This is a genomic window from Rhodococcus sp. P4_C10 (genome assembly GCF_056402135.1).
In genome coordinates this window covers 56159-113066 of the sequence record NZ_JBFUHZ010000011.1, presented here as the reverse complement: position 1 = coordinate 113066, position 56908 = coordinate 56159, and the positions used below count along the sequence as shown (strand labels likewise).

The 56908-nt window shown below is 69.8% G+C and carries 52 protein-coding genes and 7 tRNA genes (2 of these 59 cut by a window edge); 28 read left to right on the top strand and 31 right to left on the bottom strand.

What is annotated here, in order from left to right:
* The 14 genes from AC1DWC_RS10495 to AC1DWC_RS10430 form a co-directional block, all read right to left on the bottom strand.
* A protein-coding gene (locus AC1DWC_RS10495; RefSeq protein WP_477907777.1) for a hypothetical protein crosses the window boundary here: on the bottom strand, positions 1–54 show its 5' portion. 357 nt of this gene lie to the left of the window's left edge; only the first 54 of its 411 coding nucleotides appear in the window; it begins with the start codon at positions 52–54; the stop codon falls past the left edge of the window.
* A 260-nt stretch (positions 55–314) separates the two neighbouring features.
* Entirely contained in the window at positions 315–899 is a 585-nt protein-coding gene (locus AC1DWC_RS10490; RefSeq protein WP_477907775.1) for a hypothetical protein, read from the bottom strand.
* 380 nt (positions 900–1279) lie between these two features.
* Positions 1280–1666 (bottom strand): hypothetical protein, encoded by a 387-nt coding sequence (locus AC1DWC_RS10485; protein WP_477907773.1) that lies wholly within the window; start codon positions 1664–1666, stop codon positions 1280–1282.
* Between the two features lie 75 nt (positions 1667–1741).
* A complete protein-coding gene (locus tag AC1DWC_RS10480; RefSeq protein ID WP_477907771.1) occupies positions 1742–2353 on the bottom strand; it encodes a hypothetical protein in 612 nt (203 codons plus the stop codon).
* A 177-nt stretch (positions 2354–2530) separates the two neighbouring features.
* Positions 2531–2731, bottom strand: a complete 201-nt coding sequence (locus AC1DWC_RS10475; protein ID WP_477907769.1) for an antitoxin VbhA family protein — start codon at positions 2729–2731, stop codon at positions 2531–2533.
* Between the two features lie 126 nt (positions 2732–2857).
* Positions 2858–3388, bottom strand: coding sequence for a Fic family protein (locus tag AC1DWC_RS10470; RefSeq protein ID WP_477907767.1), 531 nt, complete (start codon positions 3386–3388; stop codon positions 2858–2860).
* Positions 3389–3669: 281 nt separating this feature from the next.
* Positions 3670–3876, bottom strand: a complete 207-nt coding sequence (locus AC1DWC_RS10465; protein ID WP_477907765.1) for an antitoxin Phd — start codon at positions 3874–3876, stop codon at positions 3670–3672.
* Positions 3877–3989: 113 nt separating this feature from the next.
* Positions 3990–4388: a hypothetical protein gene (locus tag AC1DWC_RS10460; protein ID WP_477907763.1), complete on the bottom strand. Its 399-nt coding sequence runs from the start codon at positions 4386–4388 to the stop codon at positions 3990–3992.
* A gap of 567 nt (positions 4389–4955) precedes the next feature.
* Positions 4956–6149: a TRAFAC clade GTPase domain-containing protein gene (locus AC1DWC_RS10455; RefSeq protein WP_477907761.1), complete on the bottom strand. Its 1194-nt coding sequence runs from the start codon at positions 6147–6149 to the stop codon at positions 4956–4958.
* 109 nt (positions 6150–6258) lie between these two features.
* Positions 6259–6765 (bottom strand): ISAs1 family transposase, encoded by a 507-nt coding sequence (locus AC1DWC_RS10450; protein ID WP_477907759.1) that lies wholly within the window; start codon positions 6763–6765, stop codon positions 6259–6261.
* Positions 6677–7180, bottom strand: a complete 504-nt coding sequence (locus AC1DWC_RS10445; protein WP_477907757.1) for an ISAs1 family transposase — start codon at positions 7178–7180, stop codon at positions 6677–6679. The genes AC1DWC_RS10450 and AC1DWC_RS10445 overlap by 89 nt, the downstream gene beginning before the upstream one ends.
* Entirely contained in the window at positions 7173–9323 is a 2151-nt protein-coding gene (locus AC1DWC_RS10440) for a hypothetical protein (RefSeq protein ID WP_477907755.1), read from the bottom strand. Before AC1DWC_RS10440 ends, AC1DWC_RS10445 begins: the two co-directional genes overlap by 8 nt.
* Positions 9323–9502, bottom strand: a complete 180-nt coding sequence (locus AC1DWC_RS10435; RefSeq protein ID WP_477907753.1) for a helix-turn-helix domain-containing protein — start codon at positions 9500–9502, stop codon at positions 9323–9325. The genes AC1DWC_RS10440 and AC1DWC_RS10435 overlap by 1 nt, the downstream gene beginning before the upstream one ends.
* Before the next feature lie 328 nt (positions 9503–9830).
* A tRNA-Val gene (locus AC1DWC_RS10430) sits at positions 9831–9902 on the bottom strand.
* 676 nt (positions 9903–10578) lie between these two features.
* Here AC1DWC_RS10430 and AC1DWC_RS10425 point away from each other — a divergent pair.
* The 3 genes from AC1DWC_RS10425 to AC1DWC_RS10415 all read left to right on the top strand — a co-directional run bounded on the left by AC1DWC_RS10425 (position 10579) and on the right by AC1DWC_RS10415 (position 10821).
* Positions 10579–10651, top strand: a tRNA-Gly gene (locus AC1DWC_RS10425).
* A gap of 23 nt (positions 10652–10674) precedes the next feature.
* Positions 10675–10745, top strand: a tRNA-Cys gene (locus AC1DWC_RS10420).
* A 1-nt stretch (position 10746) separates the two neighbouring features.
* Positions 10747–10821: transfer RNA gene (locus AC1DWC_RS10415), tRNA-Val, on the top strand.
* 58 nt (positions 10822–10879) lie between these two features.
* On the opposite strand, the gene AC1DWC_RS10410 is transcribed toward AC1DWC_RS10415, so the two are convergent.
* Together AC1DWC_RS10410 and AC1DWC_RS10405 are read right to left on the bottom strand one after the other, a co-directional pair.
* Positions 10880–11590 (bottom strand): cation diffusion facilitator family transporter, encoded by a 711-nt coding sequence (locus AC1DWC_RS10410; RefSeq protein ID WP_477907751.1) that lies wholly within the window; start codon positions 11588–11590, stop codon positions 10880–10882.
* The gene (locus AC1DWC_RS10405; protein WP_477907749.1) at positions 11590–11919 is read right to left on the bottom strand and encodes an ArsR/SmtB family transcription factor; all 330 of its coding nucleotides are present in this window, start codon (positions 11917–11919) and stop codon (positions 11590–11592) included. Before AC1DWC_RS10405 ends, AC1DWC_RS10410 begins: the two co-directional genes overlap by 1 nt.
* 205 nt (positions 11920–12124) lie before the next feature.
* Between AC1DWC_RS10405 and AC1DWC_RS10400 the strand changes: the two genes are divergently transcribed.
* The 5 genes from AC1DWC_RS10400 (at position 12125) to AC1DWC_RS10380 (ending at position 13762) form a co-directional block, all read left to right on the top strand.
* Positions 12125–12197, top strand: a tRNA-Gly gene (locus AC1DWC_RS10400).
* 22 nt (positions 12198–12219) lie between these two features.
* Positions 12220–12290 (top strand) — tRNA-Cys (locus AC1DWC_RS10395).
* 16 nt (positions 12291–12306) lie between these two features.
* Positions 12307–12381: transfer RNA gene (locus AC1DWC_RS10390), tRNA-Val, on the top strand.
* A 164-nt stretch (positions 12382–12545) separates the two neighbouring features.
* Entirely contained in the window at positions 12546–13271 is a 726-nt protein-coding gene (locus AC1DWC_RS10385; RefSeq protein ID WP_477907747.1) for a hypothetical protein, read from the top strand.
* Positions 13268–13762, top strand: coding sequence for an RDD family protein (locus tag AC1DWC_RS10380; protein ID WP_477907745.1), 495 nt, complete (start codon positions 13268–13270; stop codon positions 13760–13762). Before AC1DWC_RS10385 ends, AC1DWC_RS10380 begins: the two co-directional genes overlap by 4 nt.
* On the opposite strand, the gene AC1DWC_RS10375 is transcribed toward AC1DWC_RS10380, so the two are convergent.
* The 3 genes from AC1DWC_RS10375 to AC1DWC_RS10365 form a co-directional block, all read right to left on the bottom strand.
* Complete coding sequence (locus AC1DWC_RS10375) at positions 13752–14213, bottom strand: SbtR family transcriptional regulator (protein WP_477907743.1); 462 nt, start codon at positions 14211–14213, stop codon at positions 13752–13754. The two genes, AC1DWC_RS10380 and AC1DWC_RS10375, sit on opposite strands and share 11 nt — an antisense overlap.
* A 188-nt stretch (positions 14214–14401) precedes the next feature.
* Positions 14402–15460: an alpha/beta hydrolase gene (locus AC1DWC_RS10370; protein ID WP_477907741.1), complete on the bottom strand. Its 1059-nt coding sequence runs from the start codon at positions 15458–15460 to the stop codon at positions 14402–14404.
* A gap of 32 nt (positions 15461–15492) precedes the next feature.
* Positions 15493–16872: a GH1 family beta-glucosidase gene (locus tag AC1DWC_RS10365; RefSeq protein WP_477841271.1), complete on the bottom strand. Its 1380-nt coding sequence runs from the start codon at positions 16870–16872 to the stop codon at positions 15493–15495.
* Positions 16873–16970: 98 nt separating this feature from the next.
* Between AC1DWC_RS10365 and AC1DWC_RS10360 the strand changes: the two genes are divergently transcribed.
* The 3 genes from AC1DWC_RS10360 to AC1DWC_RS10350 are packed head-to-tail and all read left to right on the top strand — an operon-like array spanning position 16971 to position 19215.
* On the top strand, positions 16971–18197 hold the full coding sequence (locus tag AC1DWC_RS10360) for an MFS transporter (protein ID WP_477907739.1): 1227 nt from the start codon (positions 16971–16973) through the stop codon (positions 18195–18197).
* Between the two features lie 29 nt (positions 18198–18226).
* Complete coding sequence (locus AC1DWC_RS10355; RefSeq protein WP_477907737.1) at positions 18227–18682, top strand: hypothetical protein; 456 nt, start codon at positions 18227–18229, stop codon at positions 18680–18682.
* Complete coding sequence (locus AC1DWC_RS10350) at positions 18679–19215, top strand: N-acetyltransferase family protein (protein WP_477907735.1); 537 nt, start codon at positions 18679–18681, stop codon at positions 19213–19215. The genes AC1DWC_RS10355 and AC1DWC_RS10350 overlap by 4 nt, the downstream gene beginning before the upstream one ends.
* 94 nt (positions 19216–19309) lie before the next feature.
* Here the strand turns inward: AC1DWC_RS10350 and zapE are convergent, their stop codons facing one another.
* The gene (gene zapE / locus AC1DWC_RS10345; protein WP_477907733.1) at positions 19310–20323 is read right to left on the bottom strand and encodes a cell division protein ZapE; all 1014 of its coding nucleotides are present in this window, start codon (positions 20321–20323) and stop codon (positions 19310–19312) included.
* Between the two features lie 34 nt (positions 20324–20357).
* On the opposite strand from zapE, the gene AC1DWC_RS10340 reads away from it, so the two are divergent.
* Genes AC1DWC_RS10340 through msrB form a run of 4 tightly spaced genes read left to right on the top strand, consistent with a single transcriptional unit; the run spans position 20358 to position 24457 of the window.
* On the top strand, positions 20358–21113 hold the full coding sequence (locus AC1DWC_RS10340) for a pyrimidine reductase family protein (RefSeq protein WP_477907731.1): 756 nt from the start codon (positions 20358–20360) through the stop codon (positions 21111–21113).
* Positions 21114–21135: 22 nt separating this feature from the next.
* A complete protein-coding gene (locus AC1DWC_RS10335) occupies positions 21136–22689 on the top strand; it encodes an alpha/beta hydrolase (protein ID WP_477907728.1) in 1554 nt (517 codons plus the stop codon).
* Between the two features lie 35 nt (positions 22690–22724).
* Complete coding sequence (locus AC1DWC_RS10330) at positions 22725–23978, top strand: glycosyltransferase family 87 protein (protein ID WP_477907726.1); 1254 nt, start codon at positions 22725–22727, stop codon at positions 23976–23978.
* 38 nt (positions 23979–24016) lie between these two features.
* Positions 24017–24457, top strand: coding sequence for a peptide-methionine (R)-S-oxide reductase MsrB (gene msrB / locus AC1DWC_RS10325; protein ID WP_477907724.1), 441 nt, complete (start codon positions 24017–24019; stop codon positions 24455–24457).
* 12 nt (positions 24458–24469) lie between these two features.
* Here the strand turns inward: msrB and AC1DWC_RS10320 are convergent, their stop codons facing one another.
* From AC1DWC_RS10320 to AC1DWC_RS10310, 3 genes are all read right to left on the bottom strand, one after another.
* Complete coding sequence (locus AC1DWC_RS10320) at positions 24470–25816, bottom strand: serine hydrolase domain-containing protein (RefSeq protein WP_477907722.1); 1347 nt, start codon at positions 25814–25816, stop codon at positions 24470–24472.
* A gap of 52 nt (positions 25817–25868) precedes the next feature.
* Positions 25869–28145 carry a molybdopterin-dependent oxidoreductase gene (locus AC1DWC_RS10315; RefSeq protein ID WP_477907894.1) on the bottom strand — a complete coding sequence of 759 codons (2277 nt, stop codon included), beginning with the start codon at positions 28143–28145 and terminating at the stop codon, positions 25869–25871.
* 114 nt (positions 28146–28259) lie between these two features.
* Positions 28260–29165: a universal stress protein gene (locus AC1DWC_RS10310; protein ID WP_477907720.1), complete on the bottom strand. Its 906-nt coding sequence runs from the start codon at positions 29163–29165 to the stop codon at positions 28260–28262.
* Between the two features lie 223 nt (positions 29166–29388).
* Between AC1DWC_RS10310 and AC1DWC_RS10305 the strand changes: the two genes are divergently transcribed.
* The 3 genes from AC1DWC_RS10305 to AC1DWC_RS10295 are packed head-to-tail and all read left to right on the top strand — an operon-like array spanning position 29389 to position 32736.
* Entirely contained in the window at positions 29389–30366 is a 978-nt protein-coding gene (locus AC1DWC_RS10305) for an Acg family FMN-binding oxidoreductase (protein ID WP_477907718.1), read from the top strand.
* A gap of 48 nt (positions 30367–30414) precedes the next feature.
* Entirely contained in the window at positions 30415–31056 is a 642-nt protein-coding gene (locus AC1DWC_RS10300; protein WP_477907716.1) for a response regulator, read from the top strand.
* Positions 31057–31107: 51 nt separating this feature from the next.
* Positions 31108–32736, top strand: coding sequence for a GAF domain-containing sensor histidine kinase (locus AC1DWC_RS10295; protein ID WP_477907714.1), 1629 nt, complete (start codon positions 31108–31110; stop codon positions 32734–32736).
* Here AC1DWC_RS10295 and AC1DWC_RS10290 read toward each other — a convergent pair.
* The 4 genes from AC1DWC_RS10290 to hemE form a co-directional block, all read right to left on the bottom strand.
* On the bottom strand, positions 32625–33623 hold the full coding sequence (locus AC1DWC_RS10290) for a universal stress protein (protein WP_477907712.1): 999 nt from the start codon (positions 33621–33623) through the stop codon (positions 32625–32627). The genes AC1DWC_RS10295 and AC1DWC_RS10290 overlap by 112 nt on opposite strands.
* A 179-nt stretch (positions 33624–33802) precedes the next feature.
* A complete protein-coding gene (gene hemQ, locus AC1DWC_RS10285) occupies positions 33803–34498 on the bottom strand; it encodes a hydrogen peroxide-dependent heme synthase (RefSeq protein WP_477907710.1) in 696 nt (231 codons plus the stop codon).
* Positions 34499–34502: 4 nt separating this feature from the next.
* On the bottom strand, positions 34503–35849 hold the full coding sequence (locus AC1DWC_RS10280) for a protoporphyrinogen oxidase (RefSeq protein ID WP_477907708.1): 1347 nt from the start codon (positions 35847–35849) through the stop codon (positions 34503–34505).
* The gene (gene hemE / locus AC1DWC_RS10275) at positions 35846–36943 is read right to left on the bottom strand and encodes a uroporphyrinogen decarboxylase (protein WP_477907706.1); all 1098 of its coding nucleotides are present in this window, start codon (positions 36941–36943) and stop codon (positions 35846–35848) included. Before hemE ends, AC1DWC_RS10280 begins: the two co-directional genes overlap by 4 nt.
* Before the next feature lie 126 nt (positions 36944–37069).
* Here hemE and AC1DWC_RS10270 point away from each other — a divergent pair, with 126 nt between their 5' ends.
* A complete protein-coding gene (locus AC1DWC_RS10270; protein ID WP_477907704.1) occupies positions 37070–37654 on the top strand; it encodes a DUF3000 domain-containing protein in 585 nt (194 codons plus the stop codon).
* On the opposite strand, the gene AC1DWC_RS10265 is transcribed toward AC1DWC_RS10270, so the two are convergent.
* The gene (locus tag AC1DWC_RS10265) at positions 37603–38913 is read right to left on the bottom strand and encodes an alpha/beta hydrolase fold domain-containing protein (protein ID WP_477907702.1); all 1311 of its coding nucleotides are present in this window, start codon (positions 38911–38913) and stop codon (positions 37603–37605) included. The genes AC1DWC_RS10270 and AC1DWC_RS10265 overlap by 52 nt on opposite strands.
* Before the next feature lie 82 nt (positions 38914–38995).
* Between AC1DWC_RS10265 and AC1DWC_RS10260 the strand changes: the two genes are divergently transcribed.
* A complete protein-coding gene (locus tag AC1DWC_RS10260) occupies positions 38996–40420 on the top strand; it encodes a WS/DGAT/MGAT family O-acyltransferase (protein WP_477907700.1) in 1425 nt (474 codons plus the stop codon).
* On the opposite strand, the gene AC1DWC_RS10255 is transcribed toward AC1DWC_RS10260, so the two are convergent.
* Positions 40365–41252, bottom strand: coding sequence for an alpha/beta fold hydrolase (locus tag AC1DWC_RS10255; protein ID WP_477907698.1), 888 nt, complete (start codon positions 41250–41252; stop codon positions 40365–40367). The genes AC1DWC_RS10260 and AC1DWC_RS10255 overlap by 56 nt on opposite strands.
* 154 nt (positions 41253–41406) lie before the next feature.
* Here AC1DWC_RS10255 and AC1DWC_RS10250 point away from each other — a divergent pair, with 154 nt between their 5' ends.
* From AC1DWC_RS10250 to AC1DWC_RS10225, 6 genes are all read left to right on the top strand, one after another.
* A complete protein-coding gene (locus AC1DWC_RS10250; protein WP_477907696.1) occupies positions 41407–42660 on the top strand; it encodes an HRDC domain-containing protein in 1254 nt (417 codons plus the stop codon).
* Positions 42661–42790: 130 nt separating this feature from the next.
* Positions 42791–44008, top strand: coding sequence for a thiolase family protein (locus AC1DWC_RS10245; RefSeq protein WP_072843949.1), 1218 nt, complete (start codon positions 42791–42793; stop codon positions 44006–44008).
* Positions 44008–46113 (top strand): 3-hydroxyacyl-CoA dehydrogenase NAD-binding domain-containing protein, encoded by a 2106-nt coding sequence (locus tag AC1DWC_RS10240; RefSeq protein ID WP_477907694.1) that lies wholly within the window; start codon positions 44008–44010, stop codon positions 46111–46113. Before AC1DWC_RS10245 ends, AC1DWC_RS10240 begins: the two co-directional genes overlap by 1 nt.
* A gap of 282 nt (positions 46114–46395) precedes the next feature.
* Positions 46396–47469, top strand: a complete 1074-nt coding sequence (locus AC1DWC_RS10235) for an alpha/beta hydrolase (RefSeq protein ID WP_477844029.1) — start codon at positions 46396–46398, stop codon at positions 47467–47469.
* Between the two features lie 100 nt (positions 47470–47569).
* Positions 47570–48577 (top strand): iron-siderophore ABC transporter substrate-binding protein, encoded by a 1008-nt coding sequence (locus AC1DWC_RS10230; protein WP_477907692.1) that lies wholly within the window; start codon positions 47570–47572, stop codon positions 48575–48577.
* Between the two features lie 132 nt (positions 48578–48709).
* A complete protein-coding gene (locus AC1DWC_RS10225; protein ID WP_477907892.1) occupies positions 48710–50155 on the top strand; it encodes a sugar porter family MFS transporter in 1446 nt (481 codons plus the stop codon).
* Positions 50156–50167: 12 nt separating this feature from the next.
* Here AC1DWC_RS10225 and AC1DWC_RS10220 read toward each other — a convergent pair whose 3' ends face one another.
* Positions 50168–51832: an amidase gene (locus AC1DWC_RS10220; RefSeq protein ID WP_477907690.1), complete on the bottom strand. Its 1665-nt coding sequence runs from the start codon at positions 51830–51832 to the stop codon at positions 50168–50170.
* Positions 51833–51978: 146 nt separating this feature from the next.
* Positions 51979–53913, bottom strand: coding sequence for a 1-deoxy-D-xylulose-5-phosphate synthase (gene dxs, locus AC1DWC_RS10215; RefSeq protein ID WP_477907688.1), 1935 nt, complete (start codon positions 53911–53913; stop codon positions 51979–51981).
* Positions 53914–54095: 182 nt separating this feature from the next.
* Here dxs and glsA point away from each other — a divergent pair, with 182 nt between their 5' ends.
* Both glsA and AC1DWC_RS10205 read left to right on the top strand, forming a co-directional pair.
* Positions 54096–55946 (top strand): glutaminase A, encoded by a 1851-nt coding sequence (glsA, locus tag AC1DWC_RS10210; protein WP_477907686.1) that lies wholly within the window; start codon positions 54096–54098, stop codon positions 55944–55946.
* Between the two features lie 54 nt (positions 55947–56000).
* A protein-coding gene (locus AC1DWC_RS10205; protein ID WP_477907684.1) for an ATP-binding cassette domain-containing protein crosses the window boundary here: on the top strand, positions 56001–56908 show its 5' portion. The gene runs 106 nt beyond the window's last position; the window shows 908 of its 1014 coding nt (coding positions 1–908); the start codon lies at positions 56001–56003; its stop codon lies beyond the right edge, outside the window.

The following is a 56908-nucleotide window of genomic DNA, read 5'->3' as shown; positions in this document are numbered from 1 at the left end:
TCCCGCCATGCAAACAGCCACTGCCAGCACGGCAGTGGTCACAACTTTTCTCACTCAATCCTCCTCGTTGCAGTAGAGGTTAACGCTAAGCGTGGTCGTCACTCACTCCCGACCTACAACGTGGGCCATGCCGGCGCGCCTGGGTTCCGTGAGCTGGTCCGCGATCAGTTCGTGCACGGAAAGGAGGAACCTGCACCCGGCTGGGGAGGCAGACTGCGGGTTCAGTGGTGGTCAATGGTGATGCGGGCTCTTCGATCAGCTCGTCGACAGCGAGACGATCCGCACCGACCGCGGCGGGCCGACCACCGGTCCGGTCAGGCGGGGCGGAAGATCTGAACGGAGTCAAGGTACGCAGTGCCTGCGTAGCCAGTGTCCGCTCGTGACGAGAAAGTGAAGTAGAGCCCTTCGCCTGCGGAGCCGGTCCAGACTGCAGTGGCGGCGGCGGACTGGCTGGTAGTGGCGGTGTAGGCGGTATTCGTGCCCCATGGGCCATTGAGGCGCATGGTCTGTTGGTGCCCCGAGAAGTTCACCACGACGATGTACGTCCCTGCGGTAGGTGCAGTGAACCGCCCGTAGGCGGCGGTGCCATCCCACTCTCCGATCGAGGCGCCGACCTGGTGGATGGACGACATGTAGACCAGATCGGCCTCGCAGTCCCAGCGCCCGGGTTGATAGAAGTCGAGATAGCCTTCCGCCGCCCAGGGGTGGCGGGCCGTGAGTTCGAGGACGAGTGCTCCGACACGCTGTTGGTGGTGCTCCAACAGGATCCCGCCGATCCGTTCCAGGTCGAGTCGGAGTAGATCGATTGGGCGGTGGACGACGCGTCCACGGAGGTCGCTCAGGCTCAAGACCTCTGGGCCGACCTCCGCCGCCGGGTTGTGCTCAATGGGATCCGACATGAGGACCTCCTCGCGCATTCGGAAGGTCGTCCAGCTGCGGCCGTGCCACCGGCCTCTGCTGAGACGTCAGCCGAAGAAGGGGACTGGTTCGTTCTATGACCGATCGTTCTCTTCTGACTCGGGGAAGTCACTGCTGATTCGCGTTACTAACCACCTCGCAATGTGTGTGGCCGTACGCGACCAACCGGCGGTGCGGCGTTGCGATCGTCAATCTCGACGGGGCTTGTGCGCCGCCGGGGAGTACGCGCTCTGGCTCGACACCTGGTTTCCCCAGAGGCCCGACACCGAGGTCGCCATGCGGAAGGCTATGCAGCGGTGAGGTCGCAGCCGGGGACCCCTGCGAGCGACCGGGCCGGAGCCTGGAGAGCAACAGAGTCCGCTCACGCAGCCCACCGGGCTGCGTCGGCACGAGCCAGCTCCAGGGCCGTGTCGAGGGGGTGGCCGTCGATGACCCAGTCGGCTGCGCTGCGGTCGGCGAGTTCAGACTGCGGGCTGCACAGCCACAACGCGCAGGTCCACGGGTCGGCGGCGTTGCGCAGGGCCGACCACAGGGTGATCAGCTGCGGGCGCACCGTCCCTTCGGCGGTGAACTGCCAGGTCGGGTACACCCACTGGCTGTCGCCGAGGCGACAGGCGATCACGGTGCCCGCGGCGACGGCCTTGTTGACGGCCTGCCGGCTGATGCCCCACCACCGGGTGAGGCCGCCGGTGTCGTAGAACGGGCCGACCAGCTGATGCACCTTTTTCTGCTCGACCAATGCGTCCATGCGATCCTCCTAGCCAGACGCGTCAGGTGATGGCGTCGCCGAGCTGATGGGCGGTGGCGACAGCATCGACCGTATCTACCCGGATTCCCCGGCGGCGGCGGTGATCACGTCGGCGACATGCTCAATGTCCGAGGCGATTCCCGCGCTACCGGTCAGCCACGCCACAATCGAGACCGGGCGCCCTTCAACGGTCAGGGACTGCTGTGGCTGCGTGAGCAGCGCCTGCACAGTCAGTGGGTGCAGATCCTTCGCCACCAGCGGCATCAACTTCTCGAGGTGAGGAACCTCGCCGGTGGCAGTGAACTGGGCTGGCGGTAGCAGGCTGTTGCGTCCCGAGGTGAACGCCCACAGGGTTCGCTCAGCCAGTCGCTGGCGGATCCGGGCGGTGGTGACGCCGAGGCGGGCGGCGGCTTCAGTCACTGAAAGGGAACCCTGGACCAGGTTCTGCATGCGGATATCCCGGTCCACGCGTGCTGCTGTCGCGGCGGCTGGTTCGGTGACGAAGCCGGACTCGGTGAGCAGCGCGTCGTCGTGTTCGGACAGCGCCAGCACTGCCGGGTCTTTCGCAGAGAGTCGGTGCACGATCCGCGCGAAGAACTCACGGTCGATGTCGGCACCGGTCACTTCGCGCACCGCCGTCTCAAAGTCCAGGTCGCCATGCCGGTAGCGGTCTTCTGCGCTCCTCATCACCACTCCCTTTCGGCCAATCACCCCGATGCTGACTTACCGCGAGCCACCTAGTCAAGGGTTGCCGAACAAGCTCAAGAAGGAGGCTCTCACGGGGGATCAAATATCCATATCTATCGCCACATATCTATAGATATCTAATCTTCTAGATACATCGGACAGAAAAAGCAGAACGACCTAGCTCAGGAGCTCCCGACGTAACGCTGCCAGCTCTTCTTCTACCGTGCTGGTGCCGTTCGCCACTCGTCGCGCGGCGGCCTTGTCGGCTTCGGTGACGGTGCCACCAGCGAGACGAACGCCTGCGGTGGCGAACTGGATAGCTTCTTCAACAGTGCGGACAGGTGCCTGCTTCGGCGCCTCGTGTGCGGGGGGGGGCATCGGCAACACCTTTCCCTGTGCGGTTCGGTCGATCAGATCCCGAATTTTGCTTGGTCGCGGGGCTCAACGCGGGAGCGCGGTGAGTCCGTGTTTGCGCATCAGAGCCTTCACCCCGTCGTGCTCGTCCTACAGGTATGCCCTGGCCAGCCGGTCGTTGAAGGTATCAGCCAGTTGAGGGTCACGTTCGTCGACGGGAACGACCATCAGGCGGCCGCGGCCGATGAGCAGGCTGTTCGCGACGAACAACGCGGTGCGCTTGTTCCCGTCCTCGAACGGTTGAGCCTTGGCAAGCACCACGAACAGATCCAGGGCGTTCTCTGTGACATCCTCACAGTTCACCGAGTCGATCAGCCGCTGGAGACCCTTCTCGGTCAGTGCAGGTGGAGTGTGCCGGCCGTAGCGGGTCTGGACGCCGATCTGCTGGCCCTCGGTGCGAAGCTTCTCGGGGTGCAGCGCGCCACTGCGGGTGATCTGCGCATTGATAGTGCGGACGTAAGCGGCGTCGATCGACTGACCGCGATGGTCGATGGTGAACTGCGCGACGTCCCGAAGGTCTTCGAGGAGAGCAAGGTCGGAGCTGGAGAAGACTCCGGACAGGCTTCCTGAACGTAGAAAATTCTCGGTGTCGCGTCGATCGGCAGCGAGGCCGTCGAACACCCTTCCCGCGGAGTAGACGGCACCGGCCAGGTCCGTGATGTTGATCGCGGACAACCCCGCTCCTTGCATGTAGTGGGAGTCGTGAGCGGCTTGGGTCGGTCGGACTTCGTCGTTGAGCATGATCGAGGTGGTGTCGAGAAGGTCGTCGGTGACGCTGGGCGTTTCTCAGATGCTCGGATCAGCGCTGATGTCGTGGCGGCACCACTTGAGCTCACGAGTGATTTCGTCGACTTCGATCATGCCCATGGCGATCTGTCGTCGCGGTCGAGGTAGTAGATTTTCTACGCCAGTCTGCGATTGAGTTCCGCCGACACCGTGGCGACCCTCTTGGATGCCTCCGCGACCTGCCGCTTCTTCGAACTCGCAGCGAGGGTGACGGCATCCTGCGCAAACGTCGTCAGTGACACGTTGTCGCGTTCGGCAGCTTCCCGCAGCTCCTGCTGCTCTTCGTCGGTGAAGGTGGTGGTGAGCGACGGCACGGTAGACATCCTTTCTCACAATGACGCCTAAGCAGGTACCAATTACGGTACGTACCATGTCGCCTGATGGATGTGCTGCGTCGATCGCCAAAGTGCCGAGCTAACGGTGTCCGGCCCCTGCTTCAGCTGTCCGACAGTGGCCGGCCGGGCGACAACGGCCCGTCGACTCCGTCGAAGGCCTCTCCCCCGTTGTGCAGGTCGGCCCGGCGTTGGGTCTCCCCCGCGACGGCCTTCTCCACGAACTGGGACCAGTTGAGGTCACTCTCAGCTGTGCGTGTGGCGTTGAAGGTGATCCGGGCCTGGGTGTACACCTCCTGCGAGATGTAGACCGTCACCGGCTTTTTGCTCTGCTTCTTCTCTTCTGGTGGCGCCGGCTCGTTCTGCTGTTGCGGGGGTGGCGTAACAGTTCTGTGTTTCACCTCGGCGGGGACGCCGGCGGCGCAAGCATCGGCCAACGTCTTGTGGACGGAGCTGGTGAGCAGGGCCAGAAGCTTGCACTCCTGCTCAGTGAGGGTGGTCATGAAAATTCTCCTAGTGGGTCAACCGTGTCAACGAGTGAGGAAGGCGCCTGATCCAATCCCGCCCGATATTGGCTCCGGCACGCGCTCCCAACCGGCCGGCCGCTGTCAGCTCGACACCTCGGGGTAGCTCCCCCGGCGGCGCCTCACCATGCCCTCGTGACAAACTTTCCTACATATCAGCTGAGGCGGCTCATTCGAAGCGCAGGTCGGCGACGGACGGCGTCGTATCGGCGTCCCACACATGTCCGAAGGATTGTTCGACCAGTGGCCACAGGTGCTGTTCCCCGTCGTACACGGAGTTCACGACGTCAGCCCCGTCACCAAAGACCACGAACTCGTGGGGGATGACTCGTCCCGCTGCGTCTCGTCGCCCCTTCGGGTCCAGGAATCGCACTGCGACCACGTGTCCGTTTCGGCGCCACGCCGCGGGTTCGTCCGCGAGTTCGGCGAATGCACGCTCGTACTCTGGAAGCGGATCGCCCAGGCCTGCATCGAGCAAGAATCGAAAACCCCAGTTCCGGCCCCGAGTCGCCCAGATGAGGTGTGATCGGGACACCTCGTCCGCAGTCACTTCTGCTTCCTGAGCACGTTGTCGGTCACCGCCTGGTCGAGATCGATCTTGAACTGCGTGAGCATGGCCCGCAGGTACTGGTGCTTCGCACGCGCGTCCGCGTTCATGTCCTTGAGTTTCGGGCCGACCATCTTGATCGCATCACCGAGCATCGGGAGAGCCTTGACCAAGATCGCGGCCTTCGGGTTCTTCTTGGCGAACGCCCACACGAGCTTCTCGATCACTGCGAAGTTTTCACCTATCAAGGCCGCTGCGATCACGTCCGCCCCGTCAGCGAGCGTGTCAGCCACCTTCCGTGGAAGCTCCATCTTCTTCTCCCACAGGACCCGACGCTCCAGTGGCAGAAGTGAGGCGATGGGGAGTACCAGGTCGAGGCCGATGCGCTGCTTCAGGTCGATCTTGACCGGCTCCGCGCTTTCTGCCTTGAGTTCGAACTTGGCGGACGAGAGGAGCATGAAGTCCTCGCCGATGGAGAGCGCGTCCGGCGTGTCGATCATGTCCGCGATTGTCGAGTGCAGCTGCTCGATTTCGCCAGCAGCCTTGAGGATGACCAGATCGCGAAACGTGTTCACGTCCCAGTCGGGAAGCAGATCGGCCTTGGACAGCGACAGGATCCAGATCCGGGGGAACTCGATCAGCCGCCCGTTATCGCCGAGGAGAGGGTCCTTGAGCTGAGCCAAGCTCTGGTTGATGTTGTGGAAGAGGGACTTGAGGTACCTCTCTTCCTCCCCGCGATGGTCGAGAAGCTGCTGTCCGTCCACGAGGAGAAGAGCGACATCAGAACTGAGCAGGGTCCTGAAGGTGTCGATCCGGCGCTGGGCCTCTTCCTCGCTACTGGGATCGTCTTCGAACCACTCGCCCGGGTAGTCATGCCATGCCAGATGCAACTCGTCGAATGGACGCTTCTCCTCCTCATCGCCGTCGCTGGCTTTGAGCTTGACCGAGAAGTCGTATGTGGTGTTGGCAAAGCGGGTTTGCATGGGCGTCTGTGCGCTGTTTTTCATGCCGAGGTAGTTCTGGTACAGGCGAACTCCCTGCCCGATCTTGTCGGCAACCAGATCCCAGAGGTCGTTCTTGTAGGAGCCCTCCTGGGTGCGGCCGTAGAACGATGAGACCAGCACGGTCTTGCCCGATCCCGACTCGCCGAAGACTGCGATGTTCTGTTGCCGAACCTTGGGAAACTTTGCCATGGCCGGAAACGTATCCCACCGGTCCGACGCTATCGGTAGGGACGGGTGTACTTCGGCCTGACGCCCAGGCCCAGGGCCCAGGGCCCAGACAAAGTCGCACAGCCGCACGTCAAGCCGCATGAAGCAGGTCTACCGGCCGGTGCGGGTTTCGGCTGTGATGCCGTGGCGCGGCAGCGATGTCGTCGTAGCCGGCCAAGCGCAGGACGCTGACGATGGTGTTGCGGATCGTGGCCATCACCTGCGAACCGGTGCCAGTGCGGACGGCGGAGCGGTCCTCGTCGAACGTGACATCCCGAACCCAGTGCAGTCGGTTCTCGATTGCCCAATGACCCCGAACCCAGGCCGCGACCTGCAGCGGAGCGGCCGACACCATCCGCATCGAAGTGACCGGGTAGACCACCTCCACGCTTCGCCGGCCGCCGCGGGTGACGGTGCGACGGACGTGCAACACCTGCACCGCATGCGGAAAGCCGAGGCCGCCGGCGACTTCGGTGGCCTTGACCGTGCGCCGTTCCCGTCGCCCGTGATCACGCCCACCGATCGACGACGAGACGGGAATCTCGTTCCAGGGCAACACTTTCAACAGATTCCGGAGAGCTCGTTGATCGTTCTTCACGGTGAATACGTAGGGGCCCACCACGTCCGACGATGTACTCGGCGGTGGCCCGATGACAATGCAAGGCATCCGCGGTCACGGCTACGTCGGTGAGGTCGAACGCGGCGAGCAGGTCGGTGATCGGCGGGATTTCGTTGGTCTTCGCACCGACCTCGACCTGTCCGAGCACCGCCCCACTGGCCTGGTCGAGGGCGGCGAGCAGATGGGTGAGGTGCCCGGCCGCGTCCTTCGCTCCGCGCAGGGTCTTGCCGTCGACGGCGATCACCCGCCGGCCGTCGACCACCCGAGTGTGTAGCCACGCCCACACCCCGATGACCTGGTCCAATACGGCCGCATCGACGCGGGCGAGGGTGCGGCGGATCGTCGACTCCGACGGTGGCCGGCCCGCGATATCGAGCCAGCGGGCATTACTCACGACTTTTCCGGGGCCCTGGAGAAGGTGTCTCCACAACGCACGTATCGGCTTCCAACGTCGTGGCGTGCTGGCAACCTCCGGTTACAGAGGCCCTCGCCCCTGAGGGCGTCATCGAGGTGACGTCCGCGAGATCGTCCCTCAACGGGAGGTAACCGCTTCTCTCGCCGGTCCAGCCTAGTTCCGACGACTGGGTTAGTTCTGCCGCGCCGTTGCTCCGCACAGGGACGATCACGGCACCGAGTTGGTCACTGAGCATGTTGAGCGCATCGAGTTGCGGGTCCGCCACAGGTGGGCCTGCAGCAATCGTCGCAGCCCACATCAGCTCGCTGTCGAAGGCGTCAAGCACAGGTGCGTTCACGATCTCGGCCGCCAAGGTGGCGGAGCGCTGACCTGCATCGTTGCGATCAGACGGCGGCGGACCGAACCGGTTCTCGAGCCACGCATGCCACACCACACGCTCGGCGCGGTGCCGGACGACACGTTCGGCCGCCACCGTGGCGAGCCCGGCATCGTCAGCGACCTGGTCCAGAGTCCGTTCCCCGAGCGCCAGGGCACCCCTGTCCATGGTGATCAGCCCGGCCACCTGCAGATCGGCCAAGGCCGCGTAGCCGGCCGAGATACCCAACTGCGCTGCAGCGAACGCGTCCTTCACGGTGGCCACCTGGCCGCTGTGGATCAGCTCGTAGAGCCGCCGTGAACGAAGCCCGATCACACTCCATGCCTGGTGAACAGGCTCGACATGAGCTCGGACCATCGCAACCTCGGTGGGCTCACCACCCGTTGCAGGCGTGGTCAAGGCGTACCGGTCGGGGAGCTGACCAGCACCCCGGGCCACACGTAGCACCGGTGACCCGGGGGTATCCCGAAGTACTTGCAGTGCAGCCCACACGATGGCCTCGGACATCAGCCCCGCAGCGATTGAGAGGCTGCGCCCACCGATGGCCACCACTGGCACGCCCTCGACCAGGTCACCAGCGAGAGCGGAGGTGTAGGCGAGGGCCTGGACGACTGCATGCAGAGCAGGACGCTGACGGGATCCCCGGAACTCGTGATCGATCCACATGTGAGCGTCGGCGAGCCAGCAGCGGCGGATCGGATCGTCGTGGAAAGAACCATCCCCCCCGTACCCCCCTGTGTGCTTGTTCTTGTGCCCGAGAACGCGGAATTGGTGAGCCATGCTCGCAGTCCAGATCAATGCGTTCGCTACGTCCCTGCGCAGGGCGACGGCGATCTCCTCCGGGGATCCGTACCGGGCGTAGGCCTTACGCAAGCCCACATAGTCGTCAGACCTGAGGAGACCTTCGATGTCGATGACGCTCGCGCCCCGGAACACAAGAGCGATGAGCACGGAATACCGAGCCTCGGACAGAGACTCCCAGCGCGAGGCGTCGTACTTGCCAGTCCGTGCGAAAGCCGCGACCTTGGCCGGGATCACGCCGGTGAGGCACCAGTAGCTCTGCAAGCGACGGGCGTCGCCGGTACCAACAAGACGTTCCTCGCAGGTCAGCGCCATCTGTGCGACAGCAACTGGGGTACGGGGGCGTGGTGCACGGGCACCACCGAGCCGTTCGACCATGCGGGCGACGAGACCGTGTTCGGATCGACGCTCAAACGCATCAGCTGCGTCGGCGAGGGTGCCGTCGAGCTGTCGGTACCCACCTTCGCGGCACAGTGTCCCGGGGACGCTGATGCAGCCCTGCTTGGCGTTGAGCATCGGGTTCTTGTCGAAGGTGGGAAGGTGCGCCTCGAGCAGTGTCAGAAGGACACGCAGATCGTCGACGCGGAACGATGTGCCGATGGCGAGGGGAACGAGGATGTGCCGGCCGCCACTGGTGGACCTGTCGGTGACTGTGCGGCCGCCGCACTCGCGCAGCCAACCGAGGGCACGCTCGACGTCTGCGTCAACCTGAGCGGCACCGTGGAGCTTCGCATCGAAATCGAGTGCGAGCAGCGCCGTGCGACCGGGCTTGTTGTAGAGGGGGACCGCGGCCGGCGCATCGGGCAGGACGTCCGGTTTCAGGGTGCTGACTGTGGCGAACTTCCCACCGTTACCAGTCTTGACCAGGCGCATTGAGCGCCGTGCGGCCATCAGCGGAGCGAGAGTTTGCCATACCTTTTCGGGTGTGGACTCGCCGTGCGACATCAGGCATCGCTACCAATGCCGTCACGGTGACCGTTGGCCAGCAGTGCGCGCAGGCTTTCTGCCGGAATGCGTACCGGAACGCCCGGCTTGCGGGCGAAGAGGGTTTTGAGGTGGCCGTCGGCAAGCAAGCGCCAGATGGCACGCTGGCTGAGCTGTAGCCGTTCGGCCACCTCAGGCACGCTGAACGCCCGTAGGTCGGAGTACGGATCGGCGGGTGTCGATGCAAAGGTTCGAGTAGACAAAGAGACTCCAGGACAGCAAAAACTGTCCGGCTCCCGCGCACTGTGGCGTCTTACCCGGCTAGGTATCGGGGGTATCTCAGACGACCCCGAGGCATCTCTTGTCTGGCTCCCAGCCTACATGCCACGCCATGCAGTCCCCTGCCACGACACGGTGGACCACAGGGCCTACCGCCGCAAACGGCTAGGGCCCACGTAGGGCCCACGGCCCCACGCTTAGCCCTCCGTAAAACGAAGAAAACCCCCTGTTGCCAGGGGGTTCTTCGGGTGGTCCCGGCTGGGATCGAACCAGCGACCTTCCCGGTGTGAACGGGACGCTCTTCCACTGAGCCACGGGACCGAACCGCGCTGTAAAAACTCTCGCGGCCGAACGAGGAGAAACATTAACACGACCTCGACGCCGGGGGAAATCCCCAGGCCAGAGGGTATATCTGCTCCCGCCAAGACGGAAGGCGGGCGCCCCGGGACGCCCTACTGCGGGGAGGGAGCCCCGCCCTGGGGCGGCCGATGCCGACGAAGATCCCCCGGCCACCGCCGACGGCGGTGCGCCCAGTCACCCAACCACGGGGACACCGTCGACTCGGCCGGTAGTCGGAGACAGTGCCCACTCCCCCCGAGTCACCGTCGAGGGACCAGCCGCGACGACGGCTCCCCACGAATGCAGGTCCCAACGGACACAGGCCTCATTTCGCCCTACCTCCTTCCCGCTCCACCGCTCCCTTGCCGCCAGCCCTCATTCGCGTTCGCCCTCCTTGCCACCCGCGCGCACCAACCTCGGACGCCGTCACCGCCAGACCGCGCCGGCACTGTCCCCTCTTGGCAGCAGCCGGTCCCCCGCCGGCAGGCCCAGGGGCTCGTGCGTGGTTGACGGGGCCAGGGCCCCGTCGACAACGCACGAGCACGAAGTGCCCATTTGGCTCGATTTACCCACTCTGACCTGGCGATTTGTGGCCACCCACCCCGTGGGCTAATGTTTTGTCTCGCACCACGGAGCACACAAGCCCCGGAAGTGCAGTGCGGACGTGGCGCAGCTGGTAGCGCACAACCTTGCCAAGGTTGGGGTCGCGGGTTCGAATCCCGTCGTCCGCTCGAGAGGTTGGACTCAACCTTGCGGTGGAGTGGCCGAGTGGTGAGGCAACGGCCTGCAAAGCCGTGCACACGGGTTCGATTCCCGTCTCCACCTCGCGCGATTAGCTCAGCGGGAGAGCGCTTCCCTGACACGGAAGAGGTCACTGGTTCAATCCCAGTATCGCGCACCAAGACAAAGGCAGGACCCGGAACATCGGGTCCTGCCTTTGTTCGTTTCGGCGATCCCCGTCAGTCGCAGCAGTCGCAGTCGCGCTCCCCTGCCCGCGTGAGCCCCGCATCGACCGGCGCCGGACAGCAGGTGTCCCCCTTCCAGGCGCTGCGACCCTCCTTGACGGCGATCACGGCGATCACGAGGGCGGCGACGGGATCGGCCCAAGACCATCCGAAGGCGCTGTTGAGCACGAGGCCGACGAGCAGCACCGCCGACAGGTAGGTGCACAGCAGGGTCTGCTTCGAATCCGCGACGGCGGAGAGTGAACCCAGTTCGCGGCCGGCGCGGCGCTGGGCCCACGACAGGACCGGCATGATCACCAGACTCACCGCGGCCAGCACGATCCCCACGGTCGAGTGGCGCGCCTCGCCGAACCCGAAGAGCGACCGCACCGCGTCGACGCCGACATAGGCGGCGAGGGCGAAGAACGAGAACGCGATTATGCGCAACGCCACCTTCTCCCTCGCCTCCGGATCACGGCCGGCGAACTGCCAGGCCACCGCGGCGGCGGAGGACACCTCGATCACCGAGTCGAGACCGAAGCCGATCAGTGCGGTGGACGAGACCCGGGCACCTTCACTCAGCGCAATCGCGGCCTCGACCACGTTGTAGCTGATCGTGGCCGCGACGAGCAGTCGGATCCGACGAGCGAGGACCTGCCTGCGATCCACTATTCGGCCGACGCCCGCACCCGGGCCGGCCGCGGGCAGTCCGAGGTTCGAGGACATCAGCAGCACGCCTCGGAGGCCGCATCGGGGCAGCAGGACGGATCCACCGCGAGGACCAGCCCGATCAGGTCCTCGAGCGCCCGCCCGATCCGCGGGTCGGCCAACTCGTACCGGCTGCGGCGACCCTCCGGAACGGCGACCACGAGCCCACAGCCCCGCAGGCAGGCGAGGTGGTTGGACAGGATCTGCCTCGACACCCCGATCTTGTCCGCCAGCTCCGAGGGGTAGCCGGGCTCCGCGTGCAGGCTCAACAAGATCCGCGAGCGCGTCGGGTCCGCCAGCGCAAATCCGAATCGCGACAGCGCATCACCGTGCTTCAGTGTCTCCATGGACAAATAGTACAGCTGAATCTGTATACAGATCAAGATGTACTTTCCGGCGACACCGCCCGCCCCCGCGACGGAGCACCACCACGTCAGCTCGCATGACGATCCGATTCGCCGCGCTGACCTGGCGATTTCACACCGCGCCCAGAGTGCGCTACTGTTCCTCTCGCACCACGGAGACAGGCCAAGCCCGCCTCCGAGATGCAATGCGGACGTGGCGCAGCTGGTAGCGCACAACCTTGCCAAGGTTGGGGTCGCGGGTTCGAATCCCGTCGTCCGCTCGAGAGGTTGAATCGACCTCACGGTGGAGTGGCCGAGTGGTGAGGCAACGGCCTGCAAAGCCGTGCACACGGGTTCGATTCCCGTCTCCACCTCGCTTTCTGAGGTCCCGCGCGATTAGCTCAGCGGGAGAGCGCTTCCCTGACACGGAAGAGGTCACTGGTTCAATCCCAGTATCGCGCACCACGAACACAGTCAGGGTCCCCGTCCGCGGGGGCCCTTTCCTGTTTCTCCGGGACACATGGTTCCCCAATTCCCACTCCACGGAAAATTCTGCGCCCCACGGCGGGTATCGCACGCCCACGACAGGCCCAGACTGGTAGACAAGAGCGTCCGACTAGGAGGGTCCCATGTCCACTGCACCTGGTGCCGAACCACCGCCCCTCCTGTTGCTGACCTTCGGCGTCGCGGCCCGAACCCTCGACGCCGCCGGCACCGTCGGCCGCGCCGCCCGGGGCGCAGTCCGGGCGGTGCCCCTCGTCGGTGCCCGCGTCGACGCCGTCACCGAGAGCACCCTCGCCCGGGGCGAACAGGCGGTCCGGGCGACCGCCGAACTGGCCCGCGCCGCGCTGCGCGTCGTCGTGCGCGAGGTGGTGGCCGCCGCCCTGCTCGAGGTGGACCTGACGCGGATCGTCCGGGAGTACGTGGACCTCGACCTGATCGCGCAGGGCATCGACGTCGACGCGATCGCCGGACGGATCGACCTGGACGCGATCGTCCGACGCCTCGACCTCGACGCCCTGGTCGACACCGTCGACCTCGGTCGGCAGGTCGACCGCATCGACCTCGACGAGATCGCCCGCCGGCTCGACATCGACGCGGTGATCGCCCGCGTGGACCTGATCTCGCTGGCCGACAACATCATCGAGGGCGTGGACCTGCCCGACATCATCCGTGAGTCCACCGGATCCCTGTCCTCCGAGGCGGTCCGCGGCGTCCGGAGCCAGGGCATGCAGGCCGACGACGCCGTCGCGGGCTTCGTCGGCCGACTCTTCGGCCGGGACCCCGGCCCGGATGCCCCGCCGCGGGGCGACGACGACGCCGGACACGGCGAATCCGAACCGGGTGTGCGGTGACCGGGCCGCACCCCCACCCGCACCCCCACCCGCACCCGCACGGTCCGGAACAACGGACGGCCGGCATCGTCACCCGGGTCCTGTGTGCCGCCATCGACCTGGGGGTGGTACTCACAATGGTCGGCGCCACCTACCTGGGCCTGACCTTCGTCCGGTTGCTGTTCTCGCCGCAAGACTTCACCTTCCCCCAGCCGCACGCACTGCTGTCCATGAGCACCTCCCTGATGCTGTCGGTGCTGTACCTGACGGCCTGCTGGGCGACGACCGGACGGACGGTCGGCGCCATCGCGATGGGCCTGCGGGTGGTCACCACCCGAAATCGCAAGCTGCTCTGGACCGTTGCCGTCGCCCGCGCCGTGCTGTGCGTGTTCTTCGGGATCGGGCTGGCATGGGTGGCCGTGGACCCGCAACGCCGGTCCCTGCAGGACATCGCGCTGCGCACCCGCGTCGTCTACGACTGGGACCAGAATCCCGAACTCGTCAGCGGGTGACGCCGGCCCCGGCGCGGACCATCGCCCGGTACATCGCCCCGGATTCGGGCGCGGGAGGCAACGGCGCGACAACTTCCGCCGCGAAGGCCTGAAGCATGAAACCCACCAGCCGACGCCATGATTCGGGGGCATCCTCGCCCGTCGCCGCCACCACACCGGCATTCGCCATCAGCAGCAGCACCAGATCCTGCGAACAGAAGTCCGGGCGCAGCCGGCCGGCCTGCTTGGCCCGGTCGATCAGTTCCGCGAACCCGAGACAGGCATCGCTGCGCGCGTGCTCGAACTCGGTCGCGGCCGGGAACGTCATGGTGAGGACCTGGGTGAACCCCCGGTCCTCCGCCTGCATCGCACACACTCGCTCGATGAATTCGCAGAAGCGGTGCCAAGGATCCTCGTCGACGAGAGCCAACTCGACGGCGTCGGCGTACGCGGCCATCTTCTCGGCGAACACCGCGGTGATGAGGTCCCCCGAGCGTCCTCGCCCCCCGGGAGAAGCCGACCGCGCAGACCCGGCTGACCGGCGCGATGGCCCGCACGTTCCTGCCCCGCGCCTACCGGGAGATGCTCGGAATGTCGAAGGCGGTCACCGAATCCGGGCTCGACAACTGACCTTCCCGGCGGCCACCGACCTGTCAGCGACTACGGCTGCATGCCCATCGAGCCGGCGAGCATCGGCCAGGAGTTGTGCAGGTCGTCCTGCCAGTAGCCCCACGAGTGGGTGCCCGTCGGCCTGAAGTCGAACGTCGCCGGGATCTTCAACTCCGCCAACCGGTTCGCGAGGTTGTGGGTGCACATGTTCACGGCCGACTCGATGATGCCGCCGACGATCACCTGGTTGGCGAGCGTCGCCGGACTCCCGTTGACCCCCGGGGCGTCGAGGGTCTCGTGGGGCCCGGGCAGGCCCGACCCCGAGGACACGTACAGCTGTGTGCCCCTCAGCTTCTCGGCGTTGACCACGGGGTCGTTGGCGACCCAGCCCGGACCGTCGAGCGGCCCCCACATGTTGGTGACGTCTCCCCCGCCTCGTCCCTCCACGACGAGCTCGATGAAGGCCTGCCCCTCCGGGGTGCTGGTCTCGGCGCACCCGCTGTAGGCGCCCACACTCCGGTACAGGCCGGGTGCCGCGATGGCCAGGTTGAGCACGGAGGTCGCGGTCATCGAGATGGCGGCAATCGAGTTGACGCCGTCGGTGCCGAACTCGGCGTCGACGATCGGCGGCAGCTCCTTGGTCAGGAAGGTCTGCCACTTGTTGCGGCCCAGTACCGGGTCGTCCTTCTCCCAGTCTGTGTAGTAGCTGAAGGCACCCTCGAGCGGCGTGACGACGTTGACGTTCTTGTCCTGGAAGAAGGCCAGCACGTCGGTCCGGTCCTGCCAGGTTGCGGTGTCCTCGCCGCCGCCTGCACCGTTGAGCAGGTACAGCGTGGGCCGCGGGGCGCTGGTGTCCGCCGGCAGGATGACCTCGATCGGAATGGTGCGACCCATCGACGCCGAGTACACCTCGGCGGTCACCGTGCGGTCACCGTTCCTCGTCACCCCGGCGAGGTAGGACCCGGCCGCCGCCTGGGTGACGGCCGCGGCGACGGTGCCCGGCGGGTGGTCCCCGGCCGCCGCGATCGCGGGAGTCAGCAGCATCGGCAGCACTGACACCGTCAGCACCGCCGACGCCACCCGGCCGGGTCCACCTCGTCGAGTCCTCATGCCCGCACCTTTCGACTCCTCGCGGGCGAAACTCAGCGCTGCGCCGCGATCAGGTCCCGATACCAGTAGTACGAGTCCTTCGGCGTCCGCGCAAGGGTCTCGTAGTCGACGTGCACCAGCCCGAAGCGTTCCTGGTAGCCGGCAGCCCACTCGAAGTTGTCGAGAATCGACCACACGAAGTAGCCCCGCACGTCGACGCCGTCGTCGATCGCCCCGCGCAGCGCGACCAGGTGCTCGCGGTGGTAGTCGATCCGGTTCTCGTCCCGGACCCGCCCCTCCGCGTCCGGCGCGGCGTCGTGGAACGAGGCGCCGCTCTCGGTGATGTAGATCGGCGGCAACGCGTCGCCGTACCGGTCGGCGAAGATCCCGACGATCTCGCGCAGGCCCGCGGGCACGATCGGCCAACCGAAGTCGGTGCGCTCGTAGCCCTCGAGCGCGACCGGCTGGAACGGCATGCCCGGCGGCAGGTCCACCTCGAGCACACCGGTGGAACCCGCGTCCGACGTCGGCGCCGCGATCACCGTCGGCTCGTAGTAGTTGATCCCGAACCAGTCCAGGGGCTGCGAGATGACCAACAGGTCCTCCTCGACCGGCCCCTGCAGGATCGCCGCCAGCTCCTCGGCCGGGTAGCTGCCCCGCAGCACCGGGTCCGCGAAGGTCCAGTTGACGATGTGGTCGTAGATGTCAGCGGCCTCGACGTCCGCCTCGGAGTCGCTGGCCGCGTGCACGGGCGCGTGGTTCGACGCGATGCCGATGTTCGTGCACCCCGCCGCGCGCAGCGCCTGCACCGACAGGCCGTGCCCGAGCAACTGGTGGTGCGCGGCCTGCAGCGCACCGAACCCCAGTTCCAGCCCGGGTGCGTGCACCCCGAGCGCGTGCCCGTAGAGGGTGTGCACCACCGGTTCGTTGAGCGGCATCCACATGTGGACCCGGTCCCCGAGCCTGCGGCCTACGATGTCGGCGTACTCGGCGAGACGCTGGGCGGTGTCTCGGCTGAGCCAGCCCCCGGCGTCCTGCAGCACCTGCGGGAGGTCCCAGTGGAACAGCGTGACGGCGGGCTTGATGCCGGCCGCGCAGAGCTCGTCGACGACCCGGTCGTAGAAGTCCAGTCCGGCCTCGTTGACGGCGCCGCTGCCGGTCGGCTGCACCCGCGGCCACGACACCGACAACCGGTACGAGTCCACCCCGAGCTCACGCATCAGCGCGACGTCCTCGCGGTAGCGGTTGTAGTGGTCGATGGCCACCGTTCCGGTCTCACCGCGGACCACCGCACCCGGGCGCTCACAGAACTCGTCCCAGATCGAACGGCCCCGGCCGTCGGCGTCGACTGCGCCCTCGATCTGGAACGCGGCCGCGGCCACGCCCCACAGGAAGTCATGTGGGAAGGACGGATTCGTACCGGAAGCAATCATCCGCCGAGTGTGCCCAATTGTTGGACAGGCGTCCAGCCCGGTGTTTCAATTCGTCTACACACCGCCCGAACGGGCCCCGGCGAAAGCACCCCTCGCACATGACGCTTCCCACGCCCGACCGTGACTCGACGTCGCCCACACCCACCCAGCGCACGGCCCGCGTGTCCGCCTCGGTGGGGTTCGGCCTGCAGGGCTTCTTCCTGGCGGTCCTGCTCACCCAGCTCCCCCAGTTCAAGGACAAGTACGGCTTCGACGACACCACCATCGCCCTGGTCGTGGTGATGGCCTCGGTGATCGCGGGCGGCGGCAGCGTGCTCGCCGAGTACATCGCGACCCGCACCAGCAGCAAGACCACCCTGCGCGCCGGACTCGCCGTGATCGCCGTGGCCGGGCTGGGCATCGCGCTCTCGCCGAGCACCGTCCCGTTCTTCGTCGGGTTCGCGGTGTACGGGATCGGCCTCGGCATGGTCGACGCGGCCACCAACATGCAGGCTGTCGCCATCCAGCGGTGCTACGGCCGCTCGATCCTCTCGTCCTTCCACGCCGTCTGGAGCGTCGGCGCGATCACCGGGGCGCTGTTCGTCTCGCTGTGCGAGGCACTCGACGTCAGCCTGCTGGTGTCGATCGCGCTGGCCAGCCTCGTCGTCGCCGGCGCCACCGCCGCGCTCGGACCTCGGCTGCTCGTCACCGGATCCGAGGTCGAGGCGGAGGTCGAGGCAAGCAGCACGCCGCTGGTCATCCCGTGGCGCCCGTTCCTCGCGCTCGGCACCGCGATGGCCCTGTTCTTCGCCATCGACTTCAGCGTCGGGAACTGGTCGGCGCTCTACCTCAAGGACCTGCTGCTCTCGAGTTCGAGCACCGCGGCCCTGGCCGTCGCCGCCTACCAGGGCGCGGGACTGGTCTCCCGGTTCACCGGCGACCACTGGGTGCGTCGCCACGGCGAGATCGCCGTCGTGCGGGTGGGCGCCACCATCGCCGCCCTCGGCCTGGTCATCGTGGTGTTCGCGCACAGCCCGGCCGTCGCCATCGTCGGCTTCCTCGTCGTCGGACTCGGCGCCCCCGTCATCGCGCCGCTGTGCTTCAGTGCCGCCGGCAGGCTGGCACCGCCGGAGCAGACGGACGCGGTCATCGCGCGCCTGAACCTGTTCAACTACGCGGGCACGATCATCGGCGGCGGCGTCGTCGGTGGCATCGCGGCCATGACGGATCTGCGAGTCGGTTTCGCGGTTCCGCTGGTGTTCGCCGTCGCACTGATATTCCTGGCGCCGGCCTTCCACCCGCACCGCGCGACGACAGAACCGAGCCAGCCCGACCGCGTCGGCTAGTCATTACCCGGTAGTGGTTGACTAGGGCCATGCCAAACTGGGGATGGCTGATTGCCGTACTGATACTCGTGGACATCGCGGTGCTGACCGCATGGTTGGTCGGTCGGCGCAGGCCGCGCAGCGGCGCCCGCACACCCTCCACGTGGGTCGAGGGACTCGACCACGAGACCCGCGACCGGATCGAACGTCTGGTCGCCGACCACAAGCGCATGCACGCGATCCGAGTCCTGCAGGAACGCACCGGGCTCGGGCTCTCCGACGCCAAAGCGGCGATCGACGCCATCGTCCGCGGCGAGTGGATCCCCACCGCCGCACCCGACGCGGTCCCCCCGACACCCGGCACTCGCACCGGCAAGTGGTCGGACCTCGAGCCCGCCCTGCGCACCCTCAAGGACGAGGGCAAGGCCGCCAAGGCGATTGCCATCCTGCGGGACACCACCGGGATGAGCCTGCAGGAGGCCAAGCAGGCGGTGGACCGGCTGTGAGCCTCACCGTCACCCGGGCGACCGCCGCGGACGCTCCCGGCCTGGCATCCGTTGCCGCCGCGACCTTCCCGCTCGCCTGCCCGCCCGGTGTCACCGAGTCCGACATCGAGGCCTTCCTCGCCGACGTGCTGTCCGCGCAGCGGTTCGCCGAGTACGTCGAGGCGCCGGAACGGACCGTGCTCAAGGCCGTCGACGCGGACGGCCTGGCCGGGTACGCGATGCTGGTGGACGGCCTGCCCGAGGACGACGACGTCCGCGCGGTGGTGTCCGCGCTGCCCACCGTCGAGATCAGCAAGCTGTACGTGCTGCCGAACCGGCACGGCGGCGACGTCTCGCACCGGCTGATGGCGACCGCCCTCGACCATGCCCGGACCGCGGGGGCGGCCGGGGTGTGGCTGGGCGTCAACCAGGAGAACCTGCGCGCCCAGCGGTTCTACGCGAAGTCCGGTTTCGAACGGGTCGGGACCAAGCGGTTCCGGGTCGGCGAGCAACTGCACGAGGACTTCGTGATGCAGCTCCGCCTGGACGACTGACGGCGCCGTCCCTGGACGAGCACCCCGGCAACAAGACAGCTCCGGCACCAGAACTTCGATTCTGGTGCCGGAGCGCTCGTGTGTACCGGACGGACTAGGCCGCGACCTCGAATCGCGAGAGCGCGAGCAGCCGGGAGGTGGCGCGCAGGTACTTCTTGCGGTAGCCGCCGGCCAGCATCTCCGGAGTGAAGATCTCGTCGAGCTTGGCGCCGGACACCGTGACCGGGATGTTGGCGTCGTACAGCCGGTCCGCGAGGACCACCAGGCGCAGGGCCACCGACTGGTCGGTGGCGGCATGCACGCCGCTGACGAACACCGCGGGCACGTCCGCGATCAGCTTGTTGTAGCGCGACGGGTGCAGCGTGCTCAGGTGCGCGCACAGCTCGTCGAAGTTGTCCAGGGTGGCACCGGGGATCTCCTCGGCCCGCTCGACGAGCGACTCCTCCGAGATGGGCTCCGGTGCGGGCGGCAGGTCGCGGTGCCGGTAGTCGGGGCCGTCGACGCGGATGGTCTCGAAGATCGACCCGAGCTTCTTGATCTCGCGCAGGAAGTCCTGCGCGGCGAAGCGGCCCTCGCCGAGCTGGCCGGGCAGGGTGTTGGACGTCGCCACGATGGACACGCCGCGCGCCGACAGCTCGGTGAGCAGACGCGAGACGAGCATGGTGTCGCCCGGATCGTCGAGCTCGAACTCGTCGATGCACAGCACGCTGTGACCGGACAGCTGCTCGACGGCGTTGTTGAAGCCGAGCGCGCCGACCACGTGGGTGAGCTCGACGAACGTGCCGAACGCCTTGGGACTGGGCACACTGTGGAAGATCGACGCCAGCAGGTGGGTCTTGCCGACACCGAAGCCGCCGTCGAGGTACAGGCCGGCGCCGCTGGCCTGGGTCTTCTTGCCGAACAGTCCGCGACGGCCGCCGGTGCGGATCTTCGCGACCTTGCCGGCGAACTCCTCGGCCTTGCGGACCGCGGCGGCCTGGCTCGGCTCGTCGGGATCGGGAATGTAGGAGCCGAAGCTCACGTCGTTGAACATCGCAGGCGGGACCATTTGCGCGATCAGCTGGTCGGCGAGGACCACCGGACTGCGATCAACAAGACGTTCGGGCATGCAGCCAGCGTATCGACGTGCTGTTATCTCTCCTATGCACCACCTCGATAATGGGACCTACTTCACACCGCTCGACGACGACGCGCTCCGCGACCTCTACCGCGGCCCGGCCGACCTCGAGACGCCCTGGGTCCGGTCGAACTTCGTCGCGAGCATCGACGGTGCGGTGTCCGCGGACGGCACCTCCGGCGGGCTGGGCACACCCGCGGACCGGCGCCTGTTCACCATCCTGCGCGAGCTGGCGGACGTGGTCCTCGTCGGCGCGGGAACCGTCCGCGCGGAGAACTACGGCGGGGCCCGCACCGGCGACGACGCCCGGACCCGGCGCCGCGGCCGCGGACAGTCCGACACCCCGCCGATCGCGGTGGTCACCGCCGGCGCCAACCTCGACCCCGGCTCGCGGCTGCTGACCGACACCGTCGTCGCGCCGCTGATCCTGACCTGCGCCGCCGCCCCGGCCGCCCGCAAGGACGCGCTGGCCGCGGCGGGCGCGCGGGTGTTCGAGATCGGGGACGACACCGTACCCAGTCGGGCGATCCTCGACACGCTCGGCGGCCTGGGCCTGCACCGGGTGCTGTGCGAGGGCGGGCCGGCACTGTTCGGTCAGTTGCTCGGCGACGACGCCGTCGACGAGTTGTGCCTGACCACCTCCCCGATGCTCGTCGCGGGCGCGGCGGGCCGCATCGCGACCTCGCCGCGGGCGGTCGCCACCCCGATGCGACGGGCCCACCTGCTCGGCGACGACGACGGCACCGTGCTGACCCGATGGGTGCGCGAGCGGCCCCGCTGATCGACCTGGCAGGCTGTCGGGCATGCGCCGAACTGGTCTGCTCGCATTGGTTCTCGCGTTCTGCTGCGCGTGCGGGGCCGGACCGAGCGTGCGGCCCGACGTGGCCGTGGTCGAGCACCACGTCGACGCGACCACCACGTCCGCCGAGCCCGTCGACGCCCCCGCGGAGCTGCAGCCACCCGTGCACGACCTGAGCTGGGAGGACTGCACCCGCACCACCCTCGACACGCTCGGGCTCGGCGCCGGACCGGTCGGACTGGTCCTGGACTGCGCCCAGCTGCCCGCGCCGATCGACCCGACCGGGGACATCCCCGGCACCTTCCTGCTCGGCGCCATGCGGGCCCGGCTCCCCCAGACGCCCACGGACGTCGCCCCGCTGGTGCTGACCTCGGGCGCCGAGCGGTCCTCGACCGGCACGCTGGCCGCCCTGGCGGCGGGGCCGATCGGGACGCTGCTCTCGTCCCGGCCGGTGGTGGCCGTCGACCGCCGCGGCATCGGATCGTCCACCCTGATCGAGTGCATCACCCCGGCGCTGCGTCGCGAGATGGTCGACCTGGGCCAGTTCTCCACGCCCGCCGCCGGTGGCGACTCCGCGGACGTCGTGATGGCACTCGGCCGGGACGCGACCACCGAGTGCACCGACTTCCTGCAGCCGCAGGAGATGGCCTTCGACGCCGCCCACTCCGCCGACGACCTCGAGCAGCTACGCACGCTGTGGGGCGTCGACCGGCTCGCGCTGCTCACCACCGGCACGGGCGCCGACGTCGGGCTGGCCTACGCCGACCAGCACCCCGACGCCGTGGGCCGGCTGGTCCTGGACTCCCCCGGCGCCGTGCGCACCGACGCCGTCACCGCGACGCAGGGCGTGCTGGCGGGCCGGGAGGCGGCCCTGTCCGCCTTCGCACGCCAGTGCGCCGCGCTGGCGTGCGCACTCGGCCCCGACCCGCACGCCGCGGTCGTCGACCTGACCCGCCGCGCCGCCGCCGGCGAACTCGGGCCGGTCTCCTCGAACGCGCTGCTGACCGCGCTGCGCGAGTTCCTCGGGTCGCCGCGCGGCGACCAGCAGTCCCGGATCCGGGAGTTCGCAGACATCCTCGCCGCCGCCGGGACCGGCGACACCGCGGGCCTGGAACGGGTCGTGGACGACGCGATCGTCGCGACCGACTCCGACGGCCAGTTCGTGGCGCGCTGCTCGGACGGCACCGGGTGGCCGACCCCCGGCCGAGCCCGAGAGCTGCGGCGGAGCTGGGGCGAGCAGTTCCCGGTGTTCGGCGCCGACGCCGCCCTCGCGCTGCTGCTGTGCGCGTCGTGGCCGACGACCCCACCGCCGCAGATGCCCGCGACCCTCGACCTCGGCGTGCTCACCCTCGCCGGCGCCGCGGACCCGGTGGCCGGAAATGCCGGTGTCAACACGGTGACCGGTGCCGTGGCCGCCGCGGGGGCGCGCACCTCGACGCGCGCATGGCTGGGCAGCGGGCACTCGGTGACCCCGCACTCGCAGTGCGGTCAGGCGGCCGTCGCCGGGTACGTCGACGGCGGAGTCCTGCCGCCGGACGGCGGCGCCTGCCCCGGCTGAGCTGGGAGTGTCCCGCCCGGGCGGACACCTCGCCGGTGTACCGTGCCACGGTGTTCCTTCAACGCCTTGAACCCCGCACCGGACGCACGACCGCCGAGGTCGTGAAGTTCGCGTTGTGGCCGCTCGCCATCATGACCGTGCTGCACCGGGTGCTGGTCAAGGCCGTGAGCGGGTTCCGAACCGACGACTTCGCGCCCGTCTACCGGGCCGCGCTCGCCTTCCTCAACGGCGAACCGGTCTACATCGCGAACTTCGACACGGTGGACCCGCACTACCTTTACGCGCCGAGCGGCACGCTGCTGCTCTCCCCGATCGCGTACATCGAGCCGGAACTCTCGCGCTGGCTGTTCATCGGCGCCAACGCGGCCGCCGTGATCGTCGCCGGCTGGCTGCTGCTCAAGATGTTCGACCTGACCGTCGCCTCGGTCGCCGCGCCGATCCTGCTGCTGGGCATGTTCGCCAGCGAGACCGTCACCAACACGCTGGTGTTCACCAACGTCAACGGGCTCGTCCTGCTCGGCGAGGTCGCGTTCCTCTACCTGCTGCTCCGACGCAAGGACGCCTGGGCCGGCGTGGCCATCGGGCTGACGCTCGCGGTGAAACCGATCCTGGCGCCGCTGCTGTTGCTGCCGCTGGTGTCGCGGCAGTGGCGGGTGTTCGTCACCGCCGTCGGAATTCCGCTGATCCTCACCGCCGTCGCCTGGCCGCTGGCCGCGGACCCGATGGAGTTCATCCACCACACGCTGCCGTACCTGGCGGAGTCGCGCGACTACTTCAACAGCGCGATCGTCGGCAACGGCGCCTACTACGGCCTGCCGCCCGCCCTGATCCTGCTGCTGCGGGCACTGTTCGCGGTGGTCGTGGCGGTCTCGCTGTGGCTGCTCTACCGCTACTACCGCGAGGACCGGCTGTTCTTCTTCACCACCGCGACCGGGGTGCTGATGGCGGGCTCGTTCCTGCTCGGCTCGCTGGGCCAGATGTACTACTCGATGATGCTGTTCCCGCTGCTGATGAGCGTGGTGCTGCGGAACTCGGTGATGCGGAACTGGCCGGCCTGGCTGGCGGTGTACGGGTTCATGTCCTACGACAGCTGGCTGTCGCTTCGCTTCCCCGCCGCCGGACGCGCCGCCGACTACATGAAGACCACCCTCGGCTGGAGCCTGCTGCTGCTGGTGATCTGCGGCGTCCTCGTCGCCCGGTACCTGACCGCGAAGCGGGAGGGCCGCCTTGCCGACGGCATCGACCCCGCCTACCTGACGCCGGAGCCCGAGAAGGTCGCCGTCGGCTGAGGGTCGCCGCGTCCGGGGGCACGGGTTAGCGTGGGGACATGAGTTCCGCAGCCGACCCCGCCCCCCGCGCCCCGCTCACCGACGCCCTCCAGGTCACCGAGGAACAGTGGCGCGAGCGCCTCACCCCGGAGGAGTTCGCGGTACTGCGTCAGGCCGGCACCGAACGCCCGAACGTCGGCGAGTACACCGACACCACCACCGTCGGCGAGTACCACTGCCGGGCCTGTGACGCCCTGCTGTTCACCTCCGCCGAGAAGTTTCCGTCGCACTGCGGCTGGCCGTCGTTCTTCGACCCGGCCGACTCGGACGCGGTGGTCCTGCGTGAGGACATCTCGCTCGGCATGCGCCGCGTCGAGGTGCTGTGTGCGAACTGCCACAGCCACCTCGGCCACGTCTTCGAGGGCGAGGGTTACCCGACGCCCACCGACCAGCGCTACTGCATCAACAGCATCTCGCTGCGCCTGACGCCGCAGGACTGATACCGCCCACGATCAGCTGGTCGGCACGGGCGCGGGTGTCGACGCGGGCTCGGCGGCCGGCGGGAACATCGCGTCGACGATCGTCTTCGCGATGCCGCTGGCCGGGTCCTGGCCGTTCGCGGCGGGGGCGAGGTTTGCCCAGACCACCAGCGTCACCCCACTGTCGGGGTCGCTGCCCATGAACGAGTTGTAGCCGGGCAGCTCCCCCGTGTGCCCGTAGAGCGGACCCATCTTCGCCATGGCCAGTCCGTACTCCGGGCCGCCCGGCTTGGTCGGGTCGGCCGGCTGGAAGGCGGCCATCCGCACGGCCTGCATCTCGGCGTCGAGCGCCTTGCCGTCGGCCAGGGCCTCCACCCAGGTCGCCAGGTCGTTCGCGGTGGCGATGCCCGCGCCGGCCGACCAGGCCCAGGACGGGTTGTCGTCGGTGACGTCGTTGGGCGCGAGGGTGCCCGCCTGCGCCTCCGCCTGCATCTGCGCGGGGAGGGCGGGATCGGTCATGGTCTGCACGTTGGTCCCGTACATGTACCCCCGCGAGTTCGGCGTGGGGAGCGCGTTCGAGTCGGGGAAGACCGTGTTCTCCAGGCCGAGCGGGCCGAACAGCCGGTCCTGGAAGACCTCCTGGAGGGGCTTGCCGTCGAGCTGCTCGGCGATCAGTCCGAGCAGCACGAAGTTGGTGTTCGAGTAGTGGTAGCCCTGGCCCGGCGGGAAGTACGGCGGATGCGCGAACGCCAACGCCAGCAGCTCGTCCGGGGTCCAGACCTTCTGCGGGTCCTGGTCGAGGGCCTCGTTCAGCTCCAGCGTCTCGCTGTAGTTGAACAGCCCGCTGCGCATGTTCAGCAGCTGCTCGATCGTGATGCCGTCGCCTCCCGGGACGTCCGGCCGGTACTTCGAGACCGGGTCGGCGAGCGCGATCTTGCCCTCCTGCACCTGCTGCAGGATCGCCGTTCCGGTCCAGGTCTTCGTGTTCGACCCGACCCGGATGTGGTCGTCGAGGGTGACGGGCGCGCCGCCGCCGCGTTCGGTGGTGCCGTAGGTGACCGTCTGGTTTCCGGTCGGGGTGCGCAGCAGCACCACCACCCCGGGGAGCATCAGCTCCTTGGCCGTGGACTCGACGATGGACTGCAGGTCCGCGTTTCCAATCGGCAACAGCCCGGTGGCCGACGCCGCGGCGCTCGTGCCGGAACCGGCCGTCGAGGAACTGGCGGACCCGTCGTCGGAGTCGGACGAGCAGGCCCCGACCGCCAGCGTCACCGCCGCCGCGAGAGCGGCCGCTCGCAGGTACCGATGGCGGCGCCGGTGCGCCGAGAAGGTGCCTGCCGAGCCGAGCATTGCTGCCGTGGTGTCCGCCGAACGGTCCATGCTCAGTCAAGATACGCCGCATAAGCGCTGGTCGGGCGCGAAAGCGAAAGACCTACCGGGGATACACTCTCGGCGGGTCGAAGGCACGCAGGGGTGGCAGCTCGCCGTCGAACCGCTCGACCTGAACCAGGACGTGCTGGCCGGTGCACCCGTGCGCGAGCTTGGAACTGCCGACGTCCGGGGTGAGCACGTTCGGGTTCCCGTGCACGCACATCGAGTCCGGGTCGGCGGGGTCCAGGGGGTCGAACCAGGCACCGGTGGACAGTTGCACGACCTCGGCCCGGACCCCGTCGTCGAGCACCGCGCCGGCCAGGCAGGCGCCGCGGTCGTTGAACACCCGCACCACGTCGCCGTCGGCGATCCCGCGCGCCGCGGCGTCGGCGGGGTGCAGCCGGATCGGCTCACGGCCGCGCACCTTCGAGGCCTGACTGACGGGTCCGTGGTCGAGCTGGCCGTGCAGCCGGGCCCGCGGCTGGTTCGCGATCAGGTGCAACGGAAAGCGTTGCGCGCGTTCACCGCCGAGCCACTCCTCGGGTTCGTACCAGGTGGGGTGGCCGGCGCAGTCGTCGTACCCGAAGCCGTCGACGTCGGCGGAGAAGATCTCGATCCGTCCGCTCGGGGTGGTCAGCGGGTGGCGCACGGGGTCGGCGCGGAAGTCCTCGAACAGGATCAGGTTGTCCTCGGTGCGCATCCGCACGTGGCCCTCGCGCCAGAAGGTGCGGAAGTCCGGCGCCGGTCCCCCGTCCCGTCGCACGTACTCGCGCCACTGCCCGTACAGGTGCTCGAGCCACTGCTGCGCGGTGCGTCCCTCGGTGAACTCCGCTGCCACACCGAGCTTCTCGGCCAGCGCCGCGAAGGTGGCGTAGTCGTCGCGGGAGTGCGCGTGGGCGGGCACCGCCGCGTGCATCGCGACCAGCAGTGGGTCGTTGCGGGTGCAGGTGATGTCGTTGCGCTCGAGCGACGTGGTCGACGGCACCACGATGTCGGCGTGGCGCGCCATCGGCGTCCAGTACGGGTCGTGCACCACCACGGTGTCCGGCCGGCCCAGCGCCCGCCGCAGCCGGTTCAGGTCCTGGTGGTGGTGGAACGGATTGCCGCCGGCCCAGTACACCAACCGGATGTCCGGGTACGTCAGCCGATGGCCGTCGTAGTCGAACTCCTCCCCCGGGTGCAGCAGCATGTCCGAGACCGCCGCGACCGGGATGTACGTCTTGACCGGGTTGTTGCCCTGCGGCAGCGTCGGCAGCGGGTACGGCACCGGCGCCAGTCCGGGTTCGTTCATCGAACCGTAGCCGTGGCCGAAACCTCCTCCGGGGAGACCTATCTGGCCGAGCATCGCGGCCAGGGTGACGCCCATCCACGGCGCCTGCTCGCCGTGACGTACCCGCTGCAGCGACCACGTCACCGTCACCATGGTCCGACCGGCGGCCATCCGCCGGGCCAACCCGACCAGGTCCGCCGCGGCGATCCCGCACCGGTCCGACGCCCACTGCGGGGTCTTCGGGACGCCGTCGGCGCGGCCGAGCAGGTAGTCCTCGAACCGCTCGTAGCCGACGCAGTGGGTGGCCAGGAAATCCTTGTCGTGCAACCCCTCCGAGGCCAGCACGTGGGCCAGGCCGAGCATCAGCGCGACGTCGGAGCCGGGGCGCGGCGCCAGCCAGGTGCACTCACCGTGCAGGTCGTCGCGCAGCGGAGAGATCGACACCACAGCGCCGCCGCGGTCGCGGAACCGGTCCAGCGCACCACGGGTCGGATGGTCCGAGGTGCCGCTGTGGTTGACGCCGGTGTTCTTCAGCGGGACCCCGCCGAAGCACACCATCAGGTCGGTGTTGCGGGCGATCACGTCCCAGTTCGTCGAGCGTGCGAAGAGCTTCCAGTGGGTCCCGACGACCCGCGGCATGATCACGCCGGTGGCGCCGAGCGAGTAGGAGTGCAGCGAGCGGGTGTACCCGCCCAGGCAGTTGAGGAACCGGTGCACCTGGCTCTGGGCGTGGTGGAAGCGTCCGGCGCTGGCCCAGCCGTAGGAGCCGCCGTAGATCGCCTCGTTGCCGTGGGTGTCGATCACCCGGCGCAACTCGGCCGCCAGCAGCTCCGTCAGCTCCGGCCAGCTCACCCCGACGAACTCGTCGCGGCCGCGCGCATCGGTGGGTCCGGGGCCGTGTTCGAGCCAGCCGCGGCGCACCGCCGGGGCGGTGACACGGGCGCCGTGGCGCACCGAGCCGACGGCGTTGCCGAGGATCGGGGACGGGTCGCGGTCGCCGGGGAACGGGTGCACCGCGGTGATGTCGGAGCCGTCCGACTCGGCCTCGAACATTCCCCAGTGCGCCATGTGCTGGTGTCGCGTGGTTCCCGAACTCACGCCGCCCAGTGTGCCACCGGTGGCACCACCGACCCGGCGTCGGTACCGCTCGGCGGCACACACCACCGTCCGGGCGCCCGGACGTCAGTCGCCACCGCCGCGCACGATCATCAGCGGGCAGTCGACCAGGTGCAGCAGCGCCCTGCTGGTGGACCCGAGGAGCATGCCCTTGAATCCGCCGCGTCCGCGGCTGCCGACGACCAGCAACTGGGCGCCCTCGGCGAGTCGGGCCAGCTCACGCACCGGACGATCCCGAACCACTACCCGCCGCATCGACACCTCGGGGTACTGCTCCTTCCAGCCCGCGAGGCGCTCGGCCAGGACCGCCTCCTCTGCGGCCGCGACAGCGGGCCATTCGAGAATCGTGTCGTCCGCGCCGATGTCGAACACCGTCGCCAGGTTGAGGTCTGTCCACGCGTGGACCGCGGTCAGGTCGGCGCCGCGCCGCGAGGCGAACTGCACGGCCTCCGCGATCGCCGGTTCGCTGTGCTCGGAACCGTCCGTTCCGACCACGACCGGGCCGTCCAGCGCGGGCGCATCCGGTCCCGGCAGCCCCCGAATCACCACGACCGGGCAGTGGGCGTGAGTGGCCACGGCGGAGCTGACCGAGCCCACGAGTCCGCCGGCGATCTCGCCGAGCCCGCGGGAGCCGAGCACGACCAGCCCGGCCGTGCGGGAGAGCTCGAGTAGCACCGGAACCGGTCGACCGCCGGACAGCGCAGTCCGGATCGTCACGCGGCCGAATTCCTTGGCCGCGTCCGTCGCCAGCTCGGTGGCCTCGTCGAGGAGGTGCCGTCCTGCCAGTGCCTGGTCCTCGACATAGTTCGGCGGGGCGACCACCATCCCGAGCGGATCGAGCGGAAGCGCGTAGACCGCGGCCAGCAGCAACGGGACCCCGCGGACCGCGGCCKCGGCCGCGGCCCAGCGGACCGCATCGAATGCCGGCCCCGAGCCGTCCACCCCCACGACCACGGGAGAGTCTGTGTTCATCGGTCCTCCTCGCGTCAGTCCTGCATGCGAACGGGCCGGACTGCGTCGACCCGACTCCAGAGTTGCCCGAGCGACGGGCCGAGGGAAGGGAACAACGTCACCTCTCATGGTCGCGCGTCTCGCCTGCCCTGGTGACCGCCGGTTCTCACCCGGGTAGGGACCATCGGCCCTGTCGCGCGGTGTCCGTCCGGACGAAACTCGACGGTGACATGAGGAGGCCTCGATGGACACCATGATTCCCGACGCCAACGTCATCCGGATTGCCGTCGACCTTGCCTGCCGCGCGCCATCGGTCCACAACAGTCAGCCCTGGTACTGGCGGTACTCGAGCGGTCGGCTCGACCTCTTCGGCGACCGTTCTCGACTGCTGCCGTCGACGGACCCGACCGGCCGCCAACTCGACGTCAGCTGCGGTGCAGCGCTGCACCACCTGCAGGTGGCGCTCGCGTCGCTTCGCTGGCGGACGTCGATCCGCCTGTTCCCCGAATCAGCGCTGCCACGATTCGTCGCGTCCGTGCACCTCCACCACGACGCGCACCCACAGTCCCGCGACTTCGACCTGCTGGCCGCGATCCGGCACCGCCGTACCGACCGCAGGCCGTTCGCTCCGCTGCCACAGGACGAGGACGAGATCCTCGCCGCCCTGCACGGAGCGGCCGTGGCTCACGGCGTCACCGTGACCGTGCTCCCGCCGGAGGCCCGGGCGACCCTGACCGTGGCAGCGCAGTCGAGTTCCGCCGCACGGCGGTACGACTCCGCTTATCAGGCCGAACTGCACTGGTGGGCAGGACACTCACGGCCGGCGGACGGGATTCCGTCCGATGCGTTGGCGACCGCCGGCGAGAGCAACAGCGTCGCCGTCGGACGCGCCTTTCCGGCCACCCACCGGAGCGAGGCCTCGGCCGCGGTGGCGGACGAAGCCGTCGTGCTGATGCTCGGTACCGCCACCGACACTGCGCCGGACTGGGTGCGATGCGGGCAGGCCCTGTCCGCGGTGGTCCTCGAAGCAACCTCCCGGCGGGTCGCGACCTGCCCGCTCACTCACCTCACCGAGGACCAGCGAAGCCGCGACCTGATCGCGGGCCTGGCGCCCGATGCCGGGTTCCCCCAGGTTCTCGTTCGAATCGGAACGGCGACGGGGCCGCGCCCTCCGCACGAGACGCCGCGCAGGCCGGCCACGGAGGTGCTGTCCCTGCACTGACCGGACGTAGCGTTGTGAACGGGCCCGACCGGAAGTGGAGGACGCCGCATGATCACGGTCTTTCTCGTAGACGACCACGAGGTGGTCCGGCGCGGGCTGGCCGACCTCCTCGAGAGCGACCCGGAACTGCAGGTGATCGGCGAAGCCGACTCCTGCTCGCATGCGCTTGCTCGGATCCCGGCCCTGCGCCCCGACGTCGCGGTTCTCGACGTTCGACTTCCCGACGGCAACGGGATCGAACTGTGCCGCGAACTCCTCTCCCGGCTGCCCGGCCTCTACTGTCTGATCCTCACGTCGTACACCGACGAGCAGGCCATGCTCGACGCAATCCTGGCCGGGGCGCGCGGCTATGTCGTCAAGGACATCAAGGGCATGGAACTCGCGCGGGCCGTCCACGACGTCGGCGCGGGGAAGTCACTGCTCGACAGCCGGGCGGCCGAGGCCCTGATGTCGAAGCTGCGCCACCAGACGCGGGACGCCGACGGACCGTTCGCCGAACTCACCGACCAGGAGCGGACCCTGCTCTCCCTCCTCGGCGAGGGGTTGACCAACAGACAGATCGCCGGACGGATGTTCCTGGCGGAGAAGACTGTGAAGAACTACGTCTCGCGGCTGCTGACGAAGCTGGGTGTCGAACGAAGGACGCAGGCCGCCGTCCTCGCCACGAAGATGACACCGCGACCTCGGTGAGCCTCTCCGGACCGTGCCCGGCCGGGTGCCACCCGTGAAAGACTGAACCGCGTGACGCCCGCCGGGAGCAGGCCAGACGATCCGGAACCCGCACCGCTGCTCGGAGCCGTGCTGGCCGTGGCAGCGGGCCTCGATCTCGACGAAACGCTGCGTTCCGTCGTCCATGCCGCGGTACTCCTGGTCGACGCCCGCTACGGCGCCCTGGGTGTGCGCGGGCCAGGCGATGAGCTCACCGAATTCGTATACGAGGGCATCGACGACGAGACCCGGACGCTCATCGGGGACCTGCCGCGCGGACGCGGCGTCCTGGGCCTGCTCATCGCCGAGCCGAAACCGATTCGCCTGGACGACATTGCCGCTCATCCGGCATCGGTCGGGTTTCCCGCCCACCACCCGCCGATGAAGACGTTCCTCGGGGTGCCGGTCCAGATCCGGGACGAGGTGTTCGGCAACCTCTACCTCACGGAGAAGTCGGGCGGCCAACCGTTCACCGCACACGACGAGGCGGTTCTGACGGCCCTGGCCGCGGCCGCCGGCATCGCGGTCGACAACGCCCGCCTCTACCAGCAGTCGCAAACCAGACAGGCCTGGCTCGAGGCGACCAGCGACATCGCCACCGGACTCCTCGCCGGTGGCGACCCGACCGAGGTCCTGCAGCTGATAGCCGACAAGGCGCTCGAGCTGACCGATTCCGACAGCGCCTTCCTCGCCGTCCCGGACGATCCGGACGCCAGGCCCGAGGACGTGGCCCAGCTGGTAGTCACCGTCTCGACCGGGGCGACGGACACCCTCGTGGGCCACGTCATTCCGCTGACCGGCTCCACCTCGGGCGAGGCCTTCCGCAGCCGTCGGCCGCTGCAGGTGGACATGCTCGCCTTCGACCCGGGTGCTGAGGTGCGCACCCGATTCGGTCCCGCCCTGGTGCTGCCGCTGCGCGCCGCGCAGTCCGTCGCGGGGGTGCTGGTGACCCTTCGCCGCGGCGGGGCCCCGCAGTTCGGCGCGGAGCAACTTTCGTTCATGTCCGCGTTCGCCGACCAGGCAGCCGTCGCCCTCCAGTTGGCCAACACCCAGCAGCGAATGCGGGAACTCGACGTGCTCGCGGACCGCGACCGGATCGCCCGTGACCTGCACGACCACGTCATCCAACGACTCTTCGCCGTCGGCCTCTCCGTGCAGAGCACCCTGCAACGCGCCCGATCACCCGAGGTGCAACGGCGCCTGACCGACACCGTCGACGACCTGCAGGAGATCGTGCAGGACATCCGCACCGCGATCTTCGACCTGCACGGCGGCACCGAGGGAACGACCCGGCTGCGGAGCCGCCTGCACGAGGTCATCGCCGAGACCACCGCCGACTCCGGTCTGCGCACCACGGTCCACATGTCGGGGCCGTTGTCGGTCGTCGACCCGGGCCTCGCCGATCACGCCGTGGCCGTTCTCCGCGAGGCCCTGAGCAATGCCGTCCGGCACGCCCGCGCCGACGCCGTCACCGTGAACGTCTCGGTGTTCGACGACCTGACGATAGAGGTCACCGACACCGGCGCCGGCATCCCGGCGGACGCCGAGCGTCACGGGCTCGACAACCTGGCCGCACGGGCAGCCGAAGTCGGCGGAACGATGACCGCGGAACCCGCGCCGGCCGGGGGAACCACCGTCCGGTGGTCTGCCCCACTGCCGTGAACCGCTCGGCCGCGAACGATCATCAGCGGGCACCGGACCGATCCCAGCAACGTCTGACTGGTCGATCCGAGCAGCATACCCGCAAACCCGCCCCGACCGCGGTCGCCGACGACCAGCAACTGCGCCGTCTCCGCACACTGCCCAAGATTCCACGCCGGCCGATCCCGGACGACGACCTTGAACACGGGGACGTCCGGACAACTCGCCGTCGCCTCGGCCAGGCGTTCCGCGAGTACCGTCTCCTCGTCCGCGATCCGCGATCGCCACCACACCTCCGCGTCCCGGCCTGCCGCATCGACGAGATTCGAGAGGTCGAGGTCGCACGCCGCGTGCACCGCAACCAACTCGGCCCCGCGCATAGCTGCCTCTTCGAATGCGGCGCCGACCACCGGGGAGGTGTACACCGACCCGTCGACCCCCACCACCACCGGCGCGGGTTCGTCCTCCATTGCCTCGCGGGGTTCGCTGCCGATCACCGTCACCGGGCATTGCGCGTAGGCGACCAGTGCGGCACTCACCGACCCGAGCAGTGATCCGTCGAACTCGCCGCGGCCCCGCGCACCAACCACCACCATCCGCTCGGTGACCGACATCTCGAGCAGCACCGCTCCCGGCGGCCCCGTCACGATCCTGGTTTCGATCGAAAGCGGCCGGCCGCCTGCCGCATCCCTGGCGCGCTCGGCAGCCTGGTCGAGACCGCTCCTACGCTCGATCTCCTGGTTCCCGAGGAACCGGCTCGGCGTACCGCCCGGCAGACCGTCGTACATCGCCGTGACGATCAGCAGCCCGGCACCGCGCAGGGCAGCGTCCCGCGCAGCCCAGGACACGGCGGCGAGGGACTCCACGGACCCGTCCACCCCGACCACTACCGACGCACCTGTGCCCATTGCGTTCTCCCGACCACCGACCTGTGCACCAATGGTCTACGGAGCCGCGATCCGGGCGAAAGTGCAGAAGGTCACCACTGCGGAGGAACAACGACTACGGGCAGGGCAAGCCGACGACCCAGATGCCACGCCGATCCCCGACGCGGACATTGCGTCCACGCCGGGGAGTTGGGGCCAGGTCAGGGCAGGGAGGCGATCAGCTTGTCGACGGAGACGCGGGGGCCGGTGAAGAAGGGGGTCTCCTCGCGGACGTGCATCCGGGCCTCAGTGGCCCGCAGGTCACGCATGAGGTCGACGATCCGGTCGAGCTCGGGGCCCTCGAACGCGAGGATCCACTCGTAGTCACCGAGCGCGAACGCGGGCACCGTGTTGGCCCGGACGTCCGGGTAGCCGCGACCGGCCTTGCCGTGGTCGGCGAGCATCTTGCGACGCTCTTCGTCGGGCAGCAGGTACCACTCGTAGGACCGCACGAACGGGTACACGCAGATGTAGTTGCCCGGCTCCTCGCCCGCGACGAACGCCGGCAGGTGGCTCTTGTTGAACTCCGCGGGACGGTGCAGCGCGACGTTCGACCAGACCGGGGCGCTGGCCCGGCCGAGGATCGTGGTGCGCCGGAAGTCGGCGTAGAGCTTCTGCAGGTCTTCCAGCTTCTCCGCGTGCGTCCAGATCATGAAGTCCGCGTCGGCGCGCATCCCGGCGACGTCGTAGATGCCGCGGACCACGACGTCCGCCTCCTCGAAGGAGGCGAAGAACGCCGTCGCGTCCTCGATGGCCTTGGTGCGGTCCTCCTCGAGGACACCGGGCTGCACCTGGAACACCGAGAACATCGCGTACCGGAGCGTGGAATTGAGCTTGTCGTAATCGAGGCGTGCCATGGCCCTATCCTGCCACCCGCGCCGCGGCCCGTGCGGCCGCCGTCGCCGACGCCACACAGGCGGGCACGCCGACGCCGTGCAGCAGCGCTCCGGCCACCCCGAGTCCCGGCAACTCGGCCACGCCGTCCTCGATCGTCGCGACCCGGTCCAGGTGCCGCGGCCCGTACTGGGGCAGGCCGCCGTGCCATCGCTGCACCGCCGCCCCGACCGGCTCGGCCCGCAGCCCGGTGACCTCCGCGAGGTCCGTCCGGGCCAGCGCGACGAGTTCGTCATCGGTGGCGTCGACCACCGCGGCGTCGCCGAACCGGCCGAACGAGGCCCGGACCAGCCCGCCGCCGCGCTCGGCCAGGTGCGGCCACTTGCGGCTCGACAGCGTGAAGGCCTTGGCGCGCAACGACTCCCCCGTCGCGACCAGGATGCCCGAGTTCTGCGGCAGGTCCACCCCGGCCGGCAGCGCCAGCGCGACCACCACCGACGAGGCCAGCGGGACGTCCGCGGCGGCGGCGCTCGCGGCGGGCGCGACGTCGCGGAGCAGTGCGGCCAGTCGCGGCGCCGGCACCGCCAGCACCACGCCGTCGACCCGACCCACCGGGTCCAGCCACCAGCCGTCGCCGTCGCGCCGCMGCCCGGACGCACCGGCGGTGACCACCGTCGGACGGGCTCGCTCGAGCAGCGCGTCGAGCAGCACGCCGTAGCCGTCGCGCAGGCCCCCGAACACCGGTCCCGGCTTCGGTTCGGGCATCGCCTCGGCAACCGCCGCCGTCAGGCTCGGTGCCCCGCGGTCCAGGGCGGCAGCCAGCGTCGGCAACGCCGCCCGGACCCCGATGGAGTCCGAGAGCCCGGAGTAGACGCCGCCGAGCAGCGGGTCCACCGACCGGCGGACCACCTGCTCGCCGAACCGCTCGCCGACCAGCGTCGCGACGTCGGTGTCCGAGCCGGGACGCCAGTGCAGCGGCGACCGCGGTTCGGCGTCGATCCGGGCCAGGGTCTGCGCGTCGACCAGCCCCGTCAGCGCCTGCGCGGACGCCGGGACGCCCATCAGGGTGCCGGTGGGCAACGGGTGCAGCGCGCCACCGGACCAGATCAGCGGCCGGGCGCCCGACGGCTCGACCACCTGGTCGGACAGGTCCAGCTCCGCGAGCAGTGCCGGCACCTCGGGGCGCCGGGCGATGAACGCCTCGGCGCCGACGTCCACCGGGCCGCCCGCGAGGGTGACGGTGCGGAGTTTGCCGCCGACCCTGGCCGACTCCTCGACGAGGGTGATCTCGGCGTCGGGGCCGAGCAGGCCGCGCAGCCGGTAGGCGGCGACCAGCCCGGAGATGCCCCCGCCGACGACGGCGACCGCGGTCACAGCGAGTGCACCAACTCCACCACCGCGGTCAGCACGCCCGGGTCGGTGTCCGGCAGCACGCCGTGGCCGAGGTTGAAGATGTGGCCGGTGGCGCCGGCCGCGAGCGCCCGGTCGGCCTCGGCGGCGATCCGGCGGACCTCCCGCTCGACCGCGTCCGCGCCCGCGAAGAGCACGGCCGGGTCCAGGTTGCCCTGCAGCGCCTTGCCGGGGCCCACCCGGCGGGCGGCCTCGTCCAGCGGGATCCGCCAGTCCACGCCGACCACGTCGGCGCCGACCTCGCCCATCACCCCGAGCAGCTCGCCGGTGCCCACCCCGAAGTGGATGCGGGGCACGCCGGCGTCGGCGACCTCGGCGAGGACCCGCTCGGAGTGCGGCAACACGAAGGTGCGGTACTCGGCCAGCGAGAGCGTCCCGGCCCAGGAGTCGAACAGCTGGATCGCGTCGACACCGGCGTGCAACTGCGCCTGCAGGAACGCGATGGTGGTGTCCGCGATCGTGCCGAGCAGCGCGTGCCAGGTCTTGGGGTCCGAGTGCATGAGCGCCTTGGTGCGCTCGTGGTTGCGGCTCGGCCCGCCCTCGACCAGGTAGGAGGCGAGGGTGAACGGCGCCCCGGCGAAACCGATCAACGGGGTGTCGCCGAGCTCACGGGTGAGCAGCGAGACGGCCTCGCTGACGGCCCCGACCTGCTCGGGCCGCAGCCGCGGCAGCGCGGCGACGTCGGCGATGGTGCGCACCGGGTCGGCCACCACCGGGCCGACACCGGCCACGATGTCGAGGTCGATCCCCGCCGCCTTGAGCGGAACCACGATGTCGGAGAACAGGATTGCCGCGTCCACCTTGTGCCGGCGGACCGGCTGCATGGTGATCTCGCAGACCAGTTCCGGGTTGAAGCAGGACTCCAGCATCCCGATCCCGGCCCGGACCTCCCGGTACTCCGGCAGCGACCGTCCCGCCTGCCGCATGAACCACACCGGCCGGTGCGAGGGGCGCCTGCCGGTCGCGGCAGCGATCAGCGGTGCGTCCGCGATCGTTCGCCGGAACGGGTACTTCGTCCCGCTCGTCATCGCCGAATTCGTGTCTTCCAAGTCGCTCATGTGTCCCAACGCTCGTCGCCCGCCGTGTACGTCCACCGGCCATGCTGCCAGATGACCGGGCGGAGCCGGGCGGGTGCTCGGCGCGCCTCCACCACCGACCATCGGAGCCCGTCTACCGTCCGCGATGTGACCACGTCCGGATCCGCCGCCGAGCCAGCGCAGTTCCGTACCGCCGTCGAGTCGATGCTCAGGGCCGCGGTACACCCGCAGATCGAGATCGGCCCGATCCGGCCCCCGCAGCGGCTGGCGCCCTTCAGCTACGCGATCGGCGCGGAGGTCCTCCACCCGGACGCCGACGTCGTCACCCAGGACTCCGAGGGCGACGCCTTCGGTCGGCTGATCCTGCTGCACGACCCCGCTGGCGACGAGGCCTGGCACGGCACCATGCGACTGGTCGCGTACATCCAGGCCGACCTCGACGAAGACCTGGCCGCGGACCCACTGCTCCCCGAGGTCGCGTGGAGCTGGCTGGTCGACGCACTGGAGGCGCGGCACGAGCCCCTGACCGCGCTGGGCGGCACCGTCACCGCCACCAGCTCGGTCCGGTACGGCGACATCGCCGGCCCCCCGCGCGCACACCAACTCGAACTGCGCGCCTCCTGGACGGCCACCACCACCGAGCTGGCGGGGCACGTCGAGGCGTTCTGCGAGGTGCTGGCCTACGCGGCGGGACTGCCGCCGGCCGGGGTCAGCCCGCTCGGCGGGCGCTGATCCGCTTCGGCTTCCCTCGGCACCGGCGCGTCCGCCACGTCGGGCGCCTCGCCTGCCGGTCGCAGGGTCCCGAGCCGGGCCGCGTCGAGGAACGCCGCGGCACCGCTGATCACCCGCTCGGTGCGGATCGAGTGGAAGATCTCGAAGGCGTGCTGCGCGCCCCGCAGCTCCGCGTACCCGACCGGGTTCGACGAGACGTCCCGCAGCCGCCGGACGAATTCGCGGGCCTCGGCCACCGGGATCAGCGAGTCGTTGGTGCCGTGCACCACCAGGAACGGCGGCGCGTCGGCGTGCAGCCTGGCCAGCGGCGACGCGGCCAGGTAGTCCCGCGGGAACTGCGCGTTGCGGCCGAGGATCATCGCGCTCAGCGGTGACTGCACGCGCGCCGTGACGGCCTTGATCCCCGTCTCCGCGGCGAAGTCGTAGGCGCCGTAGAACGGCACGCAGGCCTGCACCGAGGTGTCGACGCCCTCGAAGCCCTGCTGGTACTGCGGGTCGTTCCCGGTGAGCGCGAGCATGGTCGCCAGGTGCCCGCCCGCGGAACCGCCGGTGACGGCGAGGAAGTCGGGGTTGCCGCCGAAACTGGGCGCCTCGGCGCGCAACCAGGCGATGGCCTGCTTGAGCGCCACCAGGTGCGCCGGCCACTTGGCCTTCGGTGAGAGCGGGTAGTTCACCGCCGCGCAGACCCAGCCACGCGAGGCCATCTCCGCCATCAGGGGCAGGCCCTGGTGGTCCTTGCTGCCGACCACCCAGCCGCCGCCGTGGACCTGCAGCAGGATCGGCGCATCGGGCGGGGTGTCGCGGCGGTGGTAGACGTCCACCCGGAACCGGACCCCGCCGGGGGCGTACTCGAGGTTGCGCACCCGGCGGACCTCGGGCCGGACCATCCGGAACGGCCGGGCGGTGGCCCGCCAGTCCAGCGGCAGCCCTGCGTCCGGGTCCGTCACCCCCACCTCGGCGAGGGCGGCCGCCATCTCCGCGCCCGCCCGCCGGGACGCGACGACGTTCGCGGTCAGGCCGGCGGCGGACGCGGCGGCCAGCGCCAGGCCCAGCCGCTCGGTTCGGGTCGAGACCCGGCCGCGGGCCACCTGGACCGCCGCGTCCAGCACCGTCGCGCCGAGCTGCTGGGGGGCCAGTTCCGAGGTGAGCCAGCCGGCGAAGAAGGCGCCCACCGATGCCGGCATGCCTGGCACCGGCCTCAGCGAGTTCGCGGTCAGGGCGAGGTTCACAGCCTGACGGGCCAGGAAACGTTTCGTCATGTGGCGCCTTTCACTGTCGACTCGTGGACCCGAAAAACCGAAGTCCCGGCCTCAATCTAGAACAGGTTTTACGATGACCGCCATGGAGAGACTAAGCGGTCTGGATTCCACGTTCCTCTACCTCGAAACGCCCTCTCAGCTGCTCCACGTCTGCGGACTGATCGTCCTCGACGTCTCGACCGTCCCCGGCGGCTACAACTTCCCCGCCTTCAAGACCGAGCTGACGGCGCGGGTGCGGTCCATGCCCGGCTTCCGTCGCAAGCTCTTCGACTCGGCCCTGAACCTCGACCACCCGGCGTGGGTGGAGGACACCCAGTTCGACATCGACCGGCACGTGCACCGGGTCGCGGTGCCCGCGCCCGGCGGCCGGGCGGAGCTCGCGGACCTCTGCGGCCACATCGCGAGCCAGCAGATGGACCGGACCATCCCGCTGTGGGAGATGTGGGTGATCGAGGGCCTCGACGACGGCTCCGTGGCGATCATGTCGAAGATGCACCACGCCAACGTGGACGGCGTCACCGGCGCGAGCATGATGGCGCAGCTGTGCGGGCTCACCCCGGACGCGCCGCGGCCCGAGCCGGCCCCCGACCAGCCCCAACTGGGCCGGGCGAACACCCTGGACCTGGCCGTGAGCGGCCTGATCGGCTTCGCCGGCCGGCCCCTGAAGATGGCGAAGGTGCTGCCGGGCGGGGTGGCGTTGCTGCCCAGGTGGATCCGGCGGGCGCGCCGCGGCGAGGCCATGCCCGCGCCGTTCACCGCGCCGCGCACCTCGCTCAACGGCGCGATCACAGGGCACCGCAACATCGCCTACTCGCAGCTCGACCTCGGCAAGGTGAAGCTGGTCAAGGACGCCTTCGGGGTCAAGGTCAACGACGTGGTGATGGCCACGGTCGCGGGCGCGCTGCGCCGCTACCTCGCCGACCGCGACGAGCTGCCCGACTCCTCGCTGGTGGCGATGGTGCCGGTCTCCGTGCACGACACCTCCGACCGGCCCGGCACCAACCAGATCTCCGGGATGTTCACCCAGCTGGGCACGCAGATCGCCGATCCCGTCGAGCGACTGAACGAGACCAACGTGCACAACACGATGGTCAAGTCGCACAACGCCTCGCTCGGCGCCAGCCTGCTGCAGGACTGGTCCCAGTTCGCCGCGCCCGCCGCGTTCGGTGGCGCGATGCGGGTCTACTCCAACCTCAAGCTCGCCGAACACCACCCCGTGGTGCACAACCTGGTGGTCTCCAACGTGCCGGGGCCACCGGTCCCGCTGTACTTCCTCGGCGCCCGGATCTCGGCGATGTACCCGCTCGGGCCGATCTTCCACGGCGCCGGCCTCAACGTCACCGTGATGTCGATGGACGGCAAGCTCAATGTGGGCCTGGTGTCCTGCCGGGAGCTCGCGCCCCAACTGTGGGACCTCGCGGACGCGTTCGGCCCCGCGCTCGAGGAACTGGTCAAGGCCGCACGCGCGAAGACACGGAAACGCACGCGGGCAGCAAACCCGAAATGAACGTCTCGGACTCGAGCACACAGGAGGCGTGCCCGGCGTCCACCTCGTAGGTCGACGCCCCGTCGATCTGCCGGGCCATCCAGCGCTGCCTGCGCGCCGGGATGACCAGGTCGGTCCCGGTCACCACCACGGCGGTCGGCACGTCCACGTCGGCGATCCACCCGCTGGAGTCGAACTTGCCGATCTCCGCGGTGGCCCGCCCGACCGCACCCGCACTGGTGGACCGGAACTGACGCAGCGCCCAGGCCCGGTCCTGCCCGTCCGGCCGCTCCTGCCCGTCCGGACGGTCCCGCCCGTCCGGCCGCTCCGGCCCGGGCGGGCGGCCGGCGCCGGGGCGGAGCGTCCCCATCCAGGCGTTCAGGGCGTCGAGCGCGATCCGTTCGCGGGGCGCACGCCGGAACCCGGTGGTCCCGGCGCACAGCACCAGGCCGGCCACGCGGTCCCGGTGCCTGCGCCAGGTCAGCTGGGCGACGAGGGTCCCCATCGAGTAGCCGACCGGCACGACGCGCTCGAGCCCGAGCGCGTCGGCCAGCGCGGCGACGTCGTCGGCGCAGTCCTCGAGGGTGAACCGCTCGGACCGGATGCCGCGTCCGTGCCAGCGCTGGTCGAGGGTCACCACCCGGTACCGTTCCGCGAGCCGCGGGATCGCCGGGTACCAGGTGAGCGCGCCGGTGCAGGCCAGGGCGTGCAGCAGGACCAGCGTCGGCCTCCGCGACGCGCCGCCGCCGGGCGCACCGGTGTCGGTGACGTACGTACTGCCGCGGCCCGGCAGATCCACCATCGAGCCGGGCGGTGGTTCGCCGACGGGGGCGACGTTCGCGAGTGTCAGCACGCTCCACTGCCTTTCGGTCACACCGGCTTTCGGTCACACCGGCCAGGGTTCGAATTACGTTCTACCTTATTACGGATCTCCGGGAGCGCGGAGACAGGCCGCGTCGGGCACCGGATGCGCGACCGGGGCCGCCGCGGGTCGTAAGGTCACGGTCATGTCAGAGGCCAGCGACCAGGAATCCGAGCGCACCGTGGTGCCGCTCCTCGCCCCAGCCGACGGAGTGCCCGACGTCGTCGACTCCCCGCGACTGCTCGCCGACGCCGTGCGAGCGCTCGCCGACGGCACCGGCCCCCTCGCCGTCGACGCGGAACGCGCGTCCGGCTTCCGCTACTCGGCCCGCGCGTACCTGCTGCAGTTCCGACGCGCCGGCGCCGGCACCATCCTGATCGACCCGATCCCCCTGACCGGCGCGATGGACGCGCTCGCCGACGTGATCAACCCCCTCGAGTGGGTCCTGCACTCGGCCGACCAGGACCTGCCCGGCCTCGACGAGCTGGGCCTGCGCCCCGCGGCGCTCTACGACACCGAACTCGCGGGCCGGCTGGCCGGCTTCGAGCGCGTCGGGCTCGCCGCGATCGTCGAACGCACCCTGGGACTGGGCCTGCAGAAGGGCCACGGCGCCGCCGACTGGTCCTCGAGGCCGCTGCCCGACTCCTGGCTGAACTACGCCGCGCTCGACGTCGAGGTGCTGCTGGAACTGCACGAGGCGATGGCCGCGGAACTCGAGTCGCAGGGCAAGACCGAGTGGGCCGCACAGGAATTCGAGCACATTCGGCTGGCCGGTCCGCCGAAGCCCAAGCCGGACCGCTGGCGCCGCACCTCGGGGATCCACTCGCTCAAGACCCAGCGCCAACTGGCCGCGGTCCGCGAGTTGTGGACCACCCGCGACGAGATGGCGAGCTCCCGCGACATCGCCCCGGGACGAGTGCTGCCGGACAAGGCGATCGTCGACGCCGCCGGCGCCGACCCGAGGACCGTCGACGCGCTGCGGGCCCTGCCGATCTTCGGCGGACCCCGTCAGCGCCGGATGTCCCGCACCTGGCTGCAGGCCCTCGACCGGGCCCGGGCGCTGCCCGACGACGAACTGCCGCCCCTCGCGCAGCCGTTCACCGGCCCGCCGCCGGTGAGCAAGTGGCAGCGCCGCAACCCCGAGGCTGCCGACCGACTGACCGCCGAGCGGGCCGCGATGACCGAGCTCAGCGAGCGGGTACGGGTGCCGGTGGAGAACCTGCTGACGCCGGACCTGGTCCGCAGGCTGGTCTGGGACTGGACCCCCGGACCCGCCGAGGCGGCCGAGGCCCGGGTGGACGCCGTCCTCGTCGCGGGCGGTGCGCGCCCGTGGCAGCGCCAGCTCACCGTGCCGGTGCTGGCCGCGGCCCTGTCCACCGCCACGGCCACGGCCGACTGAGCGGGGCGGTCGCGCCGGGTTTCCGCGACCGAGGCGGCCGCTATGTTACCGGCGGGTAATTAGCGCTAGAGTGGAGTCTGCCGGGCCAAAGCTCGGCAGACCGCTCCACTCCCGCCAGGAGGAATCCAGCGTGGCTGCATCCACATCACCGCGAAGTGTCGTCTTCGTCGACGGCATCCGTACCCCGTTCGGCAAGGCCGGACCGAAGGGCATGTACGCCGACACTCGCGCCGACGACCTGGTCGTCAAGGCGATCCGCGAACTGCTCCGCCGCAACCCCCAGCTGCCGCCCGAGCGGATCGACGAGGTCGCCGTCGCCGCCACCACCCAGACCGGCGACCAGGGCCTGACCATCGGCCGCACGTCCGCGATCCTCGCCGGACTGCCGGAGACCGTGCCGGGCTTCGCCATCGACCGCATGTGCGCCGGCGCGATGACCGCCGTCACCACCACCGCGTCCGGCATCGGCTTCGGCCAGTACGACGTGGTCGTCGCCGGCGGCGTCGAGCACATGGGCCGCCACCCGATGGGCGAGGGCGCCGACCCGAACCCGCGGTTCCTGGCCGACAAGCTCGTCGACCCGAGCGCCCTGGTGATGGGCAACACCGCCGAGAACCTGCACGACCGGTTCCCGACCATCACCAAGGAGCGCACCGACGCCTACGCCGTCGCGTCGCAGAACAAGTACGAGGCCGCCAGGAAGGCCGGCTTCATCGCCGACACCCTGGTGCCCGTCGCCACCCGCTCCGCCGCGGGCTGGGGCCTGGCCACCGAGGACGAGCCGCCGCGCCCCGGCACGACGGTCGAGGACCTCGCCCAGCTCAAGACCCCGTTCCGCCCGGCCGGGCGGATCACCGCCGGCAACGCCGCCGGCCTCAACGACGGTGCCACCGCGGCGATCCTCGCCGGCGAGGACACCGCCCGCGAACTCGGCCTGCCGGTCGGCATGCGGATGGTCGGCTTCGCCTACCAGGGCGTCGACCCCGCCGTCATGGGCATCGGCCCGGTCCCCGCGACCGAGAAGCTGCTGGCCCGCACCGGTCTGAAGATCGAGGACATCGGCCTGTTCGAGATCAACGAGGCGTTCGCCGTGCAGGTGCTCGCCTTCCTCGAGCACTTCGGCATCGCCGACGACGACCCGCGGGTCAACCAGTGGGGCGGCGCCATCGCGTGCGGCCACCCGCTCGCGTCCTCCGGAGTCCGCCTGATGACGCAGCTCTCGCACCAGTTCGCCCAGAACCCGGACGTCCGCTACGGCCTGACCACCATGTGCATCGGTCTCGGCATGGGCGGCACCGTCATCTGGGAGAACCCGAACCATGCCGATTACGAAGCCGGAGTCGCGTAATGACTGACATCGCAACCGCTTTCGCCGACGAGGTCGTGACGAACGCGTTCACCAAGATCATCTCGGTCCCCGGCATCGAGGGCCCGGTCGCGCTGATCACCCTCGACAACGGCTTCGACCACACCAAGCCGAACTCCTTCGGCCCCGCCGGCCTGCTCGCCTTCGACAAGGCGATCGACGAGGCGTTCGCCGCGAACCCGACGGCCATCGCGGTGACCGGCAAGCCGTTCATCTTCGCCGCGGGCGCGGACCTCAAGGGCGTGCCGTCCATCACCTCGCGTGAGCAGGGCCTCGAACTGGGACGACTGGGCCACAAGGTGTTCCGTCGCCTGCGTGAGTCCTCGGTGCCCACCTTCGCGTTCGTCAACGGCGTCGCCCTCGGCGGCGGCCTCGAGGTGGGGCTGCACTGCCACTACCGCACCTTCGCCGACAACGTCGGCGCCCTCGGCCTGCCCGAGGCGATGCTGGGCCTGGTTCCCGGCTGGGGCGGAACGCAGTTGCTGCCCAACCTGATCGGGCCGTCGAACGCCGTCACCGTGGCCGTCGAGAACCCGCTCAACAACGGCAAGGTCATCAACTCGAAGAAGGCGCTCGAGCTCGGCATCGCCGACGTCGTGCTCGGCTCCGCCGACTTCGTCGAGCAGTCCCTCGCCTGGGCGTCGCAGGTTCTCGCGGGCACCGTCACCCCCGCCCGCCCCGAGATCGACCGCGGCGCCGGCTGGGACGAGGCCATCGCCCGCGCCAAGGCCATCGTCGAGGGCAAGACCAAGAACAACGCGCCCGGTGCGGTGCGCACGGTCGCACTGCTCGAGCTCGCGCGCGGCGTGGACCTCACCGACCCCGCGTCCCTCGACGCCGGCTTCGCGGCCGAGGACGAGGCGCTCGCTGACCTGCTCATGACCGACGAGCTGCGCGCCGGCCTGTACGCCTTCGACCTGGTGAACAGGCGGGCCAAGCGTCCCGCCGGCGCGCCGGACAAGTCGTTGGCGCGCAAGGTCTCCGGCGTCGGCATCGTCGGTGCCGGCCTGATGGCCAGCCAGCTCGCGCTGCTGTTCGTCAAGCAGCTCAAGGTGCCGGTGATCCTCACGGACATAGACCAGGAGCGCATCGACAAGGGCGTGGGCTACGTGCACGCCGAGATCGACAAGCTCCACGGCAAGGGCCGGCTGTCCCCCGACGCCGCGAACCGGCTCAAGGCCCTGGTCTCCGGTTCGCTGGACAAGGCCGCGTTCGCCAAGACCGACTTCGTCATCGAGGCCGTCTTCGAGAACATGGACGTCAAGAAGAAGGTGTTCGCCGAGCTCGAGGAGCACATCGCCCCCGAGACCATCCTGGCGACCAACACCTCCTCGCTGTCGATCACCGAGATGGCTTCCGACCTCGAGCACCCGGAGCGGGTCGTGGGCTTCCACTTCTTCAACCCGGTCGCGGTGCTGCCGCTGCTCGAGATCATCCGCGGCGAGAAGACCGACGACGCGACCCTGGCAACGGCATTCGCCACCGCCAAGTCGCTGCGCAAGTCCGCGGTGCTGTGCGGCGACAAGGCGGGCTTCGTGTTCAACCGGCTCGTCACCCGCACCCTGGGCGAGGTCATGTCCGCGGTGGACGAGGGCACCCCGTTCGACGTCGCGGACAACGCGATCGCCGAGCTCGGCATGCCGATGAGCCCGTTCACCCTGCTCGCCCTCGTCGGCCCGGCGGTCGCGCTGCACACCGGCGAGACGCTGCAGGCGTCGTACCCGGAGCGATTCAAGTCCTCCCCCGGCCTCGAGGCGCTCGTCGAGGCGCGCAAGCCCGGCGTGTGGACCTGGGGCCCCGAGGGCCAGGCCGTCGACCCCGAGGTGGCCGCGCTCTGGCCGCAGGGCGACAAGGTCTCCACCGCCGAGGAGGTGCTCGAGCGGACGCGTCGCGCGTTCGCCGAGGAGATCGCGATCATGCTCGAGGAGGGCGTCGTCGCGGCGGCCGAGGACATCGACCTCTGCCTGATCCTGGGCGGCGGGTTCGGATTCTGGAATGGCGGCATCACCCCGTACCTGGACCGCACCGGCACCTCCGAGGCCGTGAACGGCAAGCGGTTCCTCGCCGAGGGCGTGGCGAGCGTCTAGCCAGCGGACATCCGTCAAGAAACGGGCGCGGGGCGGGGGGGGGGGTTCCCCACGCCGCGCCCGTTTCGTGACATCCGACCGTCGCCCACGCATCTCGGGGCGCCCGCACGCCCGTGACCTGCGAATACCGCCGGTTCCCCGCGATCCGGGCGAACAGGGCGATCCGGGACATCTGCCTCCCCCACTACGTTTTTCGCGGCTTCTGCCGCCGATGCCGCGATATGGTGCACGGGTCCGTGTACCGCGGCCGAGCATGGCCGCAACTACGAAAGGCCTGACAGAATGCGAGTCAGACGTCTGAGAGCCGGGAGAGCCACCGCGTTGCTCAAGCGGTCGATGCTGGTGTCCATGGCGATCCTGCTGCCGCTCGGGGCGTCGGTAGCAGGTCCCGTGGGCACCGCGTCGGCCGCCTACGACAAGAACTTCGGGTTCGACTTCTGGGTCGACTCCGACATGGGTGGGATCAAGTCGCGGATCTTCCGCGCCGCGGACGGCAACACCAACCGTGTGGTGTACGCGCTCGACGGCATGCGGGCGCGTGACGACCTGAACGGCTGGGAGATCGACACCAATGTCGCGAGAGGGCTGACCGCCGCGAACATCAACGTCGTGATGCCGGTCGGCGGCCAGTCGAGTTTCTACGCGGACTGGAACGCGCCGAGCAACTTCGGCGGCGAAGGCTCCGCATCGTCGGGTTCCGCTTCCTCGGGTTCCGCCGGATCGTCGGCGCTGGGCTCGTCCGACGCCTCGGAGGAGGTGGCGGGAAAGCGGAACACCTACAAGTGGGAGACGTTCCTCACCCGCCAGCTACCGGACGCGCTGCACTCGGAGCTCGGCTTCAGCCGCAGTCGCAACGGCGTGTTCGGCCTGTCGATGGGCGGCAGCGCCGCACTGACCCTGGCCGCCTACTACCCGCAGCAGTTCAGCTTCGCCGGCTCGTACTCCGGCTTCCTCAACAACTCCGCACCAGGCATGCGTGAGGCCCTGCGGGTCGCGATGATCTCCGCCGGCGGCTTCAACATCGACGCGATGGCGCCGCCGTGGGGGCCGCAGTGGCTGCGGATGGACCCGTTCGTGTTCGCGCCGAAGCTGAAGGCCAACAAGACCCGGCTGTGGATCTCCTCGGGCAGCGCCGTCCCCGGACCGGGCGACATCTCCAATGCGATGGAGATCGTGCAGGGCATGCCGTTGGAGGCCTTGGCGCTGGCCAACACCCGCGCCTTCGAGGTCCGGATGGCCACCATCGGAGGGGGCAACGCCCACTACGACTACCCCGCCACGGGCGTGCACAACTGGAAGAACTGGGAGGACCAGGTCAACCGCATGATTCCCGACCTGTCCGCCAACATCGGCTGACACTTCGAGCGGCGTTCGCCACGGATCCGCGCCCCCGGCCCTGTGCCCGGGGCGCGGATCTGTTTTCTCACACCGCCGACAGTAGGTTAGGCTGCCCTTTGTGAAGCTCCCTCTGCGTCTCGGTGTCGCCGCCCTCGCCCTCGCCACACTGGTCGGCTGCTCGGCCGACACCGGCAACTCCGACAGTGCCGCCTCCGGCGCCGACGGCTCCTTCCCCGTGAGCATCGACAACACCTTCGGCACCACCACCATCGACGGTGCCCCCGAGCGGCTCGTCACCATGGGCTGGAACGCGCAGGACGTGCTCTACGCGCTCGGGCTCTCGCCCGTCGGCCAGCCGAGGTACAGCTACGGCGCCACCCCGGCCGGCGTCATGCCGTGGACGGAGAAGTACTTCGACCCCACCGAGACCACGCTGTACGAGGACCCCCCGGCCGGCGAACCGTCGATCGAGGCGATCGCCGCCCTCGCGCCCGACACGATCCTCGCCCCGTACGAGGGCTTCGACGAGGCCTACTACGACAAGCTCAGTGCACTCGCACCGACCGTCGCCTACCCCGGCGGCGCCTGGCAGACCACCTGGCAGGACCAGACCACCCTCGTCGGCCGGGCGGTCGGCAGGCCCGAGGAGGCCCGCGGCCTGATCGACGGGCTCGACGCGACACTGTCGGAGACCGCCGCGGCGCACCCCGAGTTCGCGGGCAAGACCCTGGCCGTGGTCAACCTCGACACCGCCGCGGGCGAGGCCAACGTGTACCTCCCCACCGATCCCCGCGTGCAGGTGCTGACCGAACTGGGCTTCGTCAACGCACCGGGAGTCGAGGCGCTGGCCAAGGACAACCCGGCAGGCAACTTCTTCAAGTCGATCTCGCTCGAGAACCTCCGCGACATCGACGCGGACGTGGTCGTCGGATTCGTGGGCGTGGCCGGCGGTACGGCACCCGATCCCGCGCTCGCACAGCTCTCGGCCTTCGGCCGGGGCTCGGCGGTGGTGCTGAGTGACGAACAGGTCATCTCCGGCCTGAGCAGCGTGAGTGTCCTGAGCGTCCCGTGGGTGCTGGACAAGATCGTCCCGCAGCTCGCCGCGGCCGCCCGCCGGGCCGGCTGAACGTCGCGGCGCTCCCGAGGAGTGGGCGCTGAAATGTGGGCACCGGGACCGAGCGCGCAGTAGCGTTCGATCCAGTCCCCGGGTGTTGTACGACGCAATGGGGCGTCGACCGCGGGGCCCAAGGGGCCGATGATGTCACCCAGCGACACAGTCTTCGGTGGACCAGGATCGAGCGCGGCGAAGGCCGACGTCGCGCACGCGGTGATGTTCTCCGCCGCCGCCGCGCTCGGCGGCTTCCTCTTCGGCTACGACACCGCGGTCATCAACGGCGCGGTGGGCGCCATCCGGGACAAGTACGACATCGGCGCGGGCGGCACGGGTCTGACCGTGTCGCTGACCCTGCTCGGCGCCGCGCTCGGCGCCTGGATCGCGGGCACCCTGGCGGACCGGCTCGGCCGCATCCGGGTGATGCAGCTCGCCTCGGTCATGTTCATCGTCGGGGCGATCGGGTCCGCGTTCCCGTTCACCGTCTACGACCTCACCGCCTGGCGGGTCCTCGGCGGCGTCGCGGTCGGCTTCGCGTCGGTGATCGCCCCCGCCTACATCGCGGAGATCTCCCCCGCCGCCATCCGCGGCCGCCTCGGGTCGATGTACCAGCTCGCCATCGTGCTGGGCATCGCCATCTCCCAGCTGGTCAACTACGCCCTCTCGTCGACGGCCGGCGGCGCTCGGGGCATGCTCGCGGGCGTCGAGGCCTGGCAGTGGATGCTGGCGCTCGAGGCAGTGCCGGCCGCGCTCTACCTGATCATGACGTTCACCATCCCGGAGTCGCCCCGGTACCTGGTCGCACGGGGCCACGACGACGACGCCCGCGCCATCATCTCCGAGCTCGAGGGCGGCGACCACGACGCGGTGACCCATCGGATGGACGAGATCCGGAACTCGCTCAGCGAGCACCGGACCAAGACCACTGTGCGAGAACTGTTCTCCCGCAAGCTCGGTGTCGCACCGCTGGTCTGGATCGGCATGGCCCTCGCGGCGCTGCAGCAGTTCGTCGGCATCAACGTGATCTTCTACTACTCGAGCACGCTGTGGCAGGCCGTCGGATTCGGCGAGGACCGGTCGCTGTTCATCAGCGTGGTCAGCGCGATGGTCAACATCGTCGGCACCTTCGTCGCGATCGCGGTGATCGACCGGATCGGCCGTAAACCGCTGCTGCTCATCGGTTCCGTCGGCATGGCACTCTCGCTCGGGACCGCCGCCGTCTGCTTCCACTCGGCGGTGGTGACCACCAACGACATCGGCGAGTCCGTCGCGACCCTCGAAGGCACCAACGCGACCGTCGCACTGGTCGCGGCCAACGCGTTCGTCTTCTTCTTCGCGTTCTCGTGGGGCCCGGTGGTGTGGGTGCTGATCAGCGAGATGTTCCCCAACCGGGTGCGCGCGGCGGCGGTCGGCATCGCCACCGCCGCCAACTGGGTGGCGAACTTCCTGGTCTCCTCGACCTTCCCGGCACTGGCCGACTGGAACCTCTCGCTCACCTACGGCGTCTACGCCGTGATGGCCATCGTGTCACTGTTCGTGGTGTCCCGGTTCGTCACCGAAACCCGCGGTCGCACCCTCGAACAGGCGGGCTGACGCCGGACCGACTCACACGGGGTCGGTCGCTGTCGACACCGTGAACCGCAGGGCCGGCGGCGCGGCGTCGGTGTTGGTCGGGTCCGGACCGGGGCCCGGTGTCGTGCGAACGGCTTCGGGGATCGCCCGCGGCGAGGCCGGGAGATCCGGCGCGTCACGCCAGTACGGCCGTGCCTCCTGCAGTTCGAGCACAAGAGAGACCAGTCCCGCCTCGTCCCACGGGCGCCCGCCCACCTGGACCCCGAAGGGGATGCCGGTGGCCGCGGACCGACCGGCCGGCGTACAGACGACGGGCGCGCCGCTGAGGTTCGCCCACTGCGCCGCGCCGTTGACGTACTGTCCCGGGCCGCCGCCCCGCCGCATCCCGTCGTGGATGGTGCCTGGTACCAGCACCGCGTCCAGTCGCGCCTCGGCGAACAGGCGGTTGTAGGCACGCTGATAGGTGGCGCGCTCGCGGTTGAGCTTCAACTGGTCGGCGACCGGCCCGGCGAGGGACGCGACGGCAGCGGTGACCTGCGCCGCGTTCACCGCGTCGTAGGACCCGACCCGGTCCGTGAACTGCTGGTGGTAGGCCCCTGCCTCGAACTGGTCTCCAAGCAGCAGCCCCTTCGGCAGCGGGGGCATCGTGACATCGACGATCTCGCCGCCGAGTTCGCGCACCAGCCCCAGGAAGTCGTCGAACAGGGCGGCGGTTGCCTCCGGCAGATCGTCGCTCACGGTTGCGGGAAGGCCGAATCGCTTTCCCGCCAAGGGCTTCCGGCCGCCGCGGGCGACGAGTGGGTAGCCGTCGGCACCGACGTCCGGCCCCAACTCGGTGACGACGTCGTTGGCGTCCGGGCCCGCCATGTGGGAGAGCAACAGTGCGGCGTCGGCAACGCTGCGCCCCATTGCGCCGACGTGGTCACGGTTCCATGCCAACGGGATCACCCCGTAGGTGCTGCATCGGCCGAACGTCGGCTTGATCGAGGTGACACCGCAGACGGACGCAGGGAACCGGATGGAGCCACCGGTGTCGGTTCCCACGGCCAGCGGGGTGAATCTCGCCGCGAGCGCCGCTGCGCTACCACCCGAGGACCCGCCGACCGACGCCGCCGTGTCCCAGGGATTCCCAGTCTGCGGAGTGCCGGCGCCGAGGGCAAACTCGTGGGTGTGCGCGTGACCCAACAGGACCATGCCCGACTCACCGAGACGACGCCACACGGTCGAGTCACCCGCGGCGATGTTGCCCTCCAGGACACGACTCGACGCGGTCAGCGGCAGGCCCTTGACCGCGAACAGGTCCTTGAGCGCGATGGGCAGACCGCACACCAGCGGTGCGGCGCCGTCACGACGCACCCCGTCCGCGGAGAGCCTCGCCCCGGCGCGCTCGGCCTGTTCGCGCGCGACCTCGGGGTAGATGCGCACCCAAGACCCGATGTCGCCGTCGTGTCCGGCGCTACGGGTGAGACACGCCTCCAGCAACTCCCGCGGATGCAACTTACGCGCCTGCAGCAGGCTGGCCGCCTCGACTGCGCTGAGCAGCGCGGGGTCGGTCACGGTGATCGAATCGACGTCCGGCAGCGTGCGCTCGCGTCGGTGGATCCGCTCGCCCGCGGCCGCCCGGCCGCCCAGTCCGACCGCGGCAGCGCCGACCCCCGCTCCGGTGATGAACGTCCTACGTGACAAACCCTTGCGCATCGGCTGCTCCCAGTTGAACTGTCATCACCGACCGGAGAATACCTGGACAAGCGTTCAGTGCAGGTCGAATCCCGGGATTCGAGACGGGGTAGGCCGGATCGGACGTGGGTTCCCGGTCCGATCCGCAGCTTGCCGAGCGACCGGCCCTAGCCGATGCCGGGCGTGCCGGTACCCAGCCCAGACTCGGCCTGCTGCTCGTCCGTGTGCATCCCCGCCACCCAGCCGGTGATCTGACGGGCCAGGTCCTGAGCCGTCAGCCCGACCTCGGCCAGGATCTGGTCGCGGGAGGCATGGTCGAGGAAGCGCTGCGGGATGCCGGCATCGCGGGCCGGGGTGTCCACGCCGGCCGCCCGCAACGCCGCCGACACCGACGCGCCGATCCCGCCCTGCACGCCGCTGTCCTCGAGCGTGACGACCAACCGGAACTTCGCCCCCAACTCGATCACGGACGCCGGCACCGGCAGCACCCAGCGCGGGTCCACGACGGTCGCGGTGATGCCCTGCTGCCCGAGCCGCGTCGCGGTCTCGAGCGCCACCGTGGCGAACGGACCGACCGCCACGATCAGCACGTCACCGCCCTCGCCTTCCGGCCGGGCCAGCACGTCGACGCCGTCGGCGAGCCGCTCCACGGCCGGGATGTCTTCGGCGACAGCGCCCTTCGGGAAGCGCAGCGCGGTGGGACCGTCGTCGACGGCGAGCGCCTCACCGAGCTCCTCGCGCAGGGTGGCCGCGTCCCGCGGTGCGGCGACGCGCATCCTGGGCACGATCCCCAGCAGCGAGAAGTCCCACATGCCGTTGTGGCTGGCACCGTCCGGGCCGGTGACGCCGGCCCGGTCCAGGACCAGGGTCACCGGCTGGTCGAGCAGCGCGACGTCCATCAGCACCTGGTCGAAGGCACGGTTGAGGAAGGTCGAGTAGACGGCGACCACCGGGTGCAGGCCGCCCAGCGCCAGGCCCGCCGCGGACGTCATCGCGTGCTGCTCGGCGATGCCGACGTCGAACATCCGGTCCGGGAACCGCTCCCCGAACGCGGCGAGGCCGGTGGGACCGGGCATGGCCGCGGTGATCGCGACGATGTCCTCGCGCTGCTCGGCCTGCGCGATCAGCTCGCTGGAGAACACCGACGTCCAGTCCGGCGCGGACACCGTGGTCGCACGCCCGGTGCGCGGGTCGATCACGCCGGTCGCGTGCATCTGGTCGGCCTTGTGGTTCTCGGCGGGCGCGTAGCCCATGCCCTTGCGGGTCACGGCGTGCACGATCACCGGACCGCCGAAGTCCTTGGCCCGCCGCAGCGCCGACTCGAGCGCCGCCTGGTCGTGGCCGTCCACCGGACCGAGGTACTTGACGCCCAGGTCGGTGAACATCACCTGCGGGCTCACCATGTCCTTGATGCCGGCCTTCATGCCGTGCAGCAGCTGGTAGGCCGCCCGGCCGACCCACGGCATCTTCTTGACCATCCGGCGGCTGTTGTCGAGGACCTTCTCGTAGCCGGGCTGCAGCCGCAGCGCCGCGAGATGGTCGGCGAGGCCGCCGATCGTCGGGGCGTAGGAGCGGCCGTTGTCGTTGACGACGATGACCACCGACCGGTCCTTGCCGGCGGCGATGTTGTTGAGCGCCTCCCAGCACATGCCGCCGGTGAGCGCGCCGTCGCCGACGATCGCGACGACATGCCGGTCCTGACCGGTCAGCTCGAACGCCTTCGCCAGGCCGTCCGCGTACGACAGCGCCGCCGACGCGTGCGAGGACTCCACCCAGTCGTGATCGCTCTCGGCGCGACACGGGTAGCCCGACAGGCCGCCCTTCTTGCGCAGGGTGTCGAACTGGTCCATCCGGCCGGTGACCATCTTGTGCACGTAGGCCTGGTGTCCGGTGTCGAAGAGGATCGCGTCCCGCGGCGAGTCGAAGATCCGGTGCACGGCGAGGGTCAGCTCGACGACACCGAGGTTCGGACCGAGATGACCGCCCGTGGCGGAGACCTTGTGGACCAGGAAGTCCCGCGCCTCAGCGGCTAACTCACGCATCTCGGCGAGGCTCAGCCCCCGTAGATCGCCGGGCGTCTGGACTCGCGATAGGACACCCAACGAGATCGCTCCCTCCGAGGAACACCGCCGACCGCGTGTCGGTGGACCGGCCCAGTCTACGGAGCCTCATACCCACACCACCGCCAGGCGTGCCGACAGCCACGCCGGACAGCAACGCTGCCAGCTCATTATGCCCGCAATCGTGAGTCAGTTCACAGGCCGAAACCCCTAGGCTGATCGCCATGGGACGCATCGAGGACACCTCGCCGGGCAACGTCGTCGACCGGATCATCCACGAGGTGTACACGCTGTGCCGGGAGAACCGGGCGGGCGAACTCGCCGACTACATCCCCGAACTCGCCGCGGTCGAACCGGACGAGTTCTCGCTGTGCGTGGCCACCAGCGACGGCTACGTCTACCGCGCGGGCAACGCGGACACCGAGTTCACCATCCAGTCGATCTCCAAGCCCCTCACCTACGGCCTCGCGCTCGCCGACCACGGCGTCGACGCCGTCGCCCGGAAGATCGACGTCGAGCCGTCGGGCGAGCCGTTCAACGAGATCAGCCTGGACCCGGTGACCGAACGTCCCCGCAACCCGATGATCAACGCGGGCGCCATCACCTCCGCGTCGCTGATCCAGGGCGCGGACCCGGCGGAGCGATTCGAACGGTTGCGGCGCTGCTACTCCCTCTACGCGGGCCGGGACCTGGAACTCAACCAGGACGTGTACGCCTCGGAGTCCCGAACCGGACACCGAAACCGGGCGATCGGGCACATGCTGCGGTCCTTCGACATCGTCTCCGGCGACCCGGACGAGGCCGTGGACCTCTACTTCCGGCAGTGCTCGATCAACGTCACCTGCCGCGACCTCGCCCTGATGGCGGCCACGCTCGCGAACAACGGCGTCAACCCACTGACGCGGGAGCGGGCCCTGGCCCCGGACCTGGTGGAACGGGTCCTCAGCGTCATGACGTCCTGCGGCATGTACGACGCCGCCGGCGACTGGATCACGCAGGTCGGCCTGCCCGCGAAGAGCGGGGTCGGCGGCGGCGTCCTGGCGGTGCTGCCCGGTCAGATCGGGATCGCGGTGCACTCCCCCCGGCTCGACTCGCACGGCAACAGCGTCCGCGGCGTCCAGGCCTGCCGGGAGCTCTCGCGCACCCTCGAACTGCACTTCATGCACGTCACCCGGGCGGGCCGGTCCGCCATCCGGACCAGCTACTCCGTCTCCGAGGTGCCCTCGCGGCAGCGGCGCAGCGGGGCCGAGCTGTCCACGCTGGCCACCTACGGGAACCGGGCCCGGATCTACGAACTGCACGGCGACCTGCTGTTCTCGGGCGCGGAGACCGCGGTCCGCGCGATCGCCGAGCGCGGCACCGACCTCGAGGCACTGGTGGTGGACCTGCGCCGGGTCGACGACGTGAGCGCGGTGGCCCGCCGGATGCTCGACACCCAGCACGCGGAACTCGCCGAACGCGGGTGCCAGGCCGCGGTCGTCGACCCGGACGGGCGGCTCGGGCGCACCGCCTCGCGGCTCGGGTCCGGCGCCGCGGCGGGGCGGGTGTTCGTGGACCTCGACGTCGCGCTGGAGTGGTGCGAGGGCGTCCTGCTCGACCGGCACTGCACCGGCGAGCGGATCCCGGCGTCCATCGCGCTGGCCGAGCACCCGCTGCTGACCGCGCTGACCGACGACCAGTTCGCCCGGGTGAGCGGCGACCTCGAGCGCCGCACCGTCGCCCGGGGCGAGACGATCGTGCATCGCGGCGACCCGGCGGCCGGCATCTTCCTGATCCTCTCCGGCCAGGTCAGCCACCTGCTGCCCGGCGGGGACGGCCGCACCCACCGGATCACCTCGCTCTCGCCGGGCATGACGTTCGGCGAGATGACGACCCTGATCGGCGGCACCGCCCTGGGCGACATGCGGGCCGACACCGCGGTGACGCTGGCCCTGCTGACACCGGAGGCGTTCGCGGCGCTGACCGCGCAAGCGCCGCAACTCAAGTCGGCACTGCTCGAGCGTCTCGCGGCGGGCGCGTACGCGCAGCTCGACGCCGCCGTCCGGTCCGTCGCGCTGCGCGGTCCCGCGATGTGAACAATCTCTAATATTCATTTCCGTTCATTCCTCCGATCGGACAAGGTGAACGCCATGCACTCGCAGAGAGAACTGGCCATCCACACCGAGGGACTGGTGAAGCGGTTCGGGACGAACGTCGCGGTCGCCGGGGTGGACCTCGCGGTCCCCACCGGGGGCGTGTACGGCGTCCTCGGACCCAACGGGGCCGGCAAGACCACCACCATCCGGATGCTCGCCACCCTGCTGGAGATCGACGGCGGCACCGCCCGGGTCCTCGGGCACGACGTGGCCCGCGAGGCCGACGCCGTCCGCAGCAAGGTCTCGCTCACCGGCCAGTTCGCCTCCCTCGACGAGGACCTGACCGGCACCGAGAACCTGCTCCTGCTGGCCCGGCTGTTCGGCTTCTCCCGGGCCGCGGCCCGGGCGCGTTCCGAACAGCTGCTCACCGCGTTCGACCTGAGCGAGGCCGGCTCGCGCCAGGTCAAGACCTTCTCCGGCGGTATGCGCCGGCGCCTCGACATCGCCGCCAGCATCATCGTCACGCCCGAGCTGATCTTCCTCGACGAACCGACCACCGGGCTCGACCCGCGCAGCCGCAACCAGGTCTGGGAGATCGTCCGGGCGCTCGTCGCCGGCGGCACCACCGTCCTGCTGACCACCCAGTACCTCGACGAGGCCGACCAGCTCGCCGACCGCATCGCGGTGATCGACCACGGCAAGGTGATCGCCGAGGGCACCACCGGCGAGCTCAAGGCCTCGGTGGGATCCGGGGCGTTGCACGTCCGGGTCATGGACCCGTCCCAGCGGGCGGCCGCGGCGGTGCTGCTGACCGACGTGCTCGGGGTCGACGTGACCTCGGAGTCCGACCCGGCGGCGCTGACCGCCCGGATCAGCGACCCGAAGCGGGTGTCGCTGGCCCTGCCCGCGCTGGACGACGCCGGGATCGCGGTCGCGACGTTCGCCCTCGGCCAGCCCAGCCT

Coding starts and splice junctions, on each gene's coding strand:
- AC1DWC_RS10220 (WP_477907690.1), bottom strand. CDS start 51,832: ATGCGCAAGGGTTTGTCACGTAGGACGTTCATCACCGGAGCGGGGGTC.
- AC1DWC_RS10480 (WP_477907771.1), bottom strand. CDS start 2,353: ATGAGGAGCGCAGAAGACCGCTACCGGCATGGCGACCTGGACTTTGAG.
- AC1DWC_RS10455 (WP_477907761.1), bottom strand. CDS start 6,149: ATGGCAAAGTTTCCCAAGGTTCGGCAACAGAACATCGCAGTCTTCGGC.
- AC1DWC_RS10465 (WP_477907765.1), bottom strand. CDS start 3,876: ATGTCTACCGTGCCGTCGCTCACCACCACCTTCACCGACGAAGAGCAG.
- AC1DWC_RS10460 (WP_477907763.1), bottom strand. CDS start 4,388: ATGACCACCCTCACTGAGCAGGAGTGCAAGCTTCTGGCCCTGCTCACC.
- AC1DWC_RS10385 (WP_477907747.1), top strand. CDS start 12,546: ATGTCCACTGCACCTGGTGCCGAACCACCGCCCCTCCTGTTGCTGACC.
- AC1DWC_RS10320 (WP_477907722.1), bottom strand. CDS start 25,816: ATGGACCGTTCGGCGGACACCACGGCAGCAATGCTCGGCTCGGCAGGC.
- AC1DWC_RS10410 (WP_477907751.1), bottom strand. CDS start 11,590: ATGTCCTCGAACCTCGGACTGCCCGCGGCCGGCCCGGGTGCGGGCGTC.
- AC1DWC_RS10475 (WP_477907769.1), bottom strand. CDS start 2,731: ATGCCCCCCCCCGCACACGAGGCGCCGAAGCAGGCACCTGTCCGCACT.
- AC1DWC_RS10340 (WP_477907731.1), top strand. CDS start 20,358: ATGCACCACCTCGATAATGGGACCTACTTCACACCGCTCGACGACGAC.
- glsA (WP_477907686.1), top strand. CDS start 54,096: ATGGGACGCATCGAGGACACCTCGCCGGGCAACGTCGTCGACCGGATC.
- hemQ (WP_477907710.1), bottom strand. CDS start 34,498: ATGGCACGCCTCGATTACGACAAGCTCAATTCCACGCTCCGGTACGCG.
- AC1DWC_RS10370 (WP_477907741.1), bottom strand. CDS start 15,460: ATGAGGACTCGACGAGGTGGACCCGGCCGGGTGGCGTCGGCGGTGCTG.
- AC1DWC_RS10355 (WP_477907737.1), top strand. CDS start 18,227: ATGCCAAACTGGGGATGGCTGATTGCCGTACTGATACTCGTGGACATC.
- AC1DWC_RS10300 (WP_477907716.1), top strand. CDS start 30,415: ATGATCACGGTCTTTCTCGTAGACGACCACGAGGTGGTCCGGCGCGGG.
- AC1DWC_RS10365 (WP_477841271.1), bottom strand. CDS start 16,872: ATGATTGCTTCCGGTACGAATCCGTCCTTCCCACATGACTTCCTGTGG.
- AC1DWC_RS10305 (WP_477907718.1), top strand. CDS start 29,389: ATGGACACCATGATTCCCGACGCCAACGTCATCCGGATTGCCGTCGAC.
- zapE (WP_477907733.1), bottom strand. CDS start 20,323: ATGCCCGAACGTCTTGTTGATCGCAGTCCGGTGGTCCTCGCCGACCAG.
- AC1DWC_RS10240 (WP_477907694.1), top strand. CDS start 44,008: ATGACTGACATCGCAACCGCTTTCGCCGACGAGGTCGTGACGAACGCG.
- hemE (WP_477907706.1), bottom strand. CDS start 36,943: ATGAGCGACTTGGAAGACACGAATTCGGCGATGACGAGCGGGACGAAG.
- AC1DWC_RS10315 (WP_477907894.1), bottom strand. CDS start 28,145: ATGGCGCACTGGGGAATGTTCGAGGCCGAGTCGGACGGCTCCGACATC.
- AC1DWC_RS10290 (WP_477907712.1), bottom strand. CDS start 33,623: ATGGGCACAGGTGCGTCGGTAGTGGTCGGGGTGGACGGGTCCGTGGAG.
- AC1DWC_RS10360 (WP_477907739.1), top strand. CDS start 16,971: ATGACGCTTCCCACGCCCGACCGTGACTCGACGTCGCCCACACCCACC.
- AC1DWC_RS10235 (WP_477844029.1), top strand. CDS start 46,396: ATGCGAGTCAGACGTCTGAGAGCCGGGAGAGCCACCGCGTTGCTCAAG.
- AC1DWC_RS10265 (WP_477907702.1), bottom strand. CDS start 38,913: ATGACGAAACGTTTCCTGGCCCGTCAGGCTGTGAACCTCGCCCTGACC.
- AC1DWC_RS10250 (WP_477907696.1), top strand. CDS start 41,407: ATGTCAGAGGCCAGCGACCAGGAATCCGAGCGCACCGTGGTGCCGCTC.
- AC1DWC_RS10225 (WP_477907892.1), top strand. CDS start 48,710: ATGTCACCCAGCGACACAGTCTTCGGTGGACCAGGATCGAGCGCGGCG.
- AC1DWC_RS10405 (WP_477907749.1), bottom strand. CDS start 11,919: ATGGAGACACTGAAGCACGGTGATGCGCTGTCGCGATTCGGATTTGCG.
- AC1DWC_RS10440 (WP_477907755.1), bottom strand. CDS start 9,323: ATGTCGCACGGCGAGTCCACACCCGAAAAGGTATGGCAAACTCTCGCT.
- AC1DWC_RS10260 (WP_477907700.1), top strand. CDS start 38,996: ATGGAGAGACTAAGCGGTCTGGATTCCACGTTCCTCTACCTCGAAACG.
- AC1DWC_RS10335 (WP_477907728.1), top strand. CDS start 21,136: ATGCGCCGAACTGGTCTGCTCGCATTGGTTCTCGCGTTCTGCTGCGCG.
- AC1DWC_RS10485 (WP_477907773.1), bottom strand. CDS start 1,666: ATGGACGCATTGGTCGAGCAGAAAAAGGTGCATCAGCTGGTCGGCCCG.
- msrB (WP_477907724.1), top strand. CDS start 24,017: ATGAGTTCCGCAGCCGACCCCGCCCCCCGCGCCCCGCTCACCGACGCC.
- AC1DWC_RS10490 (WP_477907775.1), bottom strand. CDS start 899: ATGTCGGATCCCATTGAGCACAACCCGGCGGCGGAGGTCGGCCCAGAG.